Origin of the sequence: Azotobacter vinelandii CA (genome assembly GCF_000380335.1) — a bacterium.
GTDB classification, from domain to species: Bacteria; Pseudomonadota; Gammaproteobacteria; order Pseudomonadales; family Pseudomonadaceae; genus Azotobacter; species Azotobacter vinelandii.
Genome location: NC_021149.1, coordinates 5129953 through 5185093, shown reverse-complemented (window position 1 = coordinate 5185093; position 55141 = coordinate 5129953). Strand labels below are relative to the sequence as shown.

Sequence of the window (55141 nt, the reverse complement as noted above, 5' to 3'; positions counted from 1 at the left end):
GGAACTCCGGCCGGTCGATTGACGCTTTTTTGAGCACTGGCCAAGATGATCACCAGGTTGCAGGCGCATTCGCCGGGCAACCGGAGCCCGTTATAACAACTTCAAGATCGGTAGACGCTCATGTACATATTCCACTTCCGCCAAGCCTGCGCTTCTCCTGCCCGAACCCTTGCGGGTGTGTCGTTCCCGTGGCGTTCGCACCCGGACTTCGCCCCTTCGCGCCATTCCGCGGCCTAGACCGCATCCGACGGCTCTTCGCCGAGTCCGCCGCGCCGACGCGCCATTAATCGCCCCCAGTGATCCGCAGCATTCCCGCCCAGCGGCGGGAGGACCCCGCACGCCCGGAAAGGGACTGCCCGTACCCTCGGCGTCGGTCACCGGGAGCACCAAGAGAGGCTCGACCGGGCCAGCGTATCCCCGGTCCCCGAACGGATGGCTACCACCATGTTCACTTCGCAAGGTACTTCCATGGCTATACCCGCAGCCGCCGATTCCCCCATATCGGCCCATGAGTCGGTCGGCAGCAAGATCCGCGCCGCCCTGGCCGTCGGCAAGGTGCGCTGGGGCATGCTCGCCCTGGTGTTCTGCGCCACCACCCTCAACTACATCGACCGTGCCGCGCTGGGCGTGATGCAGCCGATCCTGGCCAGGGAGATGAGTTGGTCCACCATGGACTACGCCAACATCAACTTCTGGTTCCAGGTCGGTTACGCCGTCGGCTTCCTGCTGCAGGGCCGCTTCATCGACAAGGTCGGCGTCAAGCGCGCGTTCTTCCTCGCCGTGCTGTTCTGGAGCCTGGCCACCGGCGCCCACGGTCTGGCGACCTCGGCGGCCGGCTTCATGATCTGCCGCTTCATCCTCGGCCTGACCGAGGCGGCCAACTATCCGGCCTGCGTGAAGACCACCCGCCTGTGGTTCCCGGCCGGCGAGCGCGCCCTGGCGACCGGCATCTTCAACGCCGGCACCAACGTCGGCGCCATGGTCACCCCGGCGCTGTTGCCGCTGATCCTCAGCCTCTGGGGCTGGCAGGCCGCGTTCATCGGCATGGCGCTGCTGGGCCTCGTCTGGCTGGTGTTCTGGGCCATCAACTACTACAACCCCGAGGAGCACCCGCGGGTCAGGCAGAGCGAACTGGAGTACATCAGCAGGGAAGCCGAGCCCGAGCCGGTCAAGGTGCCGTTCTCGCGCATCCTGCGCATGCGCGGCACCTGGGCCTTCGCCGTGGCTTACTCGATCACCGCGCCGGTGTTCTGGTTCTACCTGTACTGGCTGCCGCCGTTCCTCAACCAGCAGTACAGCCTGGGCATCAGCGTGACCCAGATGGGCATCCCGCTCATGCTGATCTGGCTGACCGCCGACTTCGGCAGCATCGGCGGCGGCATTCTCTCGTCCTTCCTGATCGGGCGCGGGGTCAGGCCGATCCGCGCGCGCCTGGTGTCGATGCTGATCTTCGCCACCTGCATCTGCTCGGTGATCTTCGCCGCCAACGCCAGCAACCTGTGGGTCGCGGTGCTGGCGATCTCCCTGGCCGTCGGCGCGCACCAGGCCTGGACCGCCAACATCTGGAGCCTGGTGATGGACTACACGCCCAAGCACCTGATGAGTACCGTGTTCGGCTTCGGCGGCATGTGCGCGGCGATCGGCGGCATGTTCATGACGCAGATCGTCGGTTACGTGCTGACCGTCACCGGCAACAACTATGCCGTGCTGTTCGTCATCATCCCGAGCATGTACTTCCTGGCGCTGACCTGGCTGTACTTCATGGCGCCGCGGCGGATCGAAAGCTGAGGGGCATCCGCCATGCGAACCGAGGGGGCCGGACGGCCCCCTCGGTCTTCGCGGCGCCGCCGGCGCGGTTCAGGAACGGCGCTTTTCCGGACCGCCGCGCAGGTAGGCCAGCCAGTACATGCCGGCGACCAGCAGGGTGCCGCCGACCAGGTTGCCGGCGGTCACCGCGAGCAGGTTGCCGGCCACGCCGGAGAGCGACAGCGCATCGTCCAGCATCAGCCCGAAGGGCAGGAAGAACCAGTTGGCGATCGAGTGCTCGAAGCCGAGGGCGACGAAGGCGGCGATCGGGAAGAGGATGGCGAGGATCTTGTCGGTCACGCTGCGCCCGGCCATCGCCAGCCAGCTCGCCAGGCACACCAGGGCGTTGCACAGAATGCCGCGGGCGAAGGCCTCGCCCAGGCTCAGTCCGGCCTTGCCATGGGCGATCTTGCGCGCCGTTTCGCCCACCGCGCCGTCGTCCAGGCCGGCGCTGCCCGCCCAGACCACCAGCAGCACCGTGCCGAGGCAGCCGACCACGTTGCCCAGGTAGACCAGCAGCCAGTTGCGCAGCACCTCGCGGTAGCCGATCAGCCGGCTGGCCCAGGCCATCGCCAGCAGGTTGTTGCCGGTGAACAGCTCGGCGCCGCCGATCACCACCAGCACCAGTCCCAGGCAGAAGCTCAGGCCGCCGAGCAGCCGGGTCGGGCCGAAGCCCAGCTCGCTGCCGGTGAGCACCACGGTATAGAGGAAGGCGGCCAGGGAGATGAAGGCGCCGGCGAGCACGGCGAGCACCAGCAGGGTGAGGGTGTCGACGCGGGCCTTGGCGACTCCCATGTCTTCGATCCGCCGGGCGATCTGCGCCGGCTGGCAACTGTCGCCGAGAAAGGGTTGTTGAGTCATGGAAAGAGTCCGCTGCGCCGACCGGGCGTCGGCAGAGGGGGCACTCTAGAGGGGAGGGCTCGGCGCTGTCCACCGCGCCCCGGCGGCGCTCCCGGCGCGGCGACGCGCGGCGCCCGTCAGGCCGGCAACTGTTTTAGCCAGAGCCGGTACAGCGCGGCGATCAGGTCGGTCTGGGTGACCAGGCCGACCAGACGCGCATCGTCGTCCACCACCGGCAGGCAATGCAGGCCCTGCTCGGAGAGCGGCAGGACCAGCTCGGCCAAGTGGGTGTCCCGGTGCGCCACGACCGTCGGCGCGCCCATCGCCGAGCCGATGCCGGACCGGGCGGGGCGCCCGAAGGCCGGCCAGGCGAAGCCGGGACGGGAGCGTTCGAGCAGGTCGCCGCGCTCGACGATGCCGAGCAGGCGACGGGAGGCGCCGTCGATCACCGGCAACTGCTGCAGGCGGTGGTCGCGCAGGAGCTTCCAGGCGTCTTCGAAGGAGGTCTCCGGGGTGGCCCAGCGCAGGTCGCGGGACATGATGTCGGCCGCGACGACCTGGCCCAGGCTGTGGCGGAAGCCGTTCCGCTCCAGCAGGCGGACCAGCCGCTCCAGATCCTCGCGGGTGATGTCGAGGTATTCGCCGAAGTCTTCCAAAGCCGCGTCGAGGGCCGCGCGGCGCGGTTCGAGGCGCTCCGTGGGCAGCGGATCGCGGGTCTGGTGGGGATTTTCCCGGGGCGGCTCGTCGCGCGGCGGGCGGGTCAGGCGGTTGAAGCCGCGCGCCAGGCCGAGCAGCATCAGCGAGTTGAAAGCGACCGGCAGCAGCACGGCCGGGCCCTGGGGCGCCAGCTCCGGCCAGTTGAAGATGACCGCCAGGGCCAGCGCGCAGCTCGGCGGATGCAGGCAGCGCAGGCCGAACATGCCGGTCAGCGCCAGGGCGGCGCCGAGCCCGGCGGCCGGGACCGGGGCCAATCCGCTCGAGCCCAGCAGGATGCCGATCGACGCGCTCAGCAGGTTGCCGGCGAGTATCGGCCAGGGACGGGCGAAGGGGCTGGAAGAAGCGGCGAGCAGCAGCACCGAACTGGCGGCGATCGGCGGCGCCAGGTGCAGCACGAGGTCGGCGTCGAACAGCCAGAGATCGCCGGCGAGGGTCGCTGCCACGACCAGGCAGATGCCGGCCGCGCTGCGCAGCCATTCCCGGGGAGCGGCGAGCGGCAGCGCGGGGAGCAGGGTTTTCAGCCGGGAGAAGGTCTTGTCGGGCATGCGGCGGCGCGTTCGGGGTTGGGGGACGGTATCGCTGGTGGCGGACCGGGGCGTGCCAACGATCGTTTACAACGAGGGGGAATATCGATGACACGCCCTGGCGACGCAACCGCATAAATTTGCTGGTTCGCGGCAATTTCCTTGCTGCAAGACCGGCGATTCCCTTCGCCGTGGCAAGGTCCGGGCCGCTTTTCCGGTGCGGCCCGGTCGGAGGGGGTTACGCTTCCAGCGCCTGTGCCGGGCCGAAGAACTCGTAGTGGCACTGTTCCTGCGGCACGCCGAGTTCGCGCAACTGGCGCTTCACCTGGGCCATGAAGGACTTCGGACCGAGGAAATAGGCGTCCAGATCGCGTTCCGCCGGCAGCCAGGCGGCCAGGCGCTGCGCGTCGAGCCGGCCATTGGCGTCGGCGCGGTCCCCGGCGCGCGGCGCGCTGTAGCAGAAGAACGCCTCGAGCTGCGGGTGCCGTCCGGCCAGTGCCTCGACCTGCTGGCGGAAGGCCTGTACGCCCGCATGCCGCGCGCAATGGATGAAGCGGATCGGCCGGCCGCCGGGCAGCGCCGCCTCCAGCATGGCCAGCAGCGGGGTGACGCCGACGCCGGCGCCGATCAGCACCAGCGGCTTGTCCGAATCGTTCAGGACGAACTCGCCGGCCGGCGGGAAGAGTTCCAGGCGGTCACCTTCGCGGACTTGCTCATGCAGGTGGCGGGAGACCCGGCCGGTGGCGTGGCGCTTGACGCTGATGCGGTATTCCTCGCCGTTCGGCGCCGCCGACAGCGAGTAGTTGCGGCGCACTTCCTCGCCGTCGAGCACCAGGCGCAGGCCGATGTACTGGCCGGGCCGGAAGGCCGGCAGCGCGCCGCCGTCTTCCGGACGCAGGTGCAAGGAAACGATTTCCTCGCTTTCCACCACCCGGCGCGCCACGCGGAACGCCCGCGCGCCGCGCCAGCCGCCCGGTACCGCGGCGCCGGCGGCATAGGCGGCTTCCTCGGCGCCGATCAGCAGTTCGGCGAGCATCCCGTAGGCCGCGCCCCAGGCGTCGAGCACCGCGTCGGTGGCGGTTTCCGCGCCGAGCACCTCGCGGATGGCGCGCAGCAGGCAAGCGCCGACGATCGGGTAGTGCTCCGGCAGCACCTGCAGGGACACGTGCTTGTTGACGATCTGCGCCACCAGCGGGCCGAGCGCCTCCAGGCGGTCGATGTGCCGGGCGTACATCAGCACCGCGTTGGCCAGCGCCCGCGGCTGTTCGCCGCTGGCCTGGTGAGCCTGGTTGAACAGTGGGCGTACTTCCGGGTGCTCGGCGAGCATGATCCGGTAGAAGTGGCTGGTCAGCGCCTCGCCACCGGTTTCCAGCAGCGGGACTGTGGCCTTGACGATGGCGCGTTGTTGCTCGGTCAGCATGGGTGACTCCTGTGGCGTGCAATGGGCGCGGCCGTTCGGCCGCGAGGGATGGGTAATCTTGTTCAGGTTTCGTGCCAGGCGCGCAGGTCCCGGAAATCGCCGGCCGGTTGCCCGTTGCAGTCGTTTCGACTACGGTAATCCGTTGTCAATAAGACTGCTCGTTATCCGAATGACTACAGCCCCGCTGCTCGACGCTTTCCTCCCGCTGGTCGCCGACCTGACCCGCGAATTGCCCGAGGCCGAACGCTACCGGCGCCTGCTCGGCGCCCTGCGCCGGCTGCTGCCGGCCGACGCTGCGGCGCTGCTGCGCCTGGACAGCGACACCCTGGTGCCGCTGGCGGTGGACGGGCTGAGCCCGGACACCCTGGGCCGGCGCTTCCGCCTCGACGAGCAGCCGCGCCTGCGGGCGCTGCTGGCGCACCGAGGCGCCACCCGCTTCGCCAGCGACTGCAGCCTGCCGGACCCCTACGACGGCCTGGTGGAGGGGCTGTCCAACCAACTGCAAGTCCACGACTGCCTCGGTTGCCCGCTGTACTTGGACGAGCGCCCCTGGGGCCTGCTGACCCTCGACGCCCTGGACCCAGCGCGCTTCGATGGCGTCGACCTGGCCAGCCTGGAGGCTTTCGCCAGCCTGGCCGCCGCCACCGTGCAGGTCGGCGAGCGGATCAGCGCACTGACCCGCCGCGCCGAGCGCGACGAGCGGCTGATGCAGGCCTACCGCGAGGCCGTCGATCGCCAGGGCAGCCACGAACTGATCGGCCAGAGCCGCGCCCACCGGCGCCTGCTTGAGGAAATCGCGGTGGTCGCCGGCAGCGACCTGAGCGTGCTGGTCAGCGGCGAGACCGGGGTCGGCAAGGAACTGGTGGCGCAGGCCATCCATGCCGCTTCGGCGCGCGCCCACAAGCCGCTGATCAGCCTGAACTGTGCGGCGCTGCCCGATACCCTGGTGGAGAGCGAGCTGTTCGGCCATGTGCGCGGCGCCTTTTCCGGGGCGGTGAGCGAGCGCAGCGGCAAGTTCGAACTGGCCGACGGCGGCACGCTGTTCCTCGACGAGGTCGGCGAACTGCCGCTGGCGGTGCAGGCCAAGCTGCTGCGGGTATTGCAGAGCGGCCAGTTGCAGCGGGTCGGCTCCGACCGCGAGCACCGGGTGGATGTGCGGGTGATCGCCGCCACCAACCGCGACCTGGCCGGCGAAGTCCGTGCCGGACGCTTTCGCGCCGACCTCTACCACCGTCTCAGCGTCTATCCGCTGCCGGTGCCGCCGCTGCGCGAGCGTGGCCGCGACGTACTGCTGCTGGCCGGCTTCTTTCTCGAGGAGAACCGCGCCCGGCTCGGCCTGCGCGGCCTGCGCCTGAGCGCCGAAGCCCAGACGGCGCTGCTCGCCTACGACTGGCCGGGCAACGTGCGCGAACTGGAGCACCTGATCGGCCGCGCCGCTCTGCGCGCCATGGCCGGCGGCGGGCCGCGGCGGATTCTCAGCATAGGCCCGGAACTGCTGGATCTGCCGGGCACGGCGGAAGGCGAAGCGCCTGCGGCCACCACCGCCCAGGCTTCGGCGAGCGGCGATCTGCGTCAGGCGGTGGAGCGCTTCCAGCGCGAACGCATCCTCGCCGCCCTCGAGGCCCATGGCCACAACTGGGCCGCCGCCGCCCGCGCGCTCGGCCTGGACCGCGCCAACCTGCATCGGCTGGCGCGGCGGTTGGGGTTGCGCTGAAAGGGTTGCCGGGTTGAGTGGCTGGCGTTCGATTTCAGCGGCGGTATGCCGTGACAAGTCGGGGGAGCATGGACGCCCCGGTAATCAATCGAAACGACCGATCGGGGCTGCCGAACACCCCGGAAAACAGTGCCCCGAACCCGCGCAGGACAGATCAGGCGTCGGCCTCGACGGGATATACCTGGATCACCCGCTCGAATCCCTCGGCTCGGGTAGGCGGCTCAATGGCCACGTAGACATTTCTCACTGCCTGTTCGGGCACAAGCTCGTCCGCTGCTCTTGCAGCATTTCGAGCCAGGCAGACTTCCAACGGTGTCCTGAACCAGACCGCGATGGTTTTCAATCGTTTCGATTCGGCGGCGGCAAGGATAGGTATACGCTCCCTATATTTGACAAGAAGCGCATCGAAAATAATGACATTTGCACGGTCGCTATCGAGTCGGGCAGCCCATGTACTTTTACCGGAACCTTGTGCGCCGACAAGCACATAAATCTCGGTATCCGAGTCGGCATGAGCCAGTGCTTGATGAAAGGCCCTGTACGAGCATTTCCATGCTTCATTGTTTCGTTCGTATGTGAATAGTCGGCCATTAGCGGTTTCAAGGAAGTTATCGGGATTTATATGCATGGCTGAGAGTCTGGCAGTAGTAACGGTAATTCTAGTGAGTAGGGTGGCTGGCGATTAGCTGCCACGTGTACTGGTAGATAAAAGTATACCGTTATCCAGCCTGCTTGATATGGTTCGGGTGCCTACGATGTTACAAATACCTAACTACTATTCGACACCAAATGGTGTGAACAAACACACCATCTGGTGCATAACGTTCCCTTGCCGAAACCGGCGGATCCCTTGTAGGCTGCGGCCTCCAGCAGGAGGCTGGTGTCCTTCGAGGGAGTTATACACCATGGATGGCAAGCCCAGGTTGTTGGACCGGCTGCGTGAGCAAATCCGTATTCGTCATTATTCGATCCGTACCGAGACAGCTTACGTCGAGTGGGCACGGGATTTTATTCGTTCTTACCGGCTACTTTACCCGGCAGAGATGGGTGCAGCCGAAGTTGAGCGATTCCTGTCGCATCTTGCCATGGACTTGAATGTTTCGGCGTCCACGCAGAGTTAGGCACTGGTTGCCCTGTTGTTTCTCTACAAGTATGTCCTGGCCATCGATCTTCCCTGGCTGAACGATGTGGTTCGTGCCAAGCGGCCCGAACGCTTGCCGGTTGTCCTGCCCCGCGAGGAAACACAGCGGCTGTTGGCCTGCTTCGAGGGCGAACTGTCGCTGGTCTCGGGGTTATTGTATGGCTCGGCTATCGGCGAGGGGCATTCCGCATGGCCGTGCGGTAGCCACAAAAGGCATCGCCGGCAAGCCGGCTCCTGCTGCAGTGGTTGCAGGAGCCGGCTTGCCGGCGAAAGCTGGGGATTTTGGGAGTGGTTCAGGCCTGGGGGACGGCTTTTTCCAACAGTTCCTTCAGGCTGCCGTCGGCTTCCATTTCCAGGATGATGTCGCTGCCGCCGATCAGTTCGCCGTTGACGAACAACTGGGGAAAGGTGGGCCACTGGAAGAGCTTCGGCAGCTTCTCGCGGATGTGCGGGGCGGTCAGCACGTTGACGTAGGCGAAGGGCTTGCCGGCCTTGCTGAGGGCGCCGACGGCGGCGCGGGAAAAGCCGCATTCCGGCGCCGCGGGGGTGCCTTTCATGTAGAGGATCACCGGGTTTTCGGCGATCTGCTTGCGAATGCGTGCTTCGGTATCCTGTACTTGCATGGTTCTCTCCTATCCCAGCAGGGCGGCGGCGTGCCGCGCACGGGCGGCATGCGCCCTGGCCGCCTGTTGCGGCCTGGCCTTCCAGGCGCCGTAGCCACCCTCCAGGCTGTAGCAGTTGATGAAGCCGAATTCGCTGAACAGGCGCGCCATGTCCGGGCTGGTGGTGCCATCTTCGCAACAGAAGAGCAGGTGCACCTGCTTCGGCGTGACCTTCAGCAGGGTGCGCAGGTTCAGGTCGTTGAGATGGATGGCGCGCGGATCGTGCCCCTGACAATAGGCGCGGGCATCACGGGTGTCCAGCAGCATGACGCTGTCCTGGCCGGCCAGCAGGGCCTCTGCCTGCTCGGCGGCGATGCGGGAGAATCGGGTCATATCTCTGCTCCAAAACAATCGTGATGAGACGGGCACTGCTCGCAACTGGGGGAGCGGCAGACGTAGCCGCCATCCTGTTCGCACAGTTGCTTGTAGAAAAACTTCTTCCAGCGCATGTTTTTCACGTTGCGCTCGGCAAGGTGGGGGAAATTGTGCATCAGCAGGACCCTCAGCGTCTCGCGGCTCTCGAGTCCCAGGTCGCGCCACAGGTGATCGCCACCCAGGCAGGCGGCGGCGACGATGCTCGCCATCCAGAGCTCTTCGGGGTCGTCGCCGCGGCGGCCGTCCAGCAACAGGACGCGCAGTTCCTCCCATTCGTCGCGGCGCATTTCCAGTAGGTCTTCGCGCAGCTCGCTGCATTCGTGGGCCAGCGAGCCCAGGCTGGCGCTGGTCTGGCCGGCCAGCTCGGGAAAATGGGTGCGGATCAGTTCGGCATAGCTCCGCTCGTCGAGGCCCAGATGGAACGGCAGGCAGCTCAGACCGTCGCGCTGGGAGCGGACGATGCGCTCCAGCCAGAGGTGGTTGGCTCTGTCATGACGCACGGCTTGGGTGGTATCCCCCCGATGGGCCGCGGCGCTGCCCATCACTGGTTCCCCGCCGCCAGGCAGCCGATCGGGTTCTGCCCGACCGAGCGCTTTTCCAGGTCCTCGCCGGCGTCGGGCAGGTCGTTCTTGGCGGGCAGGTGGGTACACAGCTTGACCAGGTCGAAGCCGGCCATGTACTGCGAGCCGTAGTGGATCAGCGGGCGGCGGATCAGGATCGGGTGAGCCAGCATCAGCTCGAGCGCCTGGCTGGCGCTCAGTTGGGTGGGGTCCAGTTCTCCGTACTTGATCGCCGGTGCCGAGCGGTTGAACCATTCGACCACCGGCCGATCGCCGAAGAAGGGGCGCAGGCGCTCGGGCGTCCAGGGTTCGCTGAGCAGGTTGCGGACCTCCAAGTGCAGACCGGCCGAACGCAACAACTGCTTCTGCAGGCGGTTGGTGGCACAGCCGGGCTTCTCGTAGAAGACGATGCTGGTGCTGGTCATGGCGACTCTCCTTAGCGGGCCTGGATTTCGCGCATGGCCTCGGCCAGACGCTCCGGGGGAATCCCGGTCAGCGAACCAGGCGGGTTTGCCGGCGTGCCGTCGGCGAGCAGGATGGCGCCCTCGACCGGACAGATGCTCGCGCACTGCTTTTCCGCGTAGTCCCCGTCACACTCGGTGCACTTGCTCGCACTGATCTCGAAGTGCGGGCCGGCCAGGGAGATCGCCTCGCTCGGACAGACATCGACACATGCCCAACAATTGACACAGGATTCCACAATTTTCAGCGCCATCACGCACCTCCACGCAATCCTCGAATTGTTTCGCTGCCCGCTCAGGCCTTGGCCTGCAGCAGGGCTCCGTCATTCTCCAGCCGACCCGACTCGATCATTTCCCGGTAGACCGCCATGACCGCTTCCTCGATGGGCTCCATGGCGTGCTCGCCATTGGGCTGGATGCCGGCGGTCTCCAGGTCGCTCCAGGGTTCGAAACCGATCTTCGAGCAGAGCACCGCCTCGCATCCCTTCAGGGCACGGATGCTGCCGGCGAGTGCACTTTCCTTCTCGCCGCAGGTGTCGTTGCCGACGCAGTACTGGTCGACCCGGCGATGGCCGATGAAGCGCACCCCGGACGGCGAGGCTTCGTACACCAGGAACTCGGTGGCGTGCCCGAAGTGCTGGTTGATCAGGCCGCCGCCGCTGGTGGCCACGGCCATCAGCACCGGACGGTAGCGACCGCTCGTGCCGTTCTGGACGGATGCAACGGACAGGCCAGCCAGCCGTTCCTTCTTCGCCGCCTTCTCGTCCAGCTCTTCCTTGATCGCCGCATGGATGGCGGCGCGCTTGACCATCGCCGCCTCGTAATCGATCTCCATCGACTCGATCTTGTCCAGGGTGAACTCGTCGCCGCGGTCCTCGCCGAGCATGCCGACCGCGTCGGCGCGGCACTGGCGGCAGTGGCGCATCATGTTCATGTCGCCGGCGCAGGCGTCCTGCAGGTCCTGCAGTTCTTCCGGCTCGGGGCTGCGCTGGCCCATCACGCCGTAGAAGGTGCCGTGCTCGGGCTCGGCGATCAGCGGCATGACGTTGTGCAGGAAGGCGCCCTTGGCCTTGACGATCTTGCTGACTTCCTTCAGGTGCTCGTCGTTGACGCCGGGGATCATCACCGAATTGACCTTCACCAGGATGCCGCGCGCCACCAGCATCTCCAGACCCTTCTGCTGCTGCTCGATGAGGATCTTGGCGGCCTTGACGCCGCGGATGCGCTTGTTGTTCCAGTAGATCCACGGATAGATCTTGGCGCCGATCTCCGGGTCCACGCAGTTGATGGTGATGGTGACGTGGTCGATGTTGTGCTTGGCCAGTTCCTCGACGCACTCCGGCAGGGCCAGGCCGTTGGTGGAAACGCACAGCTTGATGTCCGGGGCCTGCTCGCTGAGCATGCGGAAGGTGTCGAGGGTGCGCTTCGGGTTGGCCAAGGGGTCGCCGGGGCCGGCGATGCCGAGCACGCTCATCTGCGGGATGGCGGCGGCCACGGCCTTGACCTTCTTGACCGCCTGCTCGGGGGTCAGCACTTCGGACACCACGCCCGGACGCGACTCGTTGGCGCAGTCGTACTTGCGGTTGCAGTAGTGGCACTGGATGTTGCAGGCAGGCGCCACCGCCACGTGCATGCGCGCGAAATAGTGGTGCGCCTCTTCCGAATAGCACGGATGGTTCTGCACCTTCGCACGAATGTTTTCCGGCAGGTGGGAGAGCTGATCGTGCGTGCTGCCGCAGCTACTTGAGGAACAGCCGCCAGCGCTGTGCTGTCCCCCATTGTTTTGCCCAAGTACGCTCAGTTCCATGTTCTGTCTCCGGCTGAGAGAGTCTTTACCCCAAGAGCCGAGCAATACCCGTGCCGATTATTCAAGTAATTGTTTTTGAATGATTTATTTGAAAACGAGGGGCCGAATTTGTCGCGCAACGGACAAATCCGCACCGCCCTTCGCGCGCTTCTGTACGACAAGCGACAAGCAGTGTGGCGGGAGTCGGAGGCGATGTCCGTCGTGGACGGGCGCCCGTAGCGGACGAGGGGGCGGGGAGAACGGGGAGGGGGGAGGAGCCGGCCATCCATTGCCGGAGGGTCCCGTCAGATCTTGCGCATGTGGATGTTGAGGGTCTGGATGCGGTAGGCGATCTGCCGCGGCGTCATGCCCAGCAGCCGCGCGGCCTTGGCCTGCACCCAGCCGGCCTGTTCGAGGGCGGCGATCACCCGTTCGCGGTCGTCCAGGGTCTCGTCGGCCAGGTTGACCTCGGGCAGCGGCGCGGCGAGCGGCGGGCTCTCGTTGTCGACCCCGGTCAGCGAGACCACGTCGCGGGTGATGGTGCCGTCCTCGCTCATGATCGCCGAGCGCTCCAGGCAGTTCTCCAGTTCGCGCACGTTGCCCGGCCAGCGGTGGCTCATCAGCAGGCGGATGGCGCTGTCGGTGACGGTCAGCGGGCGGCCCTGCTGGCGGCCGATCTTGCCGAGCAGGAATTCCGCCAGTTCGGGAATGTCGGCGGTACGCTCGCGCAGCGGCGGAATGCGGATGGCCATGACGTTCAGGCGGTAGTAGAGGTCCTCGCGGAACTTGCCCTTTTCCACCTCGCTTTCCAGGTCGCGGTTGGTGGCGGCGACGATGCGCACGTTGACCCGCACCGTCTGGTTGCCGCCGACCCGCTCGAACTCGCCTTCCTGCAGCACGCGCAGCAGCTTGGCCTGGAACATCGGCGAGATCTCGCCGATCTCGTCGAGGAACAGGGTGCCGCCGTCGGCCTGCTCGAAACGCCCCTTGCGCTGCTTCACCGCGCCGGTGAAGGCGCCCTTCTCGTGGCCGAAGAGTTCGGACTCGAGCAGGGTTTCCGGCAGCGCGGCGCAGTTCAGGCGCACGAAGGGGCGGTGCGCGCGCGGCGAGTTGTAGTGGATGGCGCTGGCGATCAGTTCCTTGCCGGTACCGGACTCGCCGAGGACCAGTACGGTGCTGTTCCACTTGGCGACCCGGCGGATCTGATCGAACACCCGGCGCATGGTGGGGGTGTGGCCCACCACCATGTTCTCGAAGCCGTACTTGCCGCGCACCTCGCGACGCAGTTCGTCGCGCTCGTCGGCCGCCTCGCGGCCGTCCTCGATGTTCACCACCAGGCGCACGGTCTGCGCCAGCAGGTTGGCGACGATCTCCAGAAGGCGCGTGCGCGCGGGCATGTGCTCGTCGGCGCGGCAGTCCGGCTGGGCCGCCAGCACGCCGATGGTGTTGCCCTCGGGGTTCTTGATCGGCACGGCGATGAACGGCATTTCCAGGTCGTACAGCGCCAGGCGGTCGAGAAAGCGCGGGTCGGCGGAGATGCGCCCGAGCACCACGCTGTTGCCGTGCTTGAGCACGTTGCCGATCACGCCTTCGCCGCTTCTGTAGCGCACGCCTTCGCAGGCCTGGGCCACCGCTTCCGAGTCGGTGTGGATGGCGCCGATCTGCAGGGCGCCGTGTTCCGGGTCGGAAATGGTCACCAGGCCATGCAGCAGGCCGAGGTCATTGTGCAGTACGGCCAGGACCTGTTCGAGCAGTTCGTCGATCTGTTGTTCGCGGCTGAGCGTGCGGGCGATGCTCGCCAGGGCCTGCAATTGCAGGTCATAGAGTTCGACCGGGTTCTGTTTGGCCGAGCGCTGAGGGATGGTTGCATTCATGGGCATTCCCTGTCGCTGTTCAGGTGGAGGCCGAGAAGGGCAGCTCGACGACGATCCGGCAGCCTTCGCGATAGTCGGTGTCTACGTGCACCATGCCGGCGTGCTTGGCGACGATCTCCTGCACCACCGGCAGGCCCATGCCGCGCCCGACGCGGTGTGGCGGCTTGGTGCTGAAGAACGGCTCGAACACCTTCAGCACCAGGTCGGGCGGAATGCCCGGGCCGCTGTCGGTGATCTCCATGCGCACCAGGTGGTTCTCCACGCGGGTGCTGATGAACAGCTCGCGGCGGCTGACCTGGTTCTGGCTCATGGACTCGATGGCGTTGTCGACCAGGTGCTTGATCATGCTGCGCAGGCTGCTTTCCCCGCCCATCACCCAGGGCAGGCGCAGCGCCGGCTGCCAGTCGACGACGATGCCCTGGGCCAGCAACTGGTCGGTGCACAGGGTGATCACCTCGCGGATCAACTGGTTGAGGTTGACCGGCATCTTGGACTCGGCCATGCGCACCGGAATGGAGCCACTGAGGTTCTCCAGTGCCTCCATTCCGGCCGTGCTGGCTTCGCGCATGGCGCTCAGCACCGGGTCGTTGCCGGCCTTGTCGCCGAGGCGCCGTTCGAGCATGCGCATCGCCGCGCTGATCAGGTTGACCGGGCCCTGCAGGCGATGGATGGCGGCGTTGAAGGTCTCGCGCATGCCTTCCAGCAGCTCTTCCTCGGCCATCAGCGCCTTCAGCGCGTTGAGCCGCGAATCCTGCTGCTTCTGGCGCAGCTCGGAGATGTCGTTGATGGTCAGCAGCAGGTAGCGTTCCTCGGTGGGCGCGAAGAACACGTGGGCCTGCTCGTTCTCGATGTGGATGGCCCGGCCGTGGCAGGACAGCCAGCGCGGCGAGCGGCCGCCCAGGTCGAAGGAGATCTCCTTGCCGGAGAAGGCGCTGCCCTGGTTTTCCAGCGTCTCGAAGGGGGCGGCGAGGTTTTCCCGCAGCAGCGCCACCAGGCTCTCGCTGCTGCCATCCTCGACCAGGTCGCGGGCCAGGCGGCAGAAGCTCGGGTTGGAGAGCATCACCCGGTGCTGGCGGTCGAGCACCACCATCGCCGCCGGGGCGGCGTTGACCACCGCCTCGATCATCAGGCGCTGGTTGTTGACGCGTTGTTCCAGTTCGTGCAATTCGCTGGTGTCGCGGTGCATGCCCAGGTAGTAGATGGTCTCGCCGGCCTCGTTGAGCACCGGCGCCACGGTCAGTTCGGCCAGGTACAGGGTCTTGTCCTTGCGGCGGTTGACCAGCACGCCGGACCAGGGCTTCTTCTGCGCCAGCCGGCCCCACAGGGCCTGGTAGACCAGGCGCGGCGTGGTGCCGTTGGAGAGGATCGATTCGTTCTTGCCGAGCACTTCCTCGCTGCCGTAGCCGGTGATGGTGCGGAAAGCGCGATTGGCGTAAAGAATGTTGGCCTTGAGGTCGGTGATGGAAATGGCGATGGGCGCATGCTCCACCGTCTGGCGAAAGATCTCGGGAAGCAGCTCGTCGCTCTCGGCGTGAGGCGCTTGCGGCTCGTTGCTCAGGGTCGGGTTGGCCGGGGTCATGCTGTGCCTCGTCTATCCAAGAAAACCGGCGAGCGCGGCTGCGTCCGCCGGAGGGGCGTGTTGGGCCTGAGAGAAGATTAGCAAATCCTGTGCCGCACCTTAATCGCCCGGGTGCGCCGAATTGCTCGGAAAAACCTCGAAACATGGATTTTCGGGGTGGTCGCCCTCTAGCTGTGCGAAAGCGCACAAGCCGGGCGGCAGGCTCAGTAACGAGCTGTCACAAACCTTACAAAACCGGGGCCGCCGGGTGGATAGGCGGCTGGCGTGCCGAAGCTATTTGTTGATCCAGGTCAATTTTAGAGGGGCTCCCGCGATACGCCTGTGCAAATTTTGAGCGCTGGCATGCTTGATGCACAACTTCCGGCATAAAGACTGCGCCCGACAAAGGCGCATCGACAAAGTTTAGCCGAGCAGGTGAGGTCGCTTATGGAGTACGTTCTGTTTCTATTGGGCACCGTGTTGGTTCACAACGTGGTGCTGGTGGGCTTTCTTGGCCTGTGTCCGTTCATGGGCGTGTCGAGCAAGCTCGATCCTTCGATCGGCCTGGCCGTGGCCACCACCCTGGTCATGGGACTCGGTGGCGCCAGCAGCTGGCTGCTCGAGCACTACGTGCTGCTGCCGCTGGGCATCGGCTTCATCCGCATCCTCGCCTACATCGTGGTCATCGCCGGCATGGTGCAGTTGATCGAGATGATCATCCGCAAGGCCAGCCCGTCGCTGTACCGCTCGCTGGGCATCTACCTGCCGCTGATCACCACCAACTGCGCGGTGCTCGGCGTACCGCTGCTCAGCGTGCGCGAAGGCCACGACCTGACCATGGCCGTGCTGTTCGGCCTGGGCTCGGGCCTGGGCTTCTCGCTGATCATGATCATCTTCGCCGGTCTGCGCGAGCGTCTGGCCCTGGCCAATGTGCCGGCCGCCTTTTCCGGCCCGCCGATCGCCTTCGTCACCGCCGGCCTGCTGGCGCTGGCCTTCATGGGCTTCGGCGGCCTGATCTGATTCTGACACTGGACGGCCGGCACGACCGGCGACGAGAGGAGGACAAATTATGATAGAGGCAACTCTGGCTCTGACCGTGATGGGTGTGCTCCTGGGCTGCGGCCTCGGTCTGGCGGCACGCAAGTTCGCGGTGACCGACGAAAATCCCCTGATCAAGGAAGTCAGCGATCTGATGCCGGGCAGCCAGTGCGGACAGTGCGGCTTTCCCGGCTGCGGTGCCGCCGCCGTGGCGATCGTCGAAGGCAATGCTTCGGTCACTTGCTGCCCGCCCGGCGGCGTGGGCCTGGCCGAGAAGCTCGCCGCGATCCTCGGCGTGCCCCTGGATGCCAGCCAGGTGGCCGCGCCCATGCTGGCGCGGGTGGAGGCCTCGCAGTGCATCGGCTGCACCCGCTGCTACCGTGCCTGCCCCACCGACGCCATCGTCGGCGCCAGCGGGCAGGTCCACGTGGTGCTGGAGGATGCCTGCACCGGTTGCGGCAAGTGCCGCGACGCCTGTCCGGAAGACTGCGTCCTTCTGATCCCGCAGGAGCAGACCCTGGACACCTGGCGCTGGGACAAGCCCGCTGCCGCCTGAGCCGATTACGGAGCCTTCGCATGTACTTCAATCTTTCCAGTATCCGTGGCGGCGTCCATCCGGCCGCCCACAAGGATCTCTCGGCCGCGCTGCCGATCGGCAGCCTGCCGCTGCCCCCGCGTCTCTATCTGCCGCTGCGCCAGCACGCCGGGGCTGAAGCCCTGCCGATGGTCGCGGTCGGCGACAAGGTGCTCAAGGGTCAGTTGCTGGCCTTCCCGCCGACGGAGGTTTCCGCGCCGGTGCACGCTCCCACTTCGGGGCGCATCGTCGCCATCGGACCGGTCCCGGCGCCGCATCCGTCGGGTCTGACCACCACCGGCATCGTCCTGGAGAGCGACGGCGAGGACCGTTGGATCGATCTGGATGTGTCCACCGATCCGTTCGCCGAGGACCCGCTGGTGCTCGCCGACCGCGTCGCCAAGGCCGGCATCGTCGGCCTCGGCGGGGCGATCTTCCCGGCGGCGGTCAAGCTCAAGCAGGGCACCCGCCACGAGATCAAGACCGTGCTGGTCAACGGCAGCGAGTGCGAGCCCTACCTGACCTGCGACGACCGCATCATGCGCGAGCGCGCCGAGGCCATCGTCGACGGCGCCCGGCTGATCCAGCACATCCTGCGTGCCTACAGCGTGGTCATCGCCATCGAGGACAACAAGCCCGAGGCCCTGGCCGCCATGCGCGCCGCCGCCGAGCACTTCGGCGCCATCGAAGTGATGGCGGTGCCGGCGCTCTATCCCATGGGTTCGGCCAAGCAACTGATCCAGGCGGTCACCGGCCGCGAGGTACCGGCCGGCGGTCGCAGCACCGATGTCGGCGTGCTGGTGCACAACGCCGGCACCGTGTACGCCATCCAGCAGGCCCTGCGCTTCGGCCGGCCGCTGATCTCGCGGGTGGTCACGGTGTCCGGCGCCTGCGTGAAGACCCCGCAGAACCTCGACGTGCTGATCGGCACCCCGGTGCAGGCGCTCATCGACGCCTGCGGCGGTCTGAGCGGCGATCCCCAGCAACTGCTGCTCGGCGGGCCGATGATGGGCGCGGTGCTGCCCTCCACCGAGGTGCCGGTGATCAAGGGCGCCACCGGCCTGCTGGCGCTGGCCCGGCACGAACTGCCGAACAAGGACCCGGCGCCCTGCATTCGCTGCGCGAGCTGCGTGGATGCCTGCCCGATGGGCCTGACCCCGCTGGACATGGCCCTGTACGCCCGCGCCGACGACTACGACGGCGCCAGCGAATACGGCCTGCGCGACTGCATCCTCTGCGGCTGCTGCTCCTATGTCTGTCCCTCGCACATTCCGCTGGTGCACTACTTCCAGTACGCCAAGGGTCAGCAGGACGAGCGCCGCAGCGCCGCCCGCAAGAGCGACTACATCAAGCGCCAGACCGAGGTCCGTGCCGCGCGTCTGGCGGAAGAAGAGGCCGCCAAGGCAGCCGCCAAGGCGGCCAAGGAGGCGGCCAAGGCCGCCAAGGCAGCGAAGACCAAGGCCGCCAAGCCGAGCAATGAGGTAGAGTCATGAGCACCATCAGCGTCGCGGCGGGGCCGTTCGCCCACGACCGCTCCTCGGTCAACCGCATCATGCTGGACGTGTGTCTGGCACTCACTCCGGCCACCCTGTTCGGCCTGGTAATGTTCGGCTGGCCGGCGATCAACCTGTGGCTGGTCACCTGCGTCAGCGCCCTGGCCATCGAGGCGGCCTGCCTGCGCCTGCTGGGGCAGCCCATGCGCCGCCTGCTCGATGGTTCGGCCCTGCTCACCGGCTGGCTGCTGGCGATCTCCCTGCCGCCGTGGGCGCCCTGGTGGATCGGCGTCGGCGGCAGCCTGTTCGCCATCGGCATCGGCAAGCAACTGTACGGCGGCATCGGCCAGAACCCCTTCAACCCGGCCATGCTGGCGCGCGTCGCCCTGCTGATCGCTTTCCCGCTGCAGATGACCACCTGGGCGCTGCCGCATCCGCTGTTCTCGTCCTCGGCCCCGGGCTTTTTCGACAGCCTGGCGATCACCTTCGCCGGTGCGCCGCTGGCCGATGGCATGACCGGCGCCACCGCGCTGGGCAACCTGAAGACCGAGCTGACCCTCAACCGCACCGCCCAGGAGATTCTGGAGGGCGGCTTCAGCACGATCTCGGCGCTGTTCGGCAGCACGCCCGGCAGCCTCGGCGAAACCTCGGAACTGCTGTTGCTGGTCGGCGGCGTGTGGCTGGTGCTGCGTCGCATCATCCACTGGGAAATCCCGGTCGCGATTCTGGCGAGCGTGTTCGTGATGGCGACCCTCGCGTATCTGATCAACCCGGAGCGCTATGCGGGCGGGCTCTATCAGCTGACCTCCGGCGGCCTGATACTGTGCGCCTTCTTCATCGCCACCGATCCGGTGACCTCGCCGATCAGCCGCGTCGGCCGGCTGATCTTCGGTGTGGGCTGCGGCGTGCTGATCTACGTGATCCGCACCTGGGGCAGCTTCCCCGAGGCGGCCGCCTTCGCGGTGCTCTTCATGAACGCACTGACCCCGTTGATCGACCGTTACTGGCGGCCGCGCGCCTACGGCCGCAACGTCCGGGGCAAGCCGCTGGTCGCGGCCAAGTGGACCAGCCAGGTTAAAGAGGTGGACAAGGTATGAACGATACGACGATGACTCCGGCCGAGGAGAACGCCGCGCCCGCCGAGGCGGCCGCGGGCAAGCCCACGCTCCTCGCGCGCCTGGAGAAGTGGCGGCCGATGGTGGCCTACCAGGGCCTGTCGCTGGGCCTGGTCTGCGCCGTGGTGGCCCTGCTCCTGCTGACCGGCAACATCATGACCCATGGCACCATCGCCGAGCAGCAGATGCAGGATCGTCTGGCCACGCTGCGCGAGGTGCTGCCGCAGTCGCTGTACGACAACAATCCGCTGGCCGACAGCTTCAAGGTGCAGGACGCCGAGCTCGGCGAGGTCGAGGTGCTTCCGGCGCGCCTGCAGGGCAAGCTCACCGCGGTGGTCTTCCAGGGCCGCAACATCGGTTACGGCGGTCCCATCGAGCAGATGATGTCCGTCGACGCCCAGGGCAAGATCCTCGGCGTGCGGGTGCTGACCCACAAGGAAACCCCCGGCCTGGCCGACAAGATCGAGGCCTCGCGCAGCGACTGGATCAAGGTCTTCGACGGTCTGTCGCTGGAAAACACCGCGCTGGACAAGTGGAAGGTGAAGAAGGACGGCGGCCAGTTCGACCAGTTCGCCGGCGCCACCATCACCCCGCGCGCCGTGGTCAAGACCGTGCTGCAGGGCCTGCAGTTCCAGGCCCGGCACGCCGAGCAGCTGAAAGCCGAGTAAGAGGAGCACAATCATGAGTCATTGCGGAGCACCCAGCGTTCCCGAGCCCGAAAAGAAGGTGCCGTGGCAGTACTTCACCTCGGCCCTGTGGCAATACAACGTCGCCCTGGTGCAGATGCTCGCGCTCTGCCCGACCCTGGCGGTGACCACCACCGCCACCAACGGCCTGGGCATGGGCCTGGCCACCACCCTGGTGCTGGTCATGACCAACGCGCTCATCTCGTCGATGCGCCATACCATTTCTCCCGAGGTGCGCAACCCGGTGATGATCGGCGTGATCGCCGGCGTGGTGACCCTGACCGACATGGCGATGAACGCCTGGATGCACGAGCTGTACAAGGTGCTCGGCCTGTTCATCGCGCTGATCGTGACCAACTGCGCGGTGCTCGGCCGTGCCGAGTCCTTCTGCCTGAGGAACCCGGTGATCCCCTCGATCCTAGACGGCGCCGGCATGGGCGCCGGCTTCACCGCCGTACTGGTGGTGATCGGCGGCATCCGCGAGATCCTCGGCAGCGGCACCCTGTTCTCCCAGGCGTCCTCGCTGCTCGGCTCGCACTTCAAGTGGATGGAGATCACCGTGATCCCCGACTTCCAGGGCATCCTGCTGGCCATCCTGCCGCCGGGCGCCTTCATCGTCCTGGGCTTCCTGCTGGCCGCCAAGCGGGTGATCGATCGCAAGCGTGCCGAGCGTCGCCAGCAGACCCATGGCGAGCTGGTGGTTCTGCAGTGATCGGCGAGGAGTGATAGCGAAATGAGAGTTTCCGTGGTATACGCCGATCCGGCCAAGCCCCTCCAGCTCAGTTGCAAGGTGGAGGACGGCTGCAGCGTGGAGCAGGCGATCCAGCAGTCCGGCGTACTGCGCTGCTGTCCGGACATCGACCTGAAGAAGCAGAAGGTCGGCGTGTTCGGCAAGTTCGTCAAGTTGGACAGTCCGCTCAAGGATGGCGACCGCATCGAGATCTACCAGCGCGTCACGCGGGTCGATGATGACGACGACGATGATGACGATTGAGTTCAGTCGCCCAGGAGGCCGCTTATGGTAACCCCCGTGAACATGAGTCGCGAAACCGCTCTGCGCATCGCCCTGGCTGCCAGGGCTTTGCCCGGTACCACGGTCGGCCAGTTGCTGGAAATCCTGCATCAGCGGATCGAAGGTCCGCTGACCGAGGAGAGCCTGCAGGGTGTGAGCGTCACCGACCTGAAGATCGGCCTGGCCGGTTCCGAAGAGGATGTCGACATGCTCGACACTCCGATGTCGGCGCTCAAGGATGCGGTGCGCATCCTCTGGGGCGAGGCCGAGGTCGACAGCCTGCCCCAGCCGGTGAAGCTGGAGCGCGTGCCGGAAGGCTCGATCCGCGTGGCCATCGCTTCCAACAACGGCGAGCAACTGGATGGACACTTCGGCTCCTGCCTGCGCTTTCTCGTTTACCAGGTGAGTGCCAAGGACGCCTCGCTGGTCGACATCCGCTCGACCCTGGACGTGGCGCTGGCCGAGGACAAGAACGCCTGGCGTGTGGAGCAGATCCAGGACTGCCAGGTGCTTTACGTGGTGTCCATCGGCGGACCGGCGGCGGCCAAGGTGGTGCGGGCCGGCATCCATCCGCTGAAGAAGCCCAAGGGTTGCGCGGCGCAGGAGGCCATCGCCGAGCTGCAGACGGTCATGGCCGGTTCTCCTCCGCCGTGGCTGGCCAAGCTGGTCGGCGTTTCCGCCGAGGAGCGCGTGCGCTTCTCCGTGTCCGACGACGAGGACGAGGCGGCCAGGGCATGAGCGAAGAACGTCTGCTGATCGCCGTGGCGGTCGATCGCCAGGGCCGTGTGGCCGACCATGCCGGACGTGCCCAGCGCTGGGAGGTGTTCGACGTCTGGCCCGGGCAGGCCCCGGTGGGCATCTATGCCATCGAGCTGGCGGAGAAGGCCGTCCTGCACCACTGGCATGTCACCGATTATCCCGAGCGGCATCCGCTGCATGCCGTGGACGTGGCCATCGCCGCGACCGCCGGCGAGGGCGTCGTCCGCCGCCTCGCCGAGCGCGGAGTGAGCCTGCTCACCACCGGCGAGAGCGACCCGGAGCTGGCGGTCAAGGCCTGGCTGGCCAATGAGCTGTTGCCCGGCAAGCCCCACGAGGAGCATTCCTGCGGCGGGGAGGGGCACCAGCACTAGGTGTCTCGGGGGGCGGCGCTCACCACGCCGCTCCCTGCCGCCAATCCTTCTTCCCGATCCCGGTCCCCACCGGCGCCTGTCGGCAACCCCGGACGTCGCGCTCTGCACGCTGCGCGGCAGGGGCGGTACGGGTGCGCGCGGTGGTAGAGTTCCGGGAACTGCGAATCGCCAGGAGAAAGCCCGATGTCCTGCCCGCAGGTCTGCAGCACCGCGACCCTCAGGTGCAGTTTCGGCGTAGCGCCGTCGATGCTGAACGTGCTGCCGGTCAATCGCACGCTGACCAACAACCTGCCGGCGGCGAATCTTTCCGACCATATTCCGCTGGTCAACATCCTGCCCTTCGGCCTGTGCCAGAGCATGGCCAATCCCACGGTGGCGGCGGCCACCGCGGCGGCGCTCGGTGCCCTGACGCCGATGCCCTGCGTGCCGGCCACGGCCAGCCCCTGGATTCCGGGCGGGCCAGCCACCGTGCTGCTGGGCAACGTCCCGGCGCTGGATGCCAATGGCACGCTGATGTGCACCTGGGGCGGGGTGATCAAGATCGTCGCGCCGGGCCAGGTGCAGATGCTGATTCCCTAGCCCTCGACGGGCTCCGTCCAGCGCCGCCACCACCAGCGCAGGCGCGAGAGCGGCTTGCCCTGCTCGTCCAGCGGGCGGCCGTCCGTCGCGTATAGCCGCGCCGGTTCCAGAAGCTGTCCCTGCCGATAGCGGGCGCTCAGCGCCAGCCGGCCGTTGGCGTGGAAGCGTCGGTGCGGCCCTTCGCGCACGCCGTCCCGGTAGTGTTCGATTTCCGCCGGGCTGCCGTCGGCGAAGTAATTGATCGCCTCGCCGTGCAGCAGCCCGTGGCGGTAGCCGGCCTTGCGCTGCAGCCAGCCTTCCGGCGCATGGAAGGTGGCGATGCCGTGCAGCCTGCCCTGCAGGTAGGGCATCTGCGCGGCGGGCTTGCCGTTGGGGTGGAAGACTACCAGCGGGCCCTGCAATTCGCCCTGGCGGTAGCCCAGGCTGGCCTGCGGCCGACCGGCCGCTTCGATCCGCAGTGGGCCATCGAGACGGCCGTCGAGAAGGCTGCCGGCGAGACGGCTGTCGCCGCGGGTGAGGTCGAGCTTGCCGGATGGCGCCATGGAATGCTCCTCAGTTGATCTTGACCAGGCCGCCCTTGAGGGTCAGCAGGCCGCCGCCATCCACCGTCTGCTCGGCGCCGGCCTTGTTGGTCAGGCTGATGCCGGCGTCGTTGACCAGGGTGGTGCCGGCCTTGTTGTCCAGCGAGGTACCGGCCTGGTTGGCGAAGGAGGTGCCGGCCTTCTGGCTGATCGAGGTACCGGCCTGCTGGGTCAGCGACAGGTCGCTCCTGGCGGTGAAGTCGCCGCTGCTCTGCAGGGTCAGGGTGCCGCTCACCTTGATGGTCAGATTGCCGTTCACCGTCAGGCTGTAGTCGCCGGTCACCGTGTGGCTGTAGTCGCCGCCGGTGCTGTGGGTCTGGTCGCTGCCGACCTTCACCGTACGGCTGTCCCTGACGTCCAGGGTATCGCTGCCGGTCTGCAGGGTGACGCTACGGTTGCCCTTTTCCAGGGTGACGGTCTCGTCGCCGTCCTTCACCGTGCGGGTGCGGGCGTTCTGCACCGTCAGCGTCTCGTCGTGGCCGACGCTGGCCGTGCTGTCGTTGAGCACGTTGATCTTCAGGTCCTTCTGCGCCTGCAGGAAGACCTCCTCGGCATCCTTCTTGTCCTCGAAGCGCAGCTCGTTGAAACCGCCGCCGCCCTTGGACGAATTGGTCTTGATGCCCGATTGCGTCTGGTTGGCCGGCAGCGCGTAGGGCAGGGCGTTGTCGCCGTTGTAGACGCAGCCGGTGACCAGCGGCCGGTCCGGATCGCCGTCGATGAAGGTGACGATCACCTCCTGGCCGATGCGCGGAACGAACTGCATGCCGAAGTTCTTGCCGCTCCAGGGCAATACCACGCGCACCCAGCAGGAACTGGTCTCGTCGTTCCGCCCCTCGCGGTCCCAGGGGAACTGGATCTTGATCCGGCCGTACTGGTCGGTCCAGATCTCCTCGCCGGCCTTGCCGACCACCCTGGCCGTCTGGGTGTGCATGCGTGGCTTGGGCGTCGCGCGCGGGGGACGGTAGTTGGTGGCCTTCGGGATCGCCTCGAAGCGGTTGCGGTAGTGCTCGTGGCTGGCCTCGTGGGTCACCGAGGTCACCACCCAGTCGATGTTCAGGTTGGCGTCGTCGTGTCCGGTGAGGGTGAACCAGTGCCCCGGCACCAGCCAGCGGCAGTCGCTCTCGCCGATCAGGCGCTTTTCCTGGCTGCGCAGGCCGTCCACCCGCTGCTTGGTCAGCGCGTCGCCGCGCGCCTTGGCGATGTAGCCGCCGGGATGCTCGTAGCTGGAAAATGACCCGGCCAGCGCCTCGGCCCGGCTGTAGAGCGAGGTAGTGGGCGTGGTGAATTCGTAGTCGGTCGCACTGTAGGCCCCGGCCACCGCCTGGATGCAGTACTGCGCCGAACGCACGCCGTGCAGCTCGCGCACGCCGATTTCCTGGCTCAGATAGGGTACTTTCGGCCCGTTGGGGATCGCTGGGAAGGCATCGTTGCCGTCGGCCAGCACCAGGGTGTGCCTGCCCTCTTCATGGGTGAAGAACCAGAAGATGCCTTCCTCCTCCAGCAGCCGCGAGACGAAGGCGAAATCCGTCTCGCTGTACTGCACGCAGTACTCGCGCGGCGTGTAGCTGCCGGAGAGCTTCAACCGGTAATCGCCGAAGCCATGGCCATCGAAGATGCCGGTGACGATCTCGCCCGTGGTCTTGTTCTGGAACACCCGGTTGTTGCTGGCCAGGGTCAGCCACCAGAGCCAAGGGCGCAGGAGTACTTGGTAACGGTCGGCGCTCGCGTCGCCGGGCAATTGGCGGACTTCCGCGATTAGCGCGTCCAGCGGGCGCAAGTCGGCATCGTTGTGCAGCGTCGCGGTCAGGTGCGTAGCCACCACGCTGTCCAGCGTCGGTGCGGCGGCGCTATAGCTGTGCAACTGCAGGCTACCGAGGCCGTTCAGCCGCTCCTCGCCGGAGAGCTGCTCCGGAAACAGATTCGCCAGGGCCGAAGTGGTCAGAGAAAGGCTGGTAGTAATGTCGGTGGGACGGGGCATTCGAAATCTCAATAGCGATCGATGGGGGATCACGCCGTCCTTTCTTTAGTGACTTCTTTCTTGTTGCAGTATCGAGTGGCTTTCTGTTGGTTTATATTGCTTTGATTATGCATATTGAAGTCCGCCTCCACTCTCGATAGCTTTGCGTGGTGATACGAAGGACATAGCATAAAGTCGCCAGTCGAAAGTTACGCCGTGCTTTTTAAGTACCGAATATGCCCAGGAAATGCAGTTCGTCCCCATATTCAGTTGTCCGCCAATAAGTGAGAACGTACCTACAGTCTGGCTTACATCGGCCGACCTGCTGAGTGTTATGCAATGGTCGATTATTTTTTTTGCAATCTTTTTGCTGATGCTAAGGCGTGGTGTTTCTCTTATGTTCAATTTGTTGTTCAGATGGGTCGAGTACCATTTGCTTGTGTCGTGTGGGATGACCTCCTTGAAGGATTTTGCGTGATCTATATTTCTTCCGGAGCGTCCGCCACAGGAAACTGCTTTGCCGTTTGGTTCGCATCTGTAGCGTTCAATTGATGTGTGGCTGTTATATATGGCATGACCTGTACCACTGCTGGAGTTTCTTGCGCCAACCAAGTGAAATACTTCGTAAGTGTCGCCACATTTTATCGCGATCAAGGCATGCCCTCCGAAGCCTGACCATCCGCTGTCTGAAGATGCAGCCTGTACCAGAACTGATACCCAAGAACTCATATCCGAACTCTCTCGTAGTAGTAGAATGTATGGGTCATTTCAACACCCACTCCGCCAACTTTCCCACCACTTCCCCCATCAACAGGTTCTCGATATCCCGCACCCCCGTCGAAGCGCAGCGGCCCAGGACCGTCTCGACGATGTCCTCGTCGAGTTCCAACGGTTTTCCGGTCGCGGTCTTGTAGCGCTCGCGCAGTTTTTCCAGTTTCGCCTCCACGATGCTTTCCAGGGTCACCGTGTCCAGCGGCCGGTAGGGCACCACGGTCATGCGCGCGAGGAAGGCCGGGCGGAAGGCCTGCAGCAAGACGCTGCGCAGGCGTTCGTTGAAGGCGTCGCCGCCGACCTGGTCGGCCGGGGTGTCGAGGATGAGTTCGGCGCCGACGTTGCTGGTGGCGAGAATCACGGTGTTCTTGAAGTCCACCACCAGGCCGGTGCCGTCCTCCATCACGCCCTTGTCGAACACGTTGTAGAAGGCCTCCAGCACGTCCGGGTGGGCCTTTTCGATCTCGTCGAGCAGCACCACCGAGTAGGGGCGGCGGCGCACGGCTTCGGTGAGTACGCCGCCGCTGCCGTAGCCGACGTAGCCGGGCGGGGCGCCCTTGAGCTGGCTGACGGTGTGGGCTTCCTGGTATTCGGAGAGGTTGATGGCGATCAGGTTGCGTTCGCCGCCGTACAGGGCGTCGGCCAGGGCGTAGGCGGTTTCGGTCTTGCCGACGCCGGTGGGGCCGAGCAGCAGGAACACGCCGACCGGCTTCTGCGGGTCGGTGAGGCCGGCGCGATAGGCCTGGATACGCTGGGCGATGGTGGCCAGCGCCGCGTCCTGGCCCATCACCCGCTGCGCCAGGCGCTGGCCGAGGGTGCGCACGGCGTGGACCTCGTCGGCGAGCATCTTGCCGACCGGGATGCCGGTCCAGCTGGCGATCACCGCGGCCACGGCCTTGGAGTCCACCTGCTCCGGGACCAGCGGGTCGTCCTGGCGGATGGCTTCCAGGCCGGCCTCCAGGCGCAGCAGTTCGGCGGCCAGGTGGTCGATGCGTCCGTCCAGTTCCTCGTCGGAGTTGCTGGCATCCGCATTGTCGCTCAGGGCGAGCAGTTCCCGGCGCGCCTCCAGCAGGGCGCGCACGGCTTCGCGCTCTTCCTGCCAGCGGCCTTCCAGTTCGCGGATCGCCACGGTATTGCCGGCTGCTTCGTGCTCCAGGGCGGTGATGCGTTCGCGGTGGTCGAGGCCGGTGGTCTGTTCGCGGCGCAGGCGGTCGAGTTCTTCCTTCAGCGCCTGCTGGCGATGGCGCAGGCTCTCCAGGGGTGGCGGCACGTCGTGCTGGCCGAGGGCTACGCGGGCGCAGGCGGTGTCCAGCACGCTGATCGCCTTGTCCGGCAACTGGCGGCCGGAGATGTAGCGGTGCGACAGTTTCACCGCGTCCTGGATGGCCGCGTCCAGCACCAGCACGCCATGGTGCTGTTCCAGCTTGGCGGCGACGCCGCGCAGCATCTCCACCGCGGTGGCCTCGTCCGGTTCCTCGACCTGGACCAACTGGAAGCGCCGGGCCAGGGCCGGGTCCTTCTCGAAGTACTTCTTGTATTCCAGCCAAGTGGTGGCGGCGAGGGTGCGCAGCTCGCCGCGCGCCAGGGCCGGCTTGAGCAGGTTGGCGGCATCGCTGCCGCCCTCGGCGCCGCCGGCGCCGATCAGGGTGTGGGCTTCGTCGATGAACAGGATCACCGGCCGCTCGGCGTTGCGCACACCGTCGATCACGCCCTTCAGGCGCTGCTCGAATTCGCCCTTGACCCCTGCGCCGGCCTGCAGCAGGCCGAGATCGAGGACGCGCACCTCGACGTTCTGCAAGGGCGGCGGCACGTCGCCGGCGGCGATGCGCAGGGCCAGGCCCTCGACCACCGCGGTCTTGCCGACGCCGGGGGCGCCGACCAGGATCGGGTTGTTCTGCCGGCGGCGCAGCAGGATATCGATGCTCTGGCGGATTTCCCCGTCGCGGCCGACGATGGGGTCGATGCGTCCGGCGCGGGCGTCGGCGGTCAGATCCTGGGTGTACTGGGCGAGGAAGCCGTCCTCAGCCGACGCATCGGTCTTGTCCTGCGACGGGCGGGCCGGTCGCTCGCGCGAGCACTCGGCGAGCTGGTTGCGCAGGGCCTCGCGCGGGATGCGCAGCAGCGAGGAGGCGCTGTTCAGCAGCAGGCTGCGGCGTTCCTCGCGGTCGAGCAAGGCGAGCAGCAGCAGGCCGGAGCGGATGCTCGGCTGGTTCTGCAGGCTGGCGTGGACCACGGCGTCTTCCAGGAGGCCGATGAGGTTCGGCGAGAGCGCCGGGGTGCGGGTGCTGCCGGCCTTGAACAGCTCCAGGGCGCGGTTGATCTCGCCGGCCACGGTATCGCGTTCCAGGCCGAAGCGCGGCAGCACGCGGGCCAGGTCGCCACCCTCGATGTCCAGCAACTCCAGCAGGAGGTGCTCGATCTCGACGTAATGGTGGGTGCGTTGCAGGCAGCGCTGGGCGGCGCGTTCCAGGGCGCGGCGGCAGTCGCTGTCGAGGCGTCCGATCAGGGTGCCCAGTTCCATGTTCAACTCATCTCCGGCAGGCGCAGTCGGGTATCGAAGTGGCGGATGGCCGCGCAGGGCTGGCGGCGCAGACCGCCGTTCCAGTTCAGCCGCGGCGGCGCCCGGCGATCGAGCAACAGCGGCCGGGCGCCACTGACCAGCAGGCGCAGCGCGCAGTCCAGGTCCGGGCCGAAGTGGAGGGCGGCCAGGCAGGCGAGTTGCCGGTGGGCGTCGCCGTCCGGCAGGAACGCCTCGGCCCGCGCCGGCTCCAGAGGGCCGAGGGTCAGGCGGATGCCGGCGTGCTCGTCCCAGATCCGGGTACCGGCCACGGCGTCGCGACCCAGGCTCAGGTTGCGGCGACCGCGACCGAGGATGCTGCGAGCGGCCGGCGGGATGGGGCGCCAGGCGCCCTGGTAGGGCTCGGCCCGCACCGGCAGGCGGAAATGCTGGCGGACGACGGCGGCGAAGCCGGCCAGCGAGCGGCGGCCGTCGGCGAACAGCGCGCCGCGGGCGAGGATCGCCGCGTCCGGCAGGCTCTGGCGCTCGCGCAGGCCCTTGGGCAGCAAGCCGGTCAGGGCGCGCAACTGATCGTGTACCGGGCTGTTCTGCGGCGCCTCGAAGCCCAGGGCGACACGGTGCTTGCGCAGGCTGCGGTACAGCAGGCTGAGCAGGCGGTGCTGGAACAGGTCGAGAAATTCGCCGGGGCCGTGGTCCTTCTGCCGCGCCCGTTGCTGCAGCCATTCCTGGTAGGCGTAGGGCAGTGGGCCGTCGGGACCGCCGAGGCCGAACACCGGAGTGCTCAGTACCGGTCGTGCGTCCTGTCGGTCGTTCTCCAGACTCTGCACCTGGCTGGCGGCGAACAGCGGCGTCAGCGGCCCGCGCAGACGCAGCGCCTCGGCGCGCGGCGCCGTGCCGCTGCCGAGCGGCGTCGCCCGCGGCTGTTCGCGTTCGAGCAGCAGCAGTGCCTGCAGCAGCTCGAAGGCCTGCGGCTCGCGGCGCAGGCGCTCGCTCAGAGGACGAGCGGCATTCCGGCCTGTGGCTGCCACGTCTTGATCTCCTTGTCGGCCAGGACCAGCGTGGTGCGCACGAAGCGATTGGCGCTGGCGTAGAGCGAGAAGAACTGCGCGAGGACGGCGGAGAACAGCACGGCGCTGCTGCCGACGAAATGCTGCGGGTCGAGATGCAGGCGCACGCCCAGGCCGTTGCGCCAGCCGCGCCAGGCGTCCTCGCCGACTTGGGCGACGATGCGTTCGCAGTCGAGGCGAACCAGGCCGTCGATCTGCCGGCGCGCGCCGGGCTCGTCGCGCAGGTTGTGCAACTGGAGCATTTCCTTGAGTGCGTCCAGGGCCCGTTCTCCCTCCACCAGCGACAGGTGGTTGAGGCTCAGTTGCGAGACCAGCCGCCAGCGCGATTCGCCGCGCAGGCGCGGCAGGCTTTGCGGCGTCGGCGGATTGCGCAGGCGGGCGCGGGCCACCGGGCCGGGGCGCTCGAAATCCAGCCGGGTACCGGCGCCCAGAGCCTCGGCGAGGTGTCGGCTGGTGCACAGCAGCTCGGCGGTCAAGCTGTAGTCGGGCGCCTCGCGCTGCGGGTCGAAACGGGTGTCGACCAGGCTCAGCAGCAGGTCGCTGCCCAGGCGGTTCGGCGTCAGCCCGTCGACGCGGCGGGCGTGCCAGTAGAGGCGGCTCTCGCCGAGGGCGTGCTGGCAGCCATGGTAGGCCGGCACCTGGCGCACGCCCTCTGCCGAGCAGGCGCGCAGCGCGCGGATGCTGTGGATCTCCATGCTGTTTTCCCGGTGGCTGTCGGCGACCAGCCGGTATTCGCTGCGGGTGCCGTCCGGGCGCAGCGGCTCCGAGGTGCGCGGGAACAGGTTGACCAGCGGCGCGCAGCCGAGAGCGAAGTCGGCCGCCTGCAGATGTAGCCGGCCGGCCGGGGCGCGGTCGAAGACGATGTACAACTGGAGTTCTTCGCTCGCGCCGGACGGCGCCTGCACGGGCAGGTCGAAGAAGGCGAACTTGTCCGGGAAGGCGAAGTATTCGGCCAGAAGACGCAGACCGGGGTGCAGTCCGTCCTCGTCCGGCAGCAAGGCTTCGGCGGCGGAAAAGCCGACCGCCTGCGGCAACCCGGGCAAAGCCTGCGGCAGGCTGCCCGGCACTCCGGCGAGCATCTGCAGGGCATGGGCGCCCAGCAGGTCGTGGAGGCTGGCGTTGACCATCGGTGACGCAGCCAGATGCAGGCGCAGGCGACGCACGGGCAGCTCCGGCCAGCGGCACCCGCCCAGGCAGCGCAGGCTCAGGCGCAGGGCCGAACGGGCCGGCGCCACGCCGGTCAGGGCGCAGGCTTCGTCGCCGGCGAGGAGGGTCGCCTCGACGATCTGCAGCGGCCACAGCTCGACCTCGGCGCTGGTGCGGAAGTGCACGCTGGCGCCGTCGGCGCCGGTGACGAACAGCGGGGTATCGCGCGGCAAGCGATAACCCTCGGCGAGATTGCCCTTGGTCGGGTCCGGCTCGAACTGGACGATGGCGCAGGAGGGCAAAGGGCGCAGGGCCAGCGGATACAACTGTTCCAGCAGGGCGTCGCTGAACTCGGCGTAGTCGTCGTCGAGGCGCCGCTGCAGGCGCGCGGCGAGCAGGGAGAAGCCTTCCAGCAGGCGTTCCACATGGGGGTCCGGGCACTCGCCGGGAGACAGCTCCAGGCGTCGGGCGACCTTGGGATAGCGCTCGGCGAAAATGGCGCCGGCATGCCGCAGCCAGGTCAGTTCGCGCTGGTAGTAGTCGAGCAGGACCTCGTCAATCGAGTCGCTCATGGCGCACCTCGAAACCGTCCGCGCCGTCCTCGATCAGGAACGACACCGGCCAGCACCGCTCCCCGCCGCGCAGGACGCCGTTCAGGCGCACGCGCAGTCGCTGGCGCTGGCCCTCGATGGACAGCAGCTCGATTTCGCCCGGTTGCAGGCGCGGTTCGAACCGCAGGATGGCGTCGCGGATTTCCCGGCTCAACTGCCGGCGGTCGGCGCTGCGTTCGGCCTGCAGCGCGCTCCAGTCGGCGATGCCGTAGTCGAGCACGCTCGCCGGGGTGGTGAGCGGCCGCGAGCCGCGGCGGGTGTTGAGTAGCCGCAGCAGCTCGCCGCGCACCGAGTCGGCCAGCGCTTGCCGGTCGAAATCCGCGCTGCCGCGGTCTTCCGCCGTGGCGGCCAGCCGCTCGAACAGCGGCGGCCGGATGCCCGTGCCGGAGGCGCCCATGGCCGGCCGGGTCCGTTACTTGACGACCTTGTTGGCGGCCAGGTCCCAGGTCGAGGCGGCCGTGCCTTCCTTGCTGCCATCGTTCTTCTGCGCGGTCAGCTCCCACTTGATCTTGGTGAAGTTGAGCGACAGCGTCTCGACCGGCTTGCCGCCCGCCCCGCCGCTGACGCTGACGTTGGAGAGCACCACGTTGTTCAGGGTGTAGACGATGAAGGGCAGGATCTTGCCGTCGCTCTCGGCGGCGTTGCGGCCGACGGTGATCTTCACCTCGGGGATGGCCTTGCCGGCGCAGCAGTATTCGTTGAGCGAGGGAGTCGAGGTATCGACGAACTTGGTGACGGTGAATTCGCCGATGTGCGGCTTGCCGGAGGTACGCTCCGAGTTGCTGATGTCGTTGGTGACTTGCATGGCCACGTTGTGGCTGTAGGACATCAGCTCGATCTTGTCGGTGTAGCCTTCGATCTGGCTGTCGCCTTTGATGTCGTCGCCGAGGTCGAGAATGATCGCATCCATCGGATGGAACTCCTGAATCTATGCCGTATCGGGATAAGGGGGGAGCCGCCCGCCGGGCGGACCGGCGGGCGCGCGGGTCAGGCCGCGGCCGGCGGCGGCAGCGTGGCGACCAGGCGGATCGAGGCGGTCAGCTCTTCCAGTTGGAAGTGCGGGCGGAGGAACACCGTGGCGCGATAGACGCCCGGTTTGCCGACGACTTCCGAAACGTCCACCCGCGCTTCGCGCAGCGGATACTGCGCCTTGATCTCCTGCGGGGCGTTGTCGTTGATCAGCACGTAGTCGGCGATCCAATTGTTCAGGTAGGTCTGCACGTTGTCGCGGGTCATGAAGCTGCCGACCTTGTCGCGCATGATCACCTTGAGATAGTGGGCGAAGCGCGAGGCGGCCAGGACATAGGGCAGCATCGCCGAGATACGGGCGTTGGCGTTGGCCTCGTTGGTGTTGTAGACCCTGGGCCTGTTGGTCGTCTGGCTGCCGAAGAACACCGCCAGGTCGCTGTTCTTCTTGTGGCAGAGGGCGATGAAGCCGAGTGCGTCGAGTTCCTTTTCGCGACGGTCGGTGATCGCCACCTCGGTCGGGCATTTCAGCGACAGGTCGCCGGAGCTGGTGCGGAAGCTGTGCGCCGGCAGGCCCTCGACCGCGCCGCCGCCTTCCACGCCGCGAATCGCCGCGCACCAGCCATAGCGGGCGAAGGCCTCGGTGATGCGCTGGGTCAGGGCCCAGGCGGCATTGCCCCAGAGGTACCTGGCGTGGTCGCGGCCGTTGACATCCTCGACGTAGTCCATGCCTTCCACCGGGCAGGTGTCCGGTCCGTAGGGCAGGCGCAGGAGGACGTGCGGCAGCACCAGGGAGACGTAGCGCGAATCCTCGCTCTCGCGGAAGGCGCGCCACTTGATCAGTTCCTGGCTCTCGAAGATCTTCGCCAGATCGCGCGGCACCGCCAGTTCGGTGAAACTGCCCATGTCGAACAGGCGCGGGCTGGCCGCGGCGATGAAGGGCGCATGGGCGGCGGCGGCGACGTTGGAGAGCTTTTCCAGCAGGCCGATGTCCTGCGGATGGCGGCCGAAGCTGTAGTCGCCGACCAGCAGGCTGAACGGATGCCCGCCGAAGGTGCCGTACTCTTCCTCGTAGATCTTCTTGAACAGCGCGCTCTGGTCGAACTCGACGGCCTTCTCCAGATCGATCAGCAGTTCCTTCTGGGTCACGTTGAGCAGGCGCAGCTTCAGACGCGCGCCGGTCTCGGTGTTCTTCACCAGCATGTGCAGGCCGCGCCAGGAGGCTTCCAGCTTCTGCAACTCGGGATGGTGGAGGATTTCGTCGAGCTGGGCGCCGATCAGCGCATCGATCTGGGCGATGCGGTCGTTGATCATCGACACGGTGTCCTTGTCGATGGCCATGCCTTCGTCGAGGACCTGGGTGGCGAACTCCGCGAGCATGTCGCGGGCGTAGTCCTGCTGGCTGTCGTCGTGGGCCATGCGGCCCTCGGCGATGATGCGGTCGAGCAGGGACAGGGTGATGTTCTCGCTGGCTTGGGTCTCGCCGGCGGACGGCTGGGCCATGGCGAATCCTCCGTGAAATGAGTGGTGGTCGATCAGGCTTGCGGTTCCGCTGCCGGTTCGTCGGCGGCCGGCTCGGCGCCGGGCGCGCCCGCCGGGTTCTCGGCCTGCGGACGGGCCGACCTGATCTCCTGCAGCCCTTCGGTGTTGGCCACGACGTCCTGCAGCAGCTTGTCCAGGTCGTCGTTGCCGTCGAGCTTGGTGAGCAGGTCGCGCAGGCGCTGGCGCGCCTCGAACAGCCGGCGCAGCGGGGTCACCTGCCGGACGATGTTGACCGGATCGAAGTCGTCGATGTGGTCGAAATGCAGTTCGATGTTCAGCTTGCTGCCGTCCTGGCTCAGGGTGTTGTCGACCTGCAGGGCGGCGCGGGGAGCGATGGAGGCGAGGACGTCGTTGAAGTTGTCGCGATTGATCTCGACGAAGCGCCGTTCCATCAGCTTGGGCAGAGGCTTTTCCGGCTTGCCGGAGAGGTCGGCGAGGATGCCGACCACCAGCGGGAGTTCCTTTTTCTCGATGGCGTTCCCGGTTTCCACGTCGTACGTGATCTGCACGCGGGGCGGACGAATCCTGTCGAGCTTGTGCTGCGTACTCTCGGCCATGACGGCTGACTCCGATGCGATGTTTCGAGCGCAATGCATCGGTTTCGCCGGCCATCGCACTCCCTTGCGGGGACCACCCCATGCGAGTCGGCGGCGGTCCGGTCGAACCCGTTGTGATGGCAACGAGCTATCAAAAAAGTTAAAACGGGTTTATAAGGGAATGCAAGCGAAACTTGATTAGACCTTTATGAAGCAGGGAAGGTTTTTCTTCGGAAGTATTGTTCTCGGTTCTTTCGCCGTCCTGGCGCTCGGCGCCTGCAGCCTGTTCGAGCCCGGAGTCGGCCTGAAGGCCCTGACCCTGGACGTGGCGCCACGGGCCAACGACGACACGCCGATCGCGGTGGACTTCGTCGCCGTCCGGGAACCCGAGTTGCTGAAGCTGTTTTCCGGCATGTCCGCCAGGCAGTGGTTCGCCGAGCGCGACCAGCTCCGCCTCGATTACCGCCAGGCCTTTTCGGTATGGGGACTCGAACTGGTGCCCGGCCAGTTCCTGGAGTTCGAGCGTTTCCCCCTGTCCGGGACTCCCGCCGCCGGACTTCTGGTCTTCGCCAGCTACAACGCGCCGGGCGTGCACCGTCTGCGCCTGGACGAGATGAGTGTCGTGCAGTTGCGTTTCGAAAGCCGGGACATGCGGCTGTTCGGCAAGAACGAACGTCGCTATGGATTGCGTTGGTTTCATTGGTAGTGGCGGCGGGGCGTCCCGCGCGCCGTGAAATCGAAAGGGATTCGTATGAGTGTTCTACCCGAGGCGGTCTGCTGGCACGAGGGCATGCAGTTGCTGCCCCAGCATTTCCAGCTCCAGGGCTTGCGCGCGGAAGCCCTGGCGGGACACCTGGCCAGGGTCTGCAATCCCTGGTTCTGGGGCGTCGAGACGCTGGAGGTCGATCCTGCCGCCCTCTGTGCCGGTCGGGTGCGGGTGACCGCCCTCGAAGCCACCCTGCCGGACGGCCTGCCGGTCGGCCTGAGCGCCGACGGCGGTGCGCCGCTGGAACTGGATCTGGCCGAGGCGTTCGCCGACTCGGCCGCCGGCGTGACCGTCTACCTCGCCGTGACGCCGCTGGGACGGGCCGGCCAGTTGCTGCCGCTGAACGGACGCCTGCGCTCGGTGGTCGGTGACGCGCTGCCCGATCTGGCCAGCGGCGAGCATCCCGAGCCGATCGTCGTCTGGCGGCCGAATCCGCGCCTGGTCACCGCCGAAGGACGGGCCGACTCGGTGTGCATTCCCCTGCTGCGAGTGGGGCGGGAGGGCGGCGGCTATGTTCGTTTGCCCTATGTCGCCCCGATGCCGCGCATCCTCCCGGAGTCGCCGCTGGGCGAAAAGGTGCGGGCCCTGTGCGCCCGCGCCCGGGAGAAGTGCCTGTTCCTCGCCGGGCGGCTGCGCCAGGCCCGGCAGGCCGGCAACGCCGAAGACGCCGCCGAGCTTCGCCTGCAACTGGCGGCCCTGTGGGCGCGACTGCCCGAGGTGGAGGCGGCCTTGAACGGACGCGGCACCGATCCGGCGACCCTGCACCGGCTGCTGGCCGGCATGGCCGGCGCCTGGTGCGCGCTCGATCCGTTGGCCGGCGTCCCGGCGTTCCGTCCCCTGGAGTTCGAGGACCTGCTGCGCGGCTACGACGAGGTGCTCGGCTGGCTGGCGGCGACGCTGGCGCGGATCCGCGCGGGCTACCGGAGCCTGCCGTTCGAGCAGGACCGGCATGGCTTCCATATCCTCCTGCCGGATCGGGAGCGGCCCGGCCAGCGCCTGGCGATCGGCCTGCGCATGCCGGCCGGGACCGGCGAGCAGGCGGCCCGGGACTGGCTGGCGCAAGCCATCGTCGCTTCCGAGGCGCATGTCGCGACTCTGGTTCGCCAGCGCATGGGCGGGCTTTCCTGGCATCCCATGCCCCGGCAGGAACAGGTCGCCTACGGGGTCGGCGAGGACACGCGGATCTTCGTGCTCAAGGCGGCCGGCGAGTGGTTCGATCCGAGCCAGGCGCTGCGCATCGTGCCCTGCGGCGGCGCGGCCGGCGGCCAGCCCTGGCAGATCGTGCTGTTCGCCGACGCCGGCGACCGCTAGCGCAGCGAGGAGCCGACATGCTCGAGCAGGAGATCGACCCCTATGCGCCGGGTCCCGGCGAGGCGCCCCTGAGTTCCGCCTTTGGCCAGGCCTGGCGCGAATGGCTGGCCGTCCGGCGCGAGCTGGAGGGCGAGGAGGCCGGCGAGGCCGAACTGGTCGCGCGCTTCGCCGAACAGGCCGGGCGCATCGCCCGCCGGCTCTGGCGCACGGCCTTCGCCGGCGCCGGCGACGCGCCGCATCAGGTGAAGGAGATGGTCTACGCTTTCGTCGCCCTGATCGACGAGACGCTGCTGTTCGCTCCCTGGCCGGGCCAGGCGGCCTGGCAGGAGAAGCCGCTGGAGCTGCGTCTGTACGGTAGCCGCAAGGCCGGCGAGCGCATCCCGCTGGCGATCAGGAAGGTCCTCGCCGAGCGCGCGCCGGCCACCCGGGACCTTGCCAACGTCTACCTGCAATGCCTGATCCTCGGCTTCCAGGGCCATCTGCGCAGCCCACGCGGCCAGGCCCTGCACGAGAAATGGCGGCATGCGCTGTTCGACTTCGCCTGGCTGCGCGAGCCCGCCATGAGCGATGCGGTCGAACTGCTCGGCCGCCCGGCGGCCGTGGCGCCCGTGCGCCTGCCGGTCCGCCGTTCGCTGCCCGACGGCCTGCGCCTCGGCCTGGCGATCCTGGGCATGGCGGTACTGCTGACGCTGCTCGGCCATCTGTTCTGGCGCGACATCGCCGGTTCGCTGGAGCCAGTGCTGTCCGTCGAGGTGGCGCTGACGGCGGAGCGGGTGCCATGAGCCTGCCGGAAATCGACGTGGCCGTGATTGTCGCGCTCCTGCTGTTGCTGGCGGCCGCGCTGTTGCTCGCCTGGCTGCGCAGCCAGGCGGGCTCGGCGGTGCGCGGCTTCTATGCCGCGGTTCGCCAGATGGAGCACGACCGGGCGGTGAACGATCGCTACCAGACGCCCTGGCTGCTGATGATCGGCGACGAGGAACGCTGCGCGCAGCTATGCCTGGACTGGCAGTTGAAGGCGGCCGGCAAGCCCGCCTGGTTCGGTTGCTGGTGGAGCGACCCGGATGGCGCGCTGTTGGTCGTGCCGGATGCCCTGTGCATGCCGGAGGAAGGCCGGCCGGGCCGCTCCGCCGCCTGGTGGCGGGTGCTCGGCCTGCTGCTGCGCCTGCGCTCCAGCCGCCCCCTGGATGCGCTGGTCTGGGTCGTGCCGGTCGCCGTCCTGCTGGATGGCGAGCAGGCCGTGGCCCGCGGAATCGCCGCGCGCCGTGCTTTCATCGAGCTGCTGCAGCGCCTGGGACTCAGCCTGCCGGTCTATGTGCTGGTGACCGGCATGGAGGAAGTGCCCGGCTTCCAGGAACTGATCGCGGCGCTGCCCGAGGAGGCGCGCGAGACACCGCTCGGCTGGTCCTCGCCTTTCGCGCCGGAGGCCGCCTGGCAGTCGCACTGGAGCGATCTGGCTCTCGATCGGCTGGGGCGCGCGCTGTCCGAGGCGATCGTCGAGCTCGGCGCGCTGTCGGGACGGCTCGGCGAGGCCCTGTATTGCCTGCCGCAGCGCTTCGAGGACATGCGCGGCGGCCTGCACGCGCTGCTCGACCCGGTGTTCCAGGGCAACGCCCTGGGCGAGGCGCCGCGCTTGCGCGGCCTGTACTTCGTCGCCGGCCGGGCGGCAGCGGGCGGCGAACCGGGCCAGGACCTGTCGGGCCTCGACGTGCCGCCGCTGCGTGGCCTGTTCTCCCGTCAGCTCTGGCAGCGCCGCATCCTCGCCGAGCAGGGGCTGGCCCGGGCGGTGCCGCGCATCCTCCGCCTGCGCCAGCGCTGGCAGCAGGTCGCCGGTGCCGCCGCCCTGGTGTTCGGCCTGTTCTGGAGCGGAGCGATGCTGTGGGTCTGGTACGAGTCAAGCCGCGAGGCCGAGGATCTGGCCAGGCTGCTGCAGGAAACCCGCAACCGCTACGTGGCGCTCGACGACGACGCCCGCCACCGGGAGCTGAGCCGGCAGAACGCCCAGGCCTTCTGGACCCTGCTGGAACGCGCGCCGCGCTGGCGTTTCGCGTCTCCGGCCTTTCCGACCTCCTGGCTCTCGCCGCTGGACCGTCGGCTGGAGGCAAGCCTGGCGGGCGCTGCGCGGGAGCGGCTGTTCCAGCCGCTGCGCGACCAGTTGGCGGCCGATCTGGATGCACTGGGTGCGATGCACGGTGCCGGGCGGCATTCCAGCCCCGAGGGCGACAGCCCCGAGCAGTGGCAGAACTATGTCCTGGCCAAGGGCCTGGTCGAGCGGGTCACGCGCCTCGAACAGCAGAACCGCTGGCTCGCCCAGGCCCTGGGCAGGCCCCTGGCGCCCCTGGAAACCCTCGCCGCCATGGGCCGCGATGCGCTTGGCCTGCAGCCGGGCGCCGGGCCGCTGCGCCACGAGGCCTTCTACAACAGGCTCCTGCGCACGGCGCCCGCGCCGGCGATGCAGGCGCTGGACCTGCACGCGAACCGGAAGATCGCCGAACGTTTCCAGAACCTGATGCGGCAGTGGCTGACCCAGTATTTCCTGGCCGAACACTTCGTCCGGCCGGCCGGCTACCTGAAGATTCACCTCCAGAAGCTGCAGGCCGGCTACGGCAACTCCCTGCGCGAACTCGAGGAGGTCGGCGGGCTGATCGACAACCTGCGGGATCTCGTCGCCCTGATCAACGCGGCCTGGGCGCGCGGCAACGGGCGGGACCGGGTGCCGGGCTACGAGGCGATGCTCGATGGCGCGCGCCAGACCACCCTGCTCGGGCCGGCGGTGGTACAGGCCGTCGAGCAGGAGGCCTCGCGCCTGCAGAAGAGCTTCCGCGACCAGTGGATCGCCCAGGCGGGCTCGCGCGACAACCTGCTGGTGCTGCTGGGCGGCGGCAGTCTGGAACTGCAGGAGCAGGTCGCCGGGCTGGATAAGTCCATCGAAAGCCTGCTACGGCACGATTTCGCCGCCATCGCCTTGCGCCGCGAGGGCGAGGGCGAGGGCGAGGATGAGTCCCGCGCCCAGCCCCTGGCCATCGATGCCCGCGCGCTCGACACCGCGCTGGGCTACTACGCCGGCTACAAGGGTTATGCCGACCAGGAGCTGGCGCAGATACCGCCGCCGTACCGTGCGGCCCTGCTCGGAGCGGCCGCACGCGCGGCTTCGCTGGCCATGTGGAGCAGCCTGGAGTCGAAGGGGGGCGTGCCGCGCCTGGGCAGCGAGCGTTCCTTCGACGTGCCGGCGGACAAGGCCCTGCAACTGCAGGAGGCTTTCGCCGAGCTGAACAGTGGCGATCTGGCCCAGGCTTTGCTGGAAAACCTCAACCGCCGGGCCCTGGGCGACGTGCAAGAAGCGCTGGCGGAGGTCGAGGCGCTGCCCATGTTCCACCAGGGCTACGACTTCGCTCTGTGGGATGGCGGCAAGGGACCGGGCCTGCAGATGTTCCGCGCCCAGGATCTGCAGGACCTCAAGCAGGGGCTGGCCCAGCAGTTCGCGGTCATGCTGGAAGCCACCCAGGCCAGCGCCCGGGCGCTGGAATGGCTGCGGATGCAGCGCTCGCACCTGTCGCTGGCCGACTACGACAAGGTCCTGCGGCTGACCGCGCTGGGCGAGGAGATGCTCAAGCACAAGGCGCAGAACCCGGCCAGCGCGCCGGCGCTGTTCCAGCAACTGGTCGCCCGCGACTTCGTCGAGATGGACGGCGGAACCTGCCCGGGCATCCTCCAGGCCGCCTATCTGGCGCAGGGACAGGATGACCTGTCGCGGCGCGGGCAGTTCCTCTGGGAGGAGGCGCGGCAGCGCTGCGACCTCCTCCAGCAACAGCGCGCGGCCACCGCCTGGAGCCGCCTGGCCGACTATTTCAACCAGTATCTGGCCGAGCGCTTCCCGTTCTCCCACGATATCCGTGCCGTCGATGTCGATCCCGAACGGGTTCGCCACCTGCTGCGGCTGATCGACGAGCACCTGCCCCAGGCCGAGGCGGGCCTGCAACTCGCCCGCCGGTCCGACCGGCAGGCCGCGCAGGACTTTCTGCTGCGTCTGAAGCAGGCCTCCGGTTGGCTGGGAGCGTTGCTGCTGCGCGACAAGAACGGTCTGCAGGGGCTCGACGCGGAGGTGCGCTGGCGCACCGACCGCGCGGACGAGCGCGGCGCCGACCAGGTGATCGCCTGGCTGCTGCAGGCGGGCCGCCAGGAGATCGCCTATCCGGGCGACGATCCGCAGCGCCTGCGCTGGACCCAGGGCGAACCGGTCCGCCTGGTGCTGCGCTGGGCGAAGAACGGCTCGCAGCGGCCGGTGAACGATCCGCTGCAGCCGAGCCTGGCGGTCGCCGACCGCGAGGCCGGCTGGGAATACACCGGTCCCTGGGCGCTGCTGCGCCTGATGCGTACCCACATCGCCGTGCAGCGGCAGTCGTACGTCGACTACACCGACTTCCCGCTGACCTTCCAGTTGCCGGTCTACGGGGCTTACAGCAGCGACAGCCGGGCGATCCTGTTCATGCGCGTGTCGCTGATGACCCAGGGCGGCAAGGCGCCGCTCTCCATCCAGCCGCTGCCGGTACGTGCCCCCCGTTCCCCTTTCGCCGCGCCGTCCGTGCCGCAGCGCTGGTGATCCCTGGAGGTCTCCTTGAGTTCTTCGCTTTCCCTGCCCTTGCCGCCGGACAGCCTGCTCGAACCGCTCTCGGCGGACTCGCCCTGCGGTCCGAGCCTGCGCTACGACCCGGATTTCGACCGCCTGCGCGAGGCTCGCCGGGAGGAGGATGCGAGCCTGCCGAGCGGCGTCTGGCAGGCACGGATCAAACTCGGCGACTGGGCGACGGTAGAGAGGCTGGCCGGCGAACTGCTGCGCACCCGCAGCAAGGACCTGATGGTGGCCGCCTGGCTGGGCGAGGCCTGGCTGCTGCGCAGGAACTGGGAAGGGCTGCCCCAGGCGCTGGCGCTGGTGAGCGGTCTGTGCGAACGCTATCCGGACGAGCTGCACCCGCAGGCCGAGGAGGGCGACCGCTCCTGGCGGGCGACGCCGCTCGACTGGCTGATCCGCCGCTACGCCGAGCTGTCGCTGGTCCGCCTGCCGCTGTTCGAGCCGGACGACGAGTCCGCCCCCTTCGCCCTGCACGACTGGCGGCAACTGCAGTTGCAGCAGGTCGCCGCCGACGACGGCAAGGCGGCCAAGGCCGCAGTCGAGGCGGCCCGGCAGAAACAGCGCAAGCTGGACGAGCGGATCAGGAGCACGCCGCTGCCGGTCTGGCTGCGCCGCCGCGCCTGTCTCGAACAGAGCGCGTGCACGCTGGAGCGTCTGGAGCGCTGGAGCGACGAGTACCTGGGCGAACTCGCTCCCGGTTTCGCTCCTTTGCGCGAGACCATCCGCCAACTGATCGCCCTGATGCAGGAGTTCATCGCCATGCACCCACGAGCATCCGAGGCCGCCGCCGCTCCATCCCCGGCCGGGGAGGCCGAATCGGCCAGCGCCGCGCCGACCGTCGCCATGCCGGGCGTCGCCACGCCCTCCGGCCCGCCAGGCAGCCGCGAGCAGGCCTACCGTCAATTGGGCCTGATCGCCGATTATCTGGCACGTACCGAGCCGCACAGTCCGGTTCCTTACCTGATCCGCAAGGCGATGGAGTGGGGCGACAAGCCCCTCGGCGATCTGTTGTCCGAACTGCTGTCGGCGGACCCGGAGGCCCGGCGCGTCTGGACCCTGCTGGGTATCCTGAAGTGACGGCCTGACGCCTTTTCCGCATGGCGCCGCGCGCCACCTGTCCGGCCCGCCATGGATGTGCGGCTCGCTTCTTCCCGGCGGGGCCGGAGGAGCGTTCGCGGCCGATGATTCGCCGCTTCCGCCCGAGCCTCCGTCTTTCTTTCTCCGTCAGTCCTTCCCTCGTCGCCTCCCTGTTCCGTCGTGTCCGCTCCCCGCCCCGTCGCCGAGCGATCGGCTGGATCGGACGGAGACGCATGTCCTGTCGATTTTCCGACATCTTATTTGTATTGTTTGTTATACAGATAACAATTGTCTGTATTCGAGCGTCTTTATGATGTCAGGTCGTATTTTTTATTAATAAATAATTGATTTTATTGGTTTTAATTTTAAACGACCGCCTCTTTGAGTTGGCATGACATGTGCCTTATGGCTTTTTGTATATAGATATGGAGCCATGACAATATGCAGCCGACCACCCGCCTCGCGCAGGCTCTCCGTCGTAGCGTGCGAGCTTTTCGTTTCTGGCTGGCCGTCGCCGGCTCGTTCGTTTTCGCCGCTCTGCCGGTTTCCGCCGCCGAATCCCTGACCATCGCCGCCGGCGCCGGTTACAAGCGTCCGGTCGCCGAATTGGCCGTCGCCTTCGAGCGCCGCAGCGGTATCCGTATCGAACCCTTCTTCGGCCATATGGGCCAGGTGCTGGCGCAGGCCCGCCAGAGCGACAGGATCGCCGTGGTGCTGGGCGATCAGGCTTTCCTCGAGAACGCCGGGCAGCCCGCCTTCGCACGCTATCTGCCGGCCGGACGGGGCCGGCTGGTGCTGGCCTGGCCGACCGGCCGGACGCTGGCGAAAGCGGAGGAGCTGGCCGGCCCGAGCTTCGCCCGCATCGCCCTGCCGGACGAGCGCCAGGCGGTCTACGGCAAGGCCGCCAGCCAGTTTCTCGAACGCAGCGGCCTGGAGAAGAAGCTCGAAGGTCGCCTGATCATGGTGGCCAACGTACCGCAGGTGTCGGCCTATCTGGTCAGCGGCGAGGTCGATGCCGGTTTCGTCAATCTCACCGACGCTCTCGGCGTGCGCGAGCGCATCGGCGGTTTCCTCGAGATCGACCCGGCTCTTTACGACGAGGTGCGCATCGTCGCCGGCGTCGTCGCGGGACGCGAGAAGCTGCCCGGCGTCGAGGCGCTGGCCGATTTTCTCGCCACGCCCGAGGCCGAGGCGATTCTCGCCAGACACGGGCTGTGAGCGAACGGGTCCGGTCGCTGGCAGCCGTGCTCGGCGAGCCGGCGGTGGTCGATGCCCTGCGGCTGACCGCCGAGGTGGCGCTGGCCACGCTGGCGCTGCACCTGCTGTTCGGCCTGGCGCTGGGCTATGCCCTGGCGCGGCCGGGCTGGTTCGGTCGCGGCCTGGTCGATGCGCTGGTGACCCTGCCGCTGGTGTTTCCGCCGGTCGCCACCGGCTTCCTGCTGCTGATGCTGCTCGGCCGGCGCGGCCCGCTCGGCGCCTGGCTGGGCGAAACCTGGGGCGTGGAGGTGGTGTTCTCCTTCTGGGGGGTGCTGATCGCCTCGCTGATCGCCGGCCTGCCGCTGGTGGTCAAGCCGGTGCAGGCGGCGCTGGCAAGCCTCTCCGTGCGCTTCGGCGAGGCGGCCCGGGTGCTCGGCAAGGGCGAACTGGAAATCTTCCTGCGCGTGCTGCTGCCGAACATCCGCGGCCCGCTCGCCGCCGGCCTGGTGCTCGGCCTGGGGCGCTCGCTGGGCGAGGTGGGTATCACCCTGATGCTCGGCGGCAATGTTTCCGGGCGCACCACCACGGTGTCTCTGGAGATCTTCAACGCGGTCGGCGGTGGCGAGTTCGAGCGCGCCGCCGTACTGTCGCTGCTGCTCGGCCTGGTTTCCCTCGGTCTGTTCGCCGTGCTGCGCCGGCTGGGAGCCCTGTAATGGCTGTCGATCCCGCCCGGTTCGCGGATTTTCGGCCATGGCGCCGGCGGGCTTCGTTCCGCTGGGGACGGCGGTTTCTTTCCGGGGCGCCACACACCCTGATGGCCAGGCTGGCCTGCGAGTTCCGAATGGGGAGGAAAGCATGCACAAGATGAAGACGAGAGGTCCCGCCCGCCGCGCGCTCCTGTTGCTCGGCCTGCTGCTGGCACTGGCGCCGGGCGCACGGGCCGCGGAGCCGCTGCGCCTGGCCATGGTCGGCGGCATCCAGATGAGCGGCGTCGGCGAGCGGCTGCGAATGCGCCTGGAGGCGGGCACGGGCGTGCGCCTGGAACTGGTCGCGGTGGCGAATAAGGAGGCCATAGTCCCGCGCTTCGCCCGCGGCGAGGCCGATCTGTTGCTGATCCACGGCGGTAGCGAGACCTTCGCCTTGCAGGCGCGGGGGCTGGGTGGCCAGATGCGGGTGTGGGGGTTCAACGAGCATGTGCTGGTCGGTCCCGCCGAGGACCCGGCCGGGGTGCGTGGCGCGGCGGACGGCGCCGAGGCCTTCCGGCGCATCGCCGCGGCGCGCGCGCCCTTCGTCGCCTTCCGCGATGCCGGCAGTCACGAGATCGTCCAGCGCCTGTGGAAGCGGGCCGGCATCCGTCCGGAACCGGACTGGGTCCTGCTCGACCGGAGCGAGCGGCCCCAGGAGATCCTCGCCCAGGCCGCGCAACAGCGCGCCTACGTGGTGGTCGGCGGTATCCCCGCGGCCTTCGGCAAGCTGCGTGGCGAGGGGCTGGAGATCCTCTTGCGCGGCGATCGGCGGATGCGCCGGGCCTATGTGGCGCTGGAGCCGGGGCCGGCCCATCCGGCTTCCGCCACGGCGCGCGAGGACGCCCGGCGCGTGGTGGACTACCTGGTCTCGGCGGCCGGGCAGGCCGATCTGGCCGCCGCCGATACCGAGGCCGGCGGTCCCTGGATCTACGGCCTGGCGGAGGCGCCGCCGGCGCTCAGTGCAGGCTCCGGAGCGGCGTCGCCAGCCAGTCCCCGGCGCTGACCAGCACGCTGTCGCCCGGCTCCATGCGGACGCTCTCCGCCGGGCGGGCGAGGCAGATACGGCCCTCGGCCTCGATGCGGTAGAGCGGGCTGCCGTCGGCGGCGCTGAGCCGTTCGACCACCCGGCCGGCGAGAATCAGACGGTTCTCCGCGTCGGCGAAGCGGCCTGCGCCGAACAGCCGGGCCGGTGTCGTGTCGGCGGCCACCCGGCCGCCCTCCAGCAGCACCGCGCGTTCGCACAGGCGCAGGGCTTCGCCCGGATCGTGAGTGACCAGCACCAGGGTGGTGCGCCGGTGCTCACGCAGGGCGGCCAGGGCGTCTTGCAGATCGCGGCGCAGGGCGCCGTCGAGGGCCGAGAGCGGTTCGTCGAGCAGCAGCAGGTCCGGCTCCGCGGCCAGGGCGCGGGCCAGGGCCAGGCGCTGCTGCTGGCCACCGGACAGGCGCAGCGGGTTTTCCCCGGCCAGGCCGGCGAGGCCGACCAGTTCGAGCAGTTCGTCGGCGCGCCGCTCGGACCTGCCGGAAGGCAGGGCGAAGCGCACGTTGCCTCGCACGCTCATGTTGGGAAACAGCGCGTAGTCCTGGAACACCAGTCCGGCACGGCGTCGGCGGGGCGGACGATCGATGCCGCGCGCGCTGTCCAGCCAGATCCGGCCGAAGGCGGCGATATGGCCGTCGTCCGCCGGCTGCAGTCCGGCGAGCAGGCGCAGGAGGCTGGTCTTGCCGCTGCCGGAAGGACCGAGCAGGGCGAGGCTCGCGCCGCGTTCGAGACTCAGTTCGACATCCAGTTCGATGGGGCCGCTGGCCGAAGCCAGGCGTTTGCGCAGGTGGAAGTGCAGGCGTTCCGGCGGGGCCGGGCGGCTCGGGCGGGGACGGCGAAGCAGGTTCGCGAGTGCGAGGACGGACATGGCGGTGGCTCGTGCGACGGGGCGTGCCTGTTGCAAGCACGCCCCATGCCATCCTCGTTCGCGGGGGCGATGAGGTCCGCTCTCAGGCCGGGACGCCGAGGATCACGTTGGAGGCCTTGATGACCGCGCTGGCGCTGGCGCCCGGCTTCAGGCCCAGCTCGGCGACGGCCTCCTTGGTGACCATGGAAGTGATCTCGGTGCCGCCCTGCAGGGCCAGGGTGACCTCGGCGTTGACCGCGCCGGTCTCGATGGTCTTGACGGTGCCGGTCAGGATGTTGCGGGCGGACAGGCGGTAACCGCTGCTGTCGGTCATCAGCAGCACCCAGGGGGCCTTCACCACGGCGACCACCTCCTTGCCGGCGGCCAGTTGCAGGGACCTGGCGCTTTCCAGGGTCACCACGGCGGCGAGCTTGTCGCCACCGCCCAGGAGGATGTCCACCTCGGCGTTGACCGCGCCCTCCTTCAGGGCGCTGACGGTACCTTTGAAGACGTTGCGGGCGCTGATTTTCATGCTGTGTTCCTCGTCCGATGGAGTGCAGGGTTTGGCACAACCGCTATATCATTTGCACTATAAATTGTCGTAAAAATGACAATTGATGTGAGTCGAAAGTATAGACAACGCTGTTATAGCAGCGGAATAATAACAAAGTGACACTTGGCATGTGAATTGCTTTATATAAAACTGGATAAATAGATAAATTGCAGGCTACCAGACGATGACCGCCACCCGTTTCCTCGCCCGCATGTCCCTGGACACCGATGTCGGTACCGCCCTGTCCGATACCCGCATCCGCCTGCTCGAAGCCATCGAGCGCGAAGGATCGATCAACCGGGCCGCCAAGGTCGTGCCGCTTTCCTACAAGGCGGCCTGGGACGCCATCGATACCATGAACAACCTCGCCCCCGAGCCCCTGGTGGTGCGGGTCGCGGGTGGCCGGCAGGGCGGCGGCACCCAGCTCACCGACTACGGCCGGCGCATCGTGGCCATGTACCGCGCCCTGGAAATCGAATACCAGAGCGCCCTCGACCGTCTCTCCGAGCGCCTCAACGAGGTGACCGGCGGCGACATCCAGGCCTTCCAGCGTCTCATGCACTCCATGAGCATGAAGACCAGCGCGCGCAACCAGTTCGCCGGCATCGTCACCGGTCTGCGCGTCGGCGGCGTCGACTACGAGGTGCGCATCCGCCTGGACGCCGAGAACGAGATCGCCGCGGTCATCACCAAGGCCAGCGCGGAGAACCTGGAGCTGGCCATCGGCAAGGAGGTCTTCGCCCTGGTCAAGTCTTCCTCGGTGATGCTCACCACCGAGCCTTCGCTCAAGCTCACCGCGCGCAATCAGTTGTGGGGCGAGGTCATCGATATCCACGAGGGGCCGGTGAACAACGAGGTGACCCTGGCCCTGCCCTCCGGGCGCAGCGTGACCTGCGTGGTCACCGCCGATAGCTGCAAGGCCCTCGGCCTGGCGCCGGGCGTGGCGGCCTGCGCTTTCTTCAAGTCGTCGAGCGTGATCCTGGCCGTCTACGGCTGACCGGCTTCCCCCGTTCCGTTTCTCTCAACATGGAGTAGTAGCATGAGCTTTTCGCTGTCCCGCCTGGTCGTCGCCCTGGGCGCCGGCCTGCTCGCCTGTGCCGCCCAGGCGGCGGAAGTACAGGTCGCCGTCGCCGCCAACTTCACCGCGCCGATGAAAGATATCGCCAGCCAGTTCGAGAAGGACACCGGCCACAAGGTGATCACCTCCTTCGGACCGACCGGCGGCTTCTACAGCCAGATCCAGAACGGCGCGCCCTTCGAGGTCTTCCTCGCCGCCGACGACACCACGCCGGAGAAGCTGGAGAAGGAAGGCGGCACCGTCGCCGGTTCGCGCTTCACTTATGCCGTCGGCAAGCTGGTGCTGTGGTCGGCCAAGCCCGGCTACGTGGACGACCAGGGCGCGGTGCTGAAGAAGAACGCCTTCAAGCACCTGTCCATCGCCAACCCGAAGACCGCCCCCTATGGCGCCGCCGCCGTCCAGGTGCTGGCCAAGCTCGGCTTGACCGAGGCGACCAAGTCGAAGCTGGTCGAGGGCGCCAGCATTGCCCAGGCGCACCAGTTCGTCGCCACCGGCAACGCCGAGCTGGGCTTCGTCGCCCTGTCGCAGGTGTACAAGGACGGCAAGCTCACCGGAGGCTCCGGCTGGAACGTACCGGGCGATCTGTACGAGCCGATCCGCCAGGACGCGGTGATCCTGACCAAGGGCAAGGACAACCCCGCCGCCCAGGCGCTGGTCGACTACCTCAAGGGGCCCAAGGCCACCGAGGTGATCAAGGCCTACGGTTACGGTCTGCAATAAGCAAGGCAGGAGGTGCAGGCAATGCCGTTGTCCGAACACGACCTCGCCGCCATCCGCCTGACCCTGGAGCTGGCATCGCTGACCACGGTGCTGCTGCTGGTGGTCGGCACGCCGATCGCCTGGTGGCTGGCGCGCACCCGTTCGCGCCTGAAGGGGGCGATAGGCGCGGTCGTGGCATTGCCGCTGGTACTACCGCCGACCGTGCTCGGCTTCTACCTGCTGGTGACCATGGGGCCGCACGGCCCCATCGGTCAACTGACCCAGTTCCTGGGACTCGGCACATTGCCGTTCACCTTCGCCGGCCTGGTGGTGGCGTCGGTGTTCTATTCGCTGCCCTTCGTCGTGCAACCGCTGCAGAACGCCTTCGAGGCGATCGGCGAGCGCCCGCTGGAGGTGGCCTCGACGCTGCGCGCCGGCCCCTGGGATACCTTCTTCACCGTGGTGGTCCCCCTCGCGCGGCCCGGTTTCATCACCGCCGCCATTCTCGGCTTCGCGCATACCGTGGGCGAGTTCGGCGTGGTGCTGATGATCGGCGGCAATATCCCGGAAAAGACCCGCACCGTGGCGGTACAAATTTTCGACCATGTCGAGGCGATGGAATATGCCCAGGCCCATTGGCTCGCCGGAGGCATGGTGCTGTTCTCCTTCCTCGTACTGTTCGCACTCTATTCCAGCCGTCGCTTCAAGGCGGGGCTGAGCTGATCCGGGAGAGTCGTCGATGAACACCAGCTTCGAGCCCGGCACCAAGGGCGAAACCGGTGCACTTTCGGGCGGCTTGCCGGCGGACGGCATCCGCGCCCGTTTCCGGGTGGATTACGCGGGGTTCGCGCTGGATGTCGACCTGACCCTGCCGGGGCATGGCGTGACCGCGCTGTTCGGCCATTCCGGCTCCGGCAAGACCACCCTGCTGCGCTGCGTCGCCGGCCTGGAGCGGGCCGCCGAGGCGCGTCTGGAGATCAACGGCGAGCTCTGGCAGGACAGCGCCGCCGGGGTGTTCCTGCCGACCCACAGGCGCGCCCTCGGCTATGTGTTCCAGGAGGCCAGCCTGTTCCCCCATCTGAGCGTGCGGCGCAACCTGGAATACGGCATGAAGCGCGTCGATGCCGCCAGCCGCCAGGTGTCCTGGGAGCGGGTGCTGGAACTGCTCGGCATCGGCCACCTGCTCGAGCGCCTGCCCGGCCGCCTGTCCGGTGGCGAGCGCCAGCGCGTCGGCATCGCCCGCGCGCTGCTCACCAGCCCGCGTCTTCTGTTGATGGACGAGCCGCTGGCGGCGCTCGACCTCAAGCGCAAGAACGAGATCCTGCCCTATCTGGAGCGTCTGCACGACGAACTGGACATCCCGATGCTGTTCGTCAGCCACTTGCCGGACGAGGTGGCGCGCCTCGCTGACCATGTGGTGCTGCTCGACCAGGGGCGCGTGACGGCGCAGGGCTCGCTGCAGGACATCATGGCGCGGCTCGACCTGCCGACCGCCTTTCACGAGGATGCCGGGGTGGTCATCGAGTCGGTGGTGGCCGAGCACGACGACCACTACCACCTCACCCGTCTCGCCTTTCCCGGCGGCGCGGTGCTGGTCGCGCGGCGCCCGGAGGCGCCCGGCCAGCGCCTGCGCCTGCGCGTGCACGCCCGCGATGTCAGCCTGGCGAACAGCCGCATCGAGGACTCCAGCATCACCAACGTATTGCCGGCCACTGTCCGCGAGGTGGTCGAGGCCGATACCCCGGCCCATGTGCTGGTACGTCTGGAGGCCGAGGGCACTCCGCTGATCGCCCGCATCACCCGCCGTTCCTGCGACCAGCTCGGGATAGCCCCTGGCAGGCGCATGTGGGCGCAGATCAAGGCGGTGGCGCTGCTCGGCTGAGGCCGCCGGGCGGCGGCCTACGGGTCGAAGTCCAGGCATGGGCCCTGGTGGTCGGCATAGCGTTCGACGATCCGCGCGATCTCCCCGAGCGAGCGCCGGAAGGGGCCGATCAGCGCCGGATCGAAATGCGTGCCGGCCTGGGCCTCGATGTAGCCGACCGCCTCCTCCAGGGGCCAGGCCTTCTTGTAGGGGCGCGCCGAGGTCAGGGCGTCGAACACATCGGCGACGGCGGCGATGCGCGCCATCAAAGGAATCTCCTCGCCCCCGAGGCCTTGGGGGTAACCGCTGCCGTCCCATTTCTCGTGGTGGTGCAGGGCGATGCTGTGGGCGGCCTTGAGCAGGTCGTCGTCGTGCCGGCCGATGATCTTCGCGCCGATCTCGGTATGCCGGCGCATGATCGCCCATTCTTCCGGTTCCAGCCGGCCCGACTTGAACAGGATGCTGTCGGGAATGCCGATCTTGCCGATGTCGTGCATCGGCGCGGCATTGAACAGGGTTTCCACGAACTCCGCGCCCATGCCGGCTGCCTGGGCGATCAGTCGGGCGATGTGGCTCATGCGCACGATGTGGTTGCCCGTCTCGTTGTCGCGAAACTCCGCGGCGCGGCTCAGGCGGCGGACGATCTGCTGGCGGGTCCTGAGCAGTTCGGCGGTGCGCTGCTCGACCTGCCGGGCCAGTTCCTGGCGCTGCCGATGGAGCGCCAGGTGGGTCCGTACCCGGGCCAGGGCGATCGGCGGGCTGATCGGCTTGGTGATGTAGTCCACCGCGCCCAGCTCCAGGCCGCGCTGCTCGTCGGCCGTTTCGCTCATGGCGGTGACGAAGATCACCGGAATGGCCCGGGTGTCCGGATCGGCCTTGAGCCGTTCGCAGACCTGATAGCCGCTCAGTCCCGGCATCATCACATCGAGCAGGATGAGGTCCGGCGGGTTGTCCGAGCGGGCGATCCTGAGCGCCCGCTCGCCGTTCAGGGCGACCTTGGTGCGGTGATGCGGCGCGAGGATCTCGACGAAGATGTCGATGTTCTCCGGTACGTCGTCCACGACGAGGATGGTGGCTTTCATCGGCGCGGTCTCTGCGGGCCGGCTGCCTCGGCGTCCCGCGGAGCGAGGTTCCGGCGGATGGCCGCGAGGCTGGCCAGGGCGGCCTCGAAGTCATAGCGGGCGACCAGGGCCTGTAGCTCGCCGGCCCGTTCGCCGAGGCCGCGGGCGGCCAGCCGGGGGCCCAGGGCGCGCAGTTGCGCCACGGCGTCGGCATCGTCGTCGCGCAACAAGGCCTCCAGGGTTCGGAGTCCTTCGTCGAGTGCGGACAGCTCCTGCGGCGTTTCCGCCACGATGGGTGCCGGATTGCCGGCGGCCGGGGCGGCGATGGATGCGCACAGGGCGCCGAGCGTCCTTTCCAGATCGTCCAGGGTTTCGGCGGGAGGCTGCCGGTTCTGCCCGAGGCATTGCTCGAGGGTGGCGGCCTGGGTCGCCAGCTCCGTGGCGCCGATATTGCCGGCCAGTCCCTTGAGGGTATGGGCGATACGCCGGGCGCCTTCCCGGTCGCCGGCCGCGAGGGCGGCGCCGAGCCGTGCGGCGGCGTCGGCCTGGGTCGCCGCGAAACGCGCCAGCAGCCGGTCGAGCAGGGCGCGGTTGCCGCCCAGGCGCCGCAAGGCTCCGGCCCGCTCCAGGGCGGTGTTCGCCGACGCTGTGGGCACGCTCCCGCCGATGGCGAGAGGAGCCGGTAGGGCCAGCGGCCGCCCGCTCCCGACCCAGTGGCGCAGGGTGACGAACAACTGGGCGACGTCGATGGGCTTGGCGATGTACGCGTGCATCCCGGCGGCCAGGCAGCGTTCCCGGTCACCAGCCATGGTGCTGGCGGTCATGGCCAGGATCGGCAGGTCGACGAGGCCTGCCCGGCGAATCCGCCGGGTGGCCTCGAAGCCATCCATCACCGGCATCTGGCAGTCCATCAGCACGCCGTCGTAGGCATGCGCCATGACCTTGCCGACGGCCTCGGCGCCGTCGTTGGCGACATCCACGCGAATCCCCGCGGTGGCGAGGAGTTCCATGGCCATTTCCTGGTTGACCGGGTTGTCCTCGACCAGCAGCAGATGGACACCGCGCAGGGCCTCCCGGGCCTGTTCGGCCTCGCTTTCCAGCGCTTTTCGGCTGTTCGGCGCGGTCCTCATCCTGCGACTGCAGGCGTCGAGGATGCCGTCGAGCAGGCTGGAAGGAGTGACCGGCTTGACCAGCAGGCCCTCCACGGGGACTTTGCCGAGGCGTTCGAGCAACTCGTCGCGGCCGTACGAGGTGACCATCACGAACAGCGGAGTCTCGGCGATCCGCGGGGCGGCGCGGATCGCGCCGACCGCCTGGACGCCGTCCATGCCCGGCATCAGCCAGTCCATGATTACCAGGCGGTAAGGGTTGTCCTCCTGCTGGGCCCGCTCCAGCAGCCGGATCGCCTGCGGCGCGTTGTCCGCCGTGGTCACCGCGAAGCGCAGCGCGCTCAGCATGCCGGCGAAGATTTCCAGGGCGCTGGCGTTGTCGTCCACCACCAGTACGCGCATGCCGAGGAGATCGGCGCTGTCCGCCAGCAGTTCGCGCTGGTTCGCCTGCCGCTCGAAGCGGGCATCGAAATGGAAGGTGCTGCCGACCCCGGGGCTGGAGTCGACGCCGATCTCGCCGTCCATCATGGCCACCAGGTGCTTGCAGATGGCCAGGCCGAGACCGGTTCCGCCGTACTGGCGGGAGGTCGAGGAGTCGGCCTGGGTGAAGGCCCGGAACAGCTTCCGGCGCTGCGTCTCGTTGAGGCCGATGCCGGTGTCGCGCACCTCGAAGCGCAGCCGGACGCCCCGTTCGTCCTCGCATTCCTTGCGGATGCGCAGAGTGATCTCGCCCCGGCTGGTGAACTTGATCGCGTTATCGAGCAGGTTGCTCAGCACCTGGCCGAGGCGCAGCGGGTCGCCGATCAGCGCGGTGGGCACGTCGGTGGCGATGTCGAAGAGCAGCTCCAGGCCCTTTTCCTGGGCCTTGAGGACGGACAGGTCGGCCAGGTGATCAGTCACGCTCTCGAGCTGGAAGTCCACCTGCTCGAAACGCATCTTGCCGGCCTCGATCTTCGAGAAGTCGAGGATGTCGTTGATGATGCCGAGCAGGCTCCGGGCCGCGTCGTGGGCCTTTTCGACGAAGTTGCGCTGGCGCTCGTCCAGCCCGCTGTCCAGCGCCAACTGGGTCATGCCCATGATCACGTTCATCGGCGTGCGAATCTCGTGGCTCATGTTGGCGAGGAAGTCGGACTTCATGCGCGTCGCCTCCTCGGCCAGCTCCTTGGCTTCGGCCAGGGCCCGTTCGGACGCCTTCTGTGCCGAGATATCGATCAGCATGCCGAGCAGCCCGGCCGGACGGCCGTCGCCGCCGGGGTAGCCGGCGAGGGTGTAGATGGATGGGTGCTCGCGCCCGTCGGCATAGCGGATTCGCCGTTCGGTGCTGAACAGGCCGCCTTCGCGCAGCAGCCGCTCGCTGGCGGCCTGGTAGCGGGAGCGTTCTTCGGCGGGCAGTTCCAGGAAATCCAGGATGGTCTTGCCGGTCAGTTCCTCGGCGCGGACCCGGAAGTTGTTCAGGAAGGCCCGGTTGAAGCGGATGTAACGGGCCTCCCGGTCCTTGACGAAGAGCGGGAAGGGGATGCTGTCGAACAGCACCCGCTGGAGTTCCGACTCGTCGCTGCCGGCCTGCTCCGGGGGCGTGCGCGGCTGGTCGCGCGGCGAACGCCGCCGGTGGCGGCCGTGCAGGGCGAAGGCCGCCAGCAGCAGGCCGGGCAGCAGGGTGGCCGCGACGATGCGCATGGCGGAGTCGACCTGGCCGTCGAGCCGTTCCAGACGGGCCGCGAGGCGCTCCAGGGCCTTTCCGCGGGCTATGTCCTCCCCGGCCTGGAAGGCCTCCGGATCGCGCCCGTCCCCGGTCGTGGCCGGGCTTCCGACGCCGTGGGCCAGCGCCTGCAGGACTTCGCGGCGCTCCTGGGCCAGCAGGACGGTACGCACGGCGTTCAGCGAGGAGAACAGCAGCAGAAGTACGGCGAGCAGGGAGGCGAGGGTGCTGGGCTTTCCGAGTTTCACGTTCGCTCCGGGAATCTTGGCATCCGTTCCAGTCGTTTTGCCAGGCAGATCCATGCGGCTTCCGGTCGTCCGGACGGCGTCGACGAAAATGATGGCGTTTTGATTCTAGAGGCAGTGTCGCGCGGTGGAGAGGGCGGATAAAGGGAGAAAAGGGAACAAATCACCCGGTGTTCCCGGCTGCGGGCGATCCGTCGGGTGTGTCCGCCGGTCCCGGGGCCCGAGCGGGCCGGCCGGGAGACGCGGTGGTAAGGGGCGAGGAGGGGTCAGCCGGCCGGCGCCAGCGCGGGGGCTCCGCGCCGCCACAGGCCGGCGCCGGTCAGGATGAACAGCAGGCACAGTGCGCCGACGTAATAGGCCGGGCCCAGCGGGCTCCACTTCAGCAGCAGGCTGACCAGGATCGGCGTCAGGCCGCCGCAGATGGCGTAGGCCAGGTTGTAGGAGAACGACAGCCCGGAGAAGCGCA

At 67.9% G+C, this 55141-nt stretch carries 52 protein-coding genes (1 of these 52 cut by a window edge); 25 read left to right on the top strand and 27 right to left on the bottom strand.

Annotated features, from left to right (window positions below; all coding sequences use genetic code 11):
• Positions 1 to 468: 468 nt before the first annotated feature.
• Positions 469 to 1788, top strand: coding sequence for an MFS transporter (locus AVCA_RS23370; RefSeq protein ID WP_012703551.1), 1320 nt, complete (start codon positions 469 to 471; stop codon positions 1786 to 1788).
• 69 nt (positions 1789 to 1857) lie between these two features.
• Here the strand turns inward: AVCA_RS23370 and AVCA_RS23365 are convergent, their stop codons facing one another.
• The 3 genes from AVCA_RS23365 to hmpA all read right to left on the bottom strand — a co-directional run bounded on the left by AVCA_RS23365 (position 1858) and on the right by hmpA (position 5307).
• Positions 1858 to 2667 carry a formate/nitrite transporter family protein gene (locus tag AVCA_RS23365; RefSeq protein WP_012703550.1) on the bottom strand — a complete coding sequence of 270 codons (810 nt, stop codon included), beginning with the start codon at positions 2665 to 2667 and terminating at the stop codon, positions 1858 to 1860.
• A gap of 116 nt (positions 2668 to 2783) precedes the next feature.
• Positions 2784 to 3908, bottom strand: a complete 1125-nt coding sequence (locus AVCA_RS23360) for an HPP family protein (protein WP_012703549.1) — start codon at positions 3906 to 3908, stop codon at positions 2784 to 2786.
• A 217-nt stretch (positions 3909 to 4125) separates the two neighbouring features.
• A complete protein-coding gene (hmpA, locus tag AVCA_RS23355; protein ID WP_012703548.1) occupies positions 4126 to 5307 on the bottom strand; it encodes an NO-inducible flavohemoprotein in 1182 nt (393 codons plus the stop codon).
• 169 nt (positions 5308 to 5476) lie between these two features.
• On the opposite strand from hmpA, the gene norR reads away from it, so the two are divergent.
• Positions 5477 to 7021 (top strand): nitric oxide reductase transcriptional regulator NorR, encoded by a 1545-nt coding sequence (norR, locus tag AVCA_RS23350; RefSeq protein WP_012703547.1) that lies wholly within the window; start codon positions 5477 to 5479, stop codon positions 7019 to 7021.
• 154 nt (positions 7022 to 7175) lie between these two features.
• On the opposite strand, the gene AVCA_RS25660 is transcribed toward norR, so the two are convergent.
• Positions 7176 to 7649, bottom strand: coding sequence for an AAA family ATPase (locus tag AVCA_RS25660; RefSeq protein WP_072432555.1), 474 nt, complete (start codon positions 7647 to 7649; stop codon positions 7176 to 7178).
• Between the two features lie 277 nt (positions 7650 to 7926).
• On the opposite strand from AVCA_RS25660, the gene AVCA_RS26970 reads away from it, so the two are divergent.
• Complete coding sequence (locus AVCA_RS26970; RefSeq protein ID WP_050764407.1) at positions 7927 to 8142, top strand: site-specific integrase; 216 nt, start codon at positions 7927 to 7929, stop codon at positions 8140 to 8142.
• A gap of 313 nt (positions 8143 to 8455) precedes the next feature.
• Here the strand turns inward: AVCA_RS26970 and grxD are convergent, their stop codons facing one another.
• The 8 genes from grxD to nifL all read right to left on the bottom strand — a co-directional run bounded on the left by grxD (position 8456) and on the right by nifL (position 15459).
• Positions 8456 to 8785: a Grx4 family monothiol glutaredoxin gene (grxD, locus tag AVCA_RS23340; protein WP_012703546.1), complete on the bottom strand. Its 330-nt coding sequence runs from the start codon at positions 8783 to 8785 to the stop codon at positions 8456 to 8458.
• Between the two features lie 9 nt (positions 8786 to 8794).
• Positions 8795 to 9157, bottom strand: coding sequence for a rhodanese-like domain-containing protein (locus AVCA_RS23335; RefSeq protein WP_012703545.1), 363 nt, complete (start codon positions 9155 to 9157; stop codon positions 8795 to 8797).
• Complete coding sequence (locus AVCA_RS23330; protein WP_012703544.1) at positions 9154 to 9741, bottom strand: nitrogen fixation protein NifQ; 588 nt, start codon at positions 9739 to 9741, stop codon at positions 9154 to 9156. The genes AVCA_RS23335 and AVCA_RS23330 overlap by 4 nt, the downstream gene beginning before the upstream one ends.
• A complete protein-coding gene (locus AVCA_RS23325) occupies positions 9741 to 10184 on the bottom strand; it encodes an ArsC/Spx/MgsR family protein (RefSeq protein ID WP_012703543.1) in 444 nt (147 codons plus the stop codon). Before AVCA_RS23325 ends, AVCA_RS23330 begins: the two co-directional genes overlap by 1 nt.
• Before the next feature lie 11 nt (positions 10185 to 10195).
• Entirely contained in the window at positions 10196 to 10474 is a 279-nt protein-coding gene (locus AVCA_RS23320; RefSeq protein WP_012703542.1) for a 4Fe-4S binding protein, read from the bottom strand.
• Between the two features lie 41 nt (positions 10475 to 10515).
• Complete coding sequence (nifB, locus tag AVCA_RS23315) at positions 10516 to 12027, bottom strand: nitrogenase cofactor biosynthesis protein NifB (protein ID WP_012703541.1); 1512 nt, start codon at positions 12025 to 12027, stop codon at positions 10516 to 10518.
• A gap of 284 nt (positions 12028 to 12311) precedes the next feature.
• A complete protein-coding gene (nifA, locus tag AVCA_RS23310; protein ID WP_012703540.1) occupies positions 12312 to 13880 on the bottom strand; it encodes a nif-specific transcriptional activator NifA in 1569 nt (522 codons plus the stop codon).
• 19 nt (positions 13881 to 13899) lie between these two features.
• On the bottom strand, positions 13900 to 15459 hold the full coding sequence (nifL, locus tag AVCA_RS23305; RefSeq protein WP_012703539.1) for a nitrogen fixation negative regulator NifL: 1560 nt from the start codon (positions 15457 to 15459) through the stop codon (positions 13900 to 13902).
• A gap of 426 nt (positions 15460 to 15885) precedes the next feature.
• On the opposite strand from nifL, the gene rsxA reads away from it, so the two are divergent.
• The 10 genes from rsxA (at position 15886) to AVCA_RS23255 (ending at position 23065) form a co-directional block, all read left to right on the top strand.
• Positions 15886 to 16458: an electron transport complex subunit RsxA gene (rsxA, locus tag AVCA_RS23300; RefSeq protein ID WP_012703538.1), complete on the top strand. Its 573-nt coding sequence runs from the start codon at positions 15886 to 15888 to the stop codon at positions 16456 to 16458.
• Between the two features lie 49 nt (positions 16459 to 16507).
• The gene (locus AVCA_RS23295) at positions 16508 to 17032 is read left to right on the top strand and encodes an RnfABCDGE type electron transport complex subunit B (protein ID WP_012703537.1); all 525 of its coding nucleotides are present in this window, start codon (positions 16508 to 16510) and stop codon (positions 17030 to 17032) included.
• A gap of 20 nt (positions 17033 to 17052) precedes the next feature.
• On the top strand, positions 17053 to 18543 hold the full coding sequence (gene rsxC, locus AVCA_RS23290) for an electron transport complex subunit RsxC (protein ID WP_012703536.1): 1491 nt from the start codon (positions 17053 to 17055) through the stop codon (positions 18541 to 18543).
• The gene (locus AVCA_RS23285; protein WP_012703535.1) at positions 18540 to 19640 is read left to right on the top strand and encodes an RnfABCDGE type electron transport complex subunit D; all 1101 of its coding nucleotides are present in this window, start codon (positions 18540 to 18542) and stop codon (positions 19638 to 19640) included. Before rsxC ends, AVCA_RS23285 begins: the two co-directional genes overlap by 4 nt.
• Positions 19637 to 20326 (top strand): electron transport complex subunit RsxG, encoded by a 690-nt coding sequence (gene rsxG, locus AVCA_RS23280; protein ID WP_012703534.1) that lies wholly within the window; start codon positions 19637 to 19639, stop codon positions 20324 to 20326. The genes AVCA_RS23285 and rsxG overlap by 4 nt, the downstream gene beginning before the upstream one ends.
• A gap of 13 nt (positions 20327 to 20339) precedes the next feature.
• The gene (locus AVCA_RS23275; protein WP_012703533.1) at positions 20340 to 21056 is read left to right on the top strand and encodes an electron transport complex subunit E; all 717 of its coding nucleotides are present in this window, start codon (positions 20340 to 20342) and stop codon (positions 21054 to 21056) included.
• Positions 21057 to 21077: 21 nt separating this feature from the next.
• Complete coding sequence (locus AVCA_RS23270) at positions 21078 to 21338, top strand: RnfH family protein (protein WP_012703532.1); 261 nt, start codon at positions 21078 to 21080, stop codon at positions 21336 to 21338.
• A gap of 24 nt (positions 21339 to 21362) precedes the next feature.
• The gene (nifX, locus tag AVCA_RS23265; RefSeq protein WP_012703531.1) at positions 21363 to 22094 is read left to right on the top strand and encodes a nitrogen fixation protein NifX; all 732 of its coding nucleotides are present in this window, start codon (positions 21363 to 21365) and stop codon (positions 22092 to 22094) included.
• Positions 22091 to 22486 carry a NifB/NifX family molybdenum-iron cluster-binding protein gene (locus AVCA_RS23260; RefSeq protein WP_012703530.1) on the top strand — a complete coding sequence of 132 codons (396 nt, stop codon included), beginning with the start codon at positions 22091 to 22093 and terminating at the stop codon, positions 22484 to 22486. The genes nifX and AVCA_RS23260 overlap by 4 nt, the downstream gene beginning before the upstream one ends.
• Before the next feature lie 183 nt (positions 22487 to 22669).
• On the top strand, positions 22670 to 23065 hold the full coding sequence (locus tag AVCA_RS23255; protein WP_041807466.1) for a DUF4280 domain-containing protein: 396 nt from the start codon (positions 22670 to 22672) through the stop codon (positions 23063 to 23065).
• Here the strand turns inward: AVCA_RS23255 and AVCA_RS23250 are convergent.
• The 10 genes from AVCA_RS23250 to tssB form a co-directional block, all read right to left on the bottom strand.
• Positions 23062 to 23607, bottom strand: coding sequence for a toxin-antitoxin system YwqK family antitoxin (locus AVCA_RS23250; RefSeq protein ID WP_012703528.1), 546 nt, complete (start codon positions 23605 to 23607; stop codon positions 23062 to 23064). The two genes, AVCA_RS23255 and AVCA_RS23250, sit on opposite strands and share 4 nt — an antisense overlap.
• Before the next feature lie 10 nt (positions 23608 to 23617).
• Positions 23618 to 25624 (bottom strand): type VI secretion system Vgr family protein, encoded by a 2007-nt coding sequence (locus tag AVCA_RS23245; RefSeq protein ID WP_012703527.1) that lies wholly within the window; start codon positions 25622 to 25624, stop codon positions 23618 to 23620.
• 105 nt (positions 25625 to 25729) lie between these two features.
• On the bottom strand, positions 25730 to 26332 hold the full coding sequence (locus AVCA_RS26255; protein ID WP_139239916.1) for a hypothetical protein: 603 nt from the start codon (positions 26330 to 26332) through the stop codon (positions 25730 to 25732).
• A gap of 34 nt (positions 26333 to 26366) precedes the next feature.
• Positions 26367 to 28895: a type VI secretion system ATPase TssH gene (gene tssH, locus AVCA_RS23235; RefSeq protein ID WP_012703526.1), complete on the bottom strand. Its 2529-nt coding sequence runs from the start codon at positions 28893 to 28895 to the stop codon at positions 26367 to 26369.
• 2 nt (positions 28896 to 28897) lie between these two features.
• Positions 28898 to 29920, bottom strand: coding sequence for a type VI secretion system baseplate subunit TssG (gene tssG / locus AVCA_RS23230; protein ID WP_012703525.1), 1023 nt, complete (start codon positions 29918 to 29920; stop codon positions 28898 to 28900).
• Positions 29884 to 31677 (bottom strand): type VI secretion system baseplate subunit TssF, encoded by a 1794-nt coding sequence (gene tssF, locus AVCA_RS23225; protein ID WP_012703524.1) that lies wholly within the window; start codon positions 31675 to 31677, stop codon positions 29884 to 29886. The genes tssG and tssF overlap by 37 nt, the downstream gene beginning before the upstream one ends.
• On the bottom strand, positions 31661 to 32113 hold the full coding sequence (gene tssE / locus AVCA_RS23220) for a type VI secretion system baseplate subunit TssE (RefSeq protein ID WP_012703523.1): 453 nt from the start codon (positions 32111 to 32113) through the stop codon (positions 31661 to 31663). The genes tssF and tssE overlap by 17 nt, the downstream gene beginning before the upstream one ends.
• A 15-nt stretch (positions 32114 to 32128) precedes the next feature.
• On the bottom strand, positions 32129 to 32626 hold the full coding sequence (locus AVCA_RS23215) for an Hcp family type VI secretion system effector (RefSeq protein WP_012703522.1): 498 nt from the start codon (positions 32624 to 32626) through the stop codon (positions 32129 to 32131).
• A gap of 77 nt (positions 32627 to 32703) precedes the next feature.
• Positions 32704 to 34185 carry a type VI secretion system contractile sheath large subunit gene (gene tssC, locus AVCA_RS23210; protein WP_012703521.1) on the bottom strand — a complete coding sequence of 494 codons (1482 nt, stop codon included), beginning with the start codon at positions 34183 to 34185 and terminating at the stop codon, positions 32704 to 32706.
• Between the two features lie 32 nt (positions 34186 to 34217).
• Entirely contained in the window at positions 34218 to 34781 is a 564-nt protein-coding gene (gene tssB, locus AVCA_RS23205) for a type VI secretion system contractile sheath small subunit (RefSeq protein ID WP_012703520.1), read from the bottom strand.
• A gap of 187 nt (positions 34782 to 34968) precedes the next feature.
• On the opposite strand from tssB, the gene AVCA_RS23200 reads away from it, so the two are divergent.
• The 8 genes from AVCA_RS23200 to AVCA_RS23165 all read left to right on the top strand — a co-directional run bounded on the left by AVCA_RS23200 (position 34969) and on the right by AVCA_RS23165 (position 45487).
• Positions 34969 to 35466, top strand: coding sequence for a hypothetical protein (locus AVCA_RS23200; RefSeq protein ID WP_012703519.1), 498 nt, complete (start codon positions 34969 to 34971; stop codon positions 35464 to 35466).
• A 45-nt stretch (positions 35467 to 35511) separates the two neighbouring features.
• The gene (gene tssK / locus AVCA_RS23195) at positions 35512 to 36837 is read left to right on the top strand and encodes a type VI secretion system baseplate subunit TssK (protein WP_012703518.1); all 1326 of its coding nucleotides are present in this window, start codon (positions 35512 to 35514) and stop codon (positions 36835 to 36837) included.
• 17 nt (positions 36838 to 36854) lie between these two features.
• Positions 36855 to 37619 (top strand): DotU family type IV/VI secretion system protein, encoded by a 765-nt coding sequence (locus AVCA_RS23190; RefSeq protein WP_012703517.1) that lies wholly within the window; start codon positions 36855 to 36857, stop codon positions 37617 to 37619.
• Complete coding sequence (locus AVCA_RS23185) at positions 37616 to 41434, top strand: type VI secretion protein IcmF/TssM N-terminal domain-containing protein (RefSeq protein ID WP_012703516.1); 3819 nt, start codon at positions 37616 to 37618, stop codon at positions 41432 to 41434. Before AVCA_RS23190 ends, AVCA_RS23185 begins: the two co-directional genes overlap by 4 nt.
• A gap of 15 nt (positions 41435 to 41449) precedes the next feature.
• Positions 41450 to 42541, top strand: a complete 1092-nt coding sequence (tssA, locus tag AVCA_RS23180; RefSeq protein WP_012703515.1) for a type VI secretion system protein TssA — start codon at positions 41450 to 41452, stop codon at positions 42539 to 42541.
• Between the two features lie 441 nt (positions 42542 to 42982).
• Complete coding sequence (gene modA / locus AVCA_RS23175) at positions 42983 to 43759, top strand: molybdate ABC transporter substrate-binding protein (RefSeq protein WP_012703514.1); 777 nt, start codon at positions 42983 to 42985, stop codon at positions 43757 to 43759.
• Complete coding sequence (locus tag AVCA_RS23170) at positions 43756 to 44451, top strand: molybdate ABC transporter permease subunit (protein WP_012703513.1); 696 nt, start codon at positions 43756 to 43758, stop codon at positions 44449 to 44451. The genes modA (AVCA_RS23175) and AVCA_RS23170 overlap by 4 nt, the downstream gene beginning before the upstream one ends.
• Positions 44452 to 44593: 142 nt before the next feature.
• Positions 44594 to 45487 (top strand): substrate-binding domain-containing protein, encoded by an 894-nt coding sequence (locus AVCA_RS23165; RefSeq protein WP_012703512.1) that lies wholly within the window; start codon positions 44594 to 44596, stop codon positions 45485 to 45487.
• On the opposite strand, the gene AVCA_RS23160 is transcribed toward AVCA_RS23165, so the two are convergent.
• Complete coding sequence (locus tag AVCA_RS23160; RefSeq protein WP_012703511.1) at positions 45441 to 46391, bottom strand: ATP-binding cassette domain-containing protein; 951 nt, start codon at positions 46389 to 46391, stop codon at positions 45441 to 45443. The two genes, AVCA_RS23165 and AVCA_RS23160, sit on opposite strands and share 47 nt — an antisense overlap.
• Before the next feature lie 82 nt (positions 46392 to 46473).
• The gene (locus tag AVCA_RS23155; protein ID WP_012703510.1) at positions 46474 to 46902 is read right to left on the bottom strand and encodes a TOBE domain-containing protein; all 429 of its coding nucleotides are present in this window, start codon (positions 46900 to 46902) and stop codon (positions 46474 to 46476) included.
• Between the two features lie 205 nt (positions 46903 to 47107).
• On the opposite strand from AVCA_RS23155, the gene AVCA_RS23150 reads away from it, so the two are divergent.
• The 4 genes from AVCA_RS23150 to modC are packed head-to-tail and all read left to right on the top strand — an operon-like array spanning position 47108 to position 50582.
• Positions 47108 to 47920 carry a TOBE domain-containing protein gene (locus AVCA_RS23150; RefSeq protein WP_012703509.1) on the top strand — a complete coding sequence of 271 codons (813 nt, stop codon included), beginning with the start codon at positions 47108 to 47110 and terminating at the stop codon, positions 47918 to 47920.
• Between the two features lie 42 nt (positions 47921 to 47962).
• On the top strand, positions 47963 to 48721 hold the full coding sequence (modA, locus tag AVCA_RS23145; RefSeq protein WP_012703508.1) for a molybdate ABC transporter substrate-binding protein: 759 nt from the start codon (positions 47963 to 47965) through the stop codon (positions 48719 to 48721).
• 21 nt (positions 48722 to 48742) lie between these two features.
• Complete coding sequence (gene modB / locus AVCA_RS23140) at positions 48743 to 49423, top strand: molybdate ABC transporter permease subunit (protein ID WP_012703507.1); 681 nt, start codon at positions 48743 to 48745, stop codon at positions 49421 to 49423.
• Between the two features lie 16 nt (positions 49424 to 49439).
• Complete coding sequence (gene modC, locus AVCA_RS23135; protein WP_012703506.1) at positions 49440 to 50582, top strand: molybdenum ABC transporter ATP-binding protein; 1143 nt, start codon at positions 49440 to 49442, stop codon at positions 50580 to 50582.
• 17 nt (positions 50583 to 50599) lie between these two features.
• On the opposite strand, the gene AVCA_RS23130 is transcribed toward modC, so the two are convergent.
• From AVCA_RS23130 to AVCA_RS23120, 3 genes are all read right to left on the bottom strand, one after another.
• Entirely contained in the window at positions 50600 to 51643 is a 1044-nt protein-coding gene (locus AVCA_RS23130; protein ID WP_012703505.1) for an HD-GYP domain-containing protein, read from the bottom strand.
• Positions 51640 to 54678 (bottom strand): PAS domain-containing hybrid sensor histidine kinase/response regulator, encoded by a 3039-nt coding sequence (locus AVCA_RS23125; RefSeq protein ID WP_236616313.1) that lies wholly within the window; start codon positions 54676 to 54678, stop codon positions 51640 to 51642. The genes AVCA_RS23130 and AVCA_RS23125 overlap by 4 nt, the downstream gene beginning before the upstream one ends.
• Before the next feature lie 263 nt (positions 54679 to 54941).
• Positions 54942 to 55141, bottom strand: partial view of an MFS transporter gene (locus tag AVCA_RS23120; protein WP_012703502.1) — the final stretch only. It continues 1111 nt past the right edge of the window; 200 of the gene's 1311 nt are visible here — the last part of the coding sequence; its start codon lies off the right edge, out of view; its stop codon occupies positions 54942 to 54944.

What these genes read in the sequence shown, in the direction of transcription:
- tssF (WP_012703524.1), bottom strand. Translation starts at nt 31,677, where the DNA reads ATGAGCGACTCGATTGACGAGGTCCTGCTCGACTACTACCAGCGCGAA.
- AVCA_RS23270 (WP_012703532.1), top strand. Translation starts at nt 21,078, where the DNA reads ATGAGAGTTTCCGTGGTATACGCCGATCCGGCCAAGCCCCTCCAGCTC.
- nifA (WP_012703540.1), bottom strand. Translation starts at nt 13,880, where the DNA reads ATGAATGCAACCATCCCTCAGCGCTCGGCCAAACAGAACCCGGTCGAA.
- AVCA_RS23365 (WP_012703550.1), bottom strand. Translation starts at nt 2,667, where the DNA reads ATGACTCAACAACCCTTTCTCGGCGACAGTTGCCAGCCGGCGCAGATC.
- AVCA_RS23320 (WP_012703542.1), bottom strand. Translation starts at nt 10,474, where the DNA reads ATGGCGCTGAAAATTGTGGAATCCTGTGTCAATTGTTGGGCATGTGTC.
- AVCA_RS23165 (WP_012703512.1), top strand. Translation starts at nt 44,594, where the DNA reads ATGCACAAGATGAAGACGAGAGGTCCCGCCCGCCGCGCGCTCCTGTTG.
- AVCA_RS23370 (WP_012703551.1), top strand. Translation starts at nt 469, where the DNA reads ATGGCTATACCCGCAGCCGCCGATTCCCCCATATCGGCCCATGAGTCG.
- AVCA_RS23335 (WP_012703545.1), bottom strand. Translation starts at nt 9,157, where the DNA reads ATGACCCGATTCTCCCGCATCGCCGCCGAGCAGGCAGAGGCCCTGCTG.
- modB (WP_012703507.1), top strand. Translation starts at nt 48,743, where the DNA reads ATGCCGTTGTCCGAACACGACCTCGCCGCCATCCGCCTGACCCTGGAG.
- AVCA_RS23250 (WP_012703528.1), bottom strand. Translation starts at nt 23,607, where the DNA reads ATGGCGCCATCCGGCAAGCTCGACCTCACCCGCGGCGACAGCCGTCTC.
- hmpA (WP_012703548.1), bottom strand. Translation starts at nt 5,307, where the DNA reads ATGCTGACCGAGCAACAACGCGCCATCGTCAAGGCCACAGTCCCGCTG.
- tssC (WP_012703521.1), bottom strand. Translation starts at nt 34,185, where the DNA reads ATGGCCCAGCCGTCCGCCGGCGAGACCCAAGCCAGCGAGAACATCACC.
- tssB (WP_012703520.1), bottom strand. Translation starts at nt 34,781, where the DNA reads ATGGCCGAGAGTACGCAGCACAAGCTCGACAGGATTCGTCCGCCCCGC.
- AVCA_RS23255 (WP_041807466.1), top strand. Translation starts at nt 22,670, where the DNA reads ATGTCCTGCCCGCAGGTCTGCAGCACCGCGACCCTCAGGTGCAGTTTC.
- AVCA_RS23155 (WP_012703510.1), bottom strand. Translation starts at nt 46,902, where the DNA reads ATGAAAATCAGCGCCCGCAACGTCTTCAAAGGTACCGTCAGCGCCCTG.
- AVCA_RS23325 (WP_012703543.1), bottom strand. Translation starts at nt 10,184, where the DNA reads ATGACCAGCACCAGCATCGTCTTCTACGAGAAGCCCGGCTGTGCCACC.
- rsxG (WP_012703534.1), top strand. Translation starts at nt 19,637, where the DNA reads ATGAACGATACGACGATGACTCCGGCCGAGGAGAACGCCGCGCCCGCC.
- AVCA_RS23130 (WP_012703505.1), bottom strand. Translation starts at nt 51,643, where the DNA reads ATGAAAGCCACCATCCTCGTCGTGGACGACGTACCGGAGAACATCGAC.
- AVCA_RS23200 (WP_012703519.1), top strand. Translation starts at nt 34,969, where the DNA reads ATGAAGCAGGGAAGGTTTTTCTTCGGAAGTATTGTTCTCGGTTCTTTC.
- norR (WP_012703547.1), top strand. Translation starts at nt 5,477, where the DNA reads ATGACTACAGCCCCGCTGCTCGACGCTTTCCTCCCGCTGGTCGCCGAC.
- AVCA_RS23295 (WP_012703537.1), top strand. Translation starts at nt 16,508, where the DNA reads ATGATAGAGGCAACTCTGGCTCTGACCGTGATGGGTGTGCTCCTGGGC.
- modA (WP_012703508.1), top strand. Translation starts at nt 47,963, where the DNA reads ATGAGCTTTTCGCTGTCCCGCCTGGTCGTCGCCCTGGGCGCCGGCCTG.
- AVCA_RS23260 (WP_012703530.1), top strand. Translation starts at nt 22,091, where the DNA reads ATGAGCGAAGAACGTCTGCTGATCGCCGTGGCGGTCGATCGCCAGGGC.
- AVCA_RS23330 (WP_012703544.1), bottom strand. Translation starts at nt 9,741, where the DNA reads ATGGGCAGCGCCGCGGCCCATCGGGGGGATACCACCCAAGCCGTGCGT.
- rsxA (WP_012703538.1), top strand. Translation starts at nt 15,886, where the DNA reads ATGGAGTACGTTCTGTTTCTATTGGGCACCGTGTTGGTTCACAACGTG.
- grxD (WP_012703546.1), bottom strand. Translation starts at nt 8,785, where the DNA reads ATGCAAGTACAGGATACCGAAGCACGCATTCGCAAGCAGATCGCCGAA.
- nifL (WP_012703539.1), bottom strand. Translation starts at nt 15,459, where the DNA reads ATGACCCCGGCCAACCCGACCCTGAGCAACGAGCCGCAAGCGCCTCAC.
- nifB (WP_012703541.1), bottom strand. Translation starts at nt 12,027, where the DNA reads ATGGAACTGAGCGTACTTGGGCAAAACAATGGGGGACAGCACAGCGCT.
- AVCA_RS23245 (WP_012703527.1), bottom strand. Translation starts at nt 25,624, where the DNA reads ATGCCCCGTCCCACCGACATTACTACCAGCCTTTCTCTGACCACTTCG.
- AVCA_RS23190 (WP_012703517.1), top strand. Translation starts at nt 36,855, where the DNA reads ATGCTCGAGCAGGAGATCGACCCCTATGCGCCGGGTCCCGGCGAGGCG.
- tssH (WP_012703526.1), bottom strand. Translation starts at nt 28,895, where the DNA reads ATGGAACTGGGCACCCTGATCGGACGCCTCGACAGCGACTGCCGCCGC.
- nifX (WP_012703531.1), top strand. Translation starts at nt 21,363, where the DNA reads ATGGTAACCCCCGTGAACATGAGTCGCGAAACCGCTCTGCGCATCGCC.
- AVCA_RS23360 (WP_012703549.1), bottom strand. Translation starts at nt 3,908, where the DNA reads ATGCCCGACAAGACCTTCTCCCGGCTGAAAACCCTGCTCCCCGCGCTG.
- tssK (WP_012703518.1), top strand. Translation starts at nt 35,512, where the DNA reads ATGAGTGTTCTACCCGAGGCGGTCTGCTGGCACGAGGGCATGCAGTTG.
- AVCA_RS23215 (WP_012703522.1), bottom strand. Translation starts at nt 32,626, where the DNA reads ATGGATGCGATCATTCTCGACCTCGGCGACGACATCAAAGGCGACAGC.
- tssE (WP_012703523.1), bottom strand. Translation starts at nt 32,113, where the DNA reads ATGGGCGCCTCCGGCACGGGCATCCGGCCGCCGCTGTTCGAGCGGCTG.
- AVCA_RS23275 (WP_012703533.1), top strand. Translation starts at nt 20,340, where the DNA reads ATGAGTCATTGCGGAGCACCCAGCGTTCCCGAGCCCGAAAAGAAGGTG.
- AVCA_RS25660 (WP_072432555.1), bottom strand. Translation starts at nt 7,649, where the DNA reads ATGCATATAAATCCCGATAACTTCCTTGAAACCGCTAATGGCCGACTA.
- AVCA_RS26970 (WP_050764407.1), top strand. Translation starts at nt 7,927, where the DNA reads ATGGATGGCAAGCCCAGGTTGTTGGACCGGCTGCGTGAGCAAATCCGT.
- AVCA_RS23185 (WP_012703516.1), top strand. Translation starts at nt 37,616, where the DNA reads ATGAGCCTGCCGGAAATCGACGTGGCCGTGATTGTCGCGCTCCTGCTG.
- modC (WP_012703506.1), top strand. Translation starts at nt 49,440, where the DNA reads ATGAACACCAGCTTCGAGCCCGGCACCAAGGGCGAAACCGGTGCACTT.
- AVCA_RS26255 (WP_139239916.1), bottom strand. Translation starts at nt 26,332, where the DNA reads ATGAGTTCTTGGGTATCAGTTCTGGTACAGGCTGCATCTTCAGACAGC.
- rsxC (WP_012703536.1), top strand. Translation starts at nt 17,053, where the DNA reads ATGTACTTCAATCTTTCCAGTATCCGTGGCGGCGTCCATCCGGCCGCC.
- modA (WP_012703514.1), top strand. Translation starts at nt 42,983, where the DNA reads ATGCAGCCGACCACCCGCCTCGCGCAGGCTCTCCGTCGTAGCGTGCGA.
- AVCA_RS23160 (WP_012703511.1), bottom strand. Translation starts at nt 46,391, where the DNA reads ATGTCCGTCCTCGCACTCGCGAACCTGCTTCGCCGTCCCCGCCCGAGC.
- AVCA_RS23150 (WP_012703509.1), top strand. Translation starts at nt 47,108, where the DNA reads ATGACCGCCACCCGTTTCCTCGCCCGCATGTCCCTGGACACCGATGTC.
- AVCA_RS23285 (WP_012703535.1), top strand. Translation starts at nt 18,540, where the DNA reads ATGAGCACCATCAGCGTCGCGGCGGGGCCGTTCGCCCACGACCGCTCC.